We start from the raw sequence: 55,094 nt of genomic DNA on the forward strand, positions 1-55,094 counted from the left end.
AACATTACCAACCCCTTCTTCGCTGACGTCGTCCTGGGAGCGGAGGAAGAAGCCGAACGAGCGGGATACTCCATCATCGTCGGTAACAGCTATGACTCCGAAGAACGGGAAGCGAGGTATCTCGACCTTTTCGAACGACAACGGCTGGATGGAATTCTCATAGCACCAGTTCGAAGTACGACATCCATGCTGCAACGATTCCGGCAACGCAATGTACCCGTCGTCCTTGTGGACCGAGCCGACCGAGAGGGATTCTTCCGCTCCGTCTCGCTCGATGACTTATCAGGCGGAATCATGGCCAGCGAACATCTGCTCGAGGGAGGATGCCGCCACATCGCCTTCGTCGGAGGCCCCCTCACTGTTGATCAAATGCAACAGCGGTATGAAGGAGCACGCTCCGCAGTCCACGCTGCCGGCGCCCGGTTCACCTTTATAGAAACCACCACCCTGAACCCACGACTCGGCCGTGATATCGGTGACCAACTGTTTGCGCTGCCGCCGGCGGACCGCCCCGACGGCATCTTCGCAGCCAATGACCACCTGGCCCTGGGAATTCTGCAAAGCCTCATCCGACATGGAATATCGATTCCCGGCGAGATCGCCATAATCGGCTACGACGACATCGATTTCGCCGCAGCAGCAATGGTCCCGTTGACTTCCATCCGGCAACCTGCCCAGGAGATGGGCGCCCACGCCGCCCGGCTACTGCTGCAACAACTCAACGCCATACCCCCCTCAGAGGTGCGCACCCGCTTTGAGCCCGTTCTCGTTCCGCGTCAATCCACGAAACACTGAACTCCCTGCCAGTTCTGGCGCAGTCACTCCCTGAGTGACTGCTCGCCGATCGCACCGACGCCCAAACGTTCAACCCACTCCTTTACACTGCGAAAGAACAGCAAATGAAATATACCCGCCTCGGCGCCGCCGGTGCCGTTGTCAGCCGCCTCGCGCTCGGAACGATGAACTTCGGACCGGTTATTGGACGTGAGGAGTCTTACGGCATCCTCGACTTAGCCGTCGACAGCGGCATCAACTTCATCGACAGTGCTGACGTTTACGGCGGTGATCCCTGGGGAGATAAGCCCGGCCAGTCCGAGGAACTGCTCGGAGACTGGATGCGCTCCCGCGGGAACCGCGACTCACTCGTTATTGCGACGAAAGCCTATGGCCGGATGGGCGATGGCCCAAACGAAAAGGGCCTTTCCGCGCTGCACATTCGTGCTGCCGTCGACGCATCTCTTCGAAGGCTGCAAACCGACCGCATCGATTTGTTCCAAATGCACCATATCGACCGCGCAGTGCACATAGACGAAGTCCTTGACGCTTTTACGATGCTCCAAGCGCAAGGAAAAATAATCTATCTCGGCTCGTCGAACTTTGCAGGTTGGAACATTGCCCAGTACCGCGAGCACGCCATGATGCGGAACCAGCTCCCCATCGTCACCGAACAATCTGTGTACAACCTTGCGCAACGACTCCTTGAACTTGAAGTCATACCGGCAACGCAAAACTACGGAATAGGCATCCTTCCCTGGTCCCCGCTCGCCAGCGGACAACTCGGCGGTGTGCTGCGCAAGACGGACCGCTCCCGATCTCAAAACCTCGACCGACTTGACGAACGCCGTCCCCGGATTGAAAAGTATGAGCGATACGCGGACGACCTCGGAATGGAGCCTGCCGTACTCGCCATCGCATGGCTGCTCCACCAGCCAGCCGTCACGGCTCCCATCGTTGGCCCTCGAACCGCTGAACAGCTGGCAAGTGCGCTGGAGGCTCTAGAGGTGACGATTTCAGCTGACCAGCTTGACGCCCTTGATGAAATCTGGCCCGGACCGGGCGGGCAAGCTCCCGAGGCTTATGCCTGGTAGGGGGCAGTGCCGCCATTCGAGTCAGCGAGGAGCTCACTGACGGTTCCGAAACCCAGGACCAGCGAGCTGAGTAACCCTGTGCATAGACCCACGGTGCCTGACAATCGTCAGGGCATGGGGTACGTTGTTCTGCATGGAAACAATAATTTTCGAGTAATCGCGCTGGCGTTCATACGCCTCCCGCACCACATCACCATCGAAAAGACCGTGTTGAGGCCTCAGCCTCCATGCTTGTTTCCACCCCTCCTGCACTAATGATTCCCCAGGGTGTGTACTCGCTCCACCAGCGGGGACGGACGCCGTCGTCCCCTATTTGGACCTGGCGGTAGGTGGGCAACCTGGAGTCTTCACCGTAGGCACGGTCCCGGACACAACAGTTCGCCGCATCAAGTTCAGAACAAAGAAGGAGAGCCATGACCCAGCAGGACAAGCAAGAGCCGATGAAAGTGCACGTTGCCGAAGAAGCAGCGAAGAAGCTTGCGGATGACCCCCGCGCCCGTGAGGCATTGGCAAAGAAGAACCCTGCGTTTGGGGATCTCGACAGTGCCCACAGCACCGGGCCCAGGGGAAAGAACGTCAACCCCAGCAACAAGCAGGGTAAGCGCGAGAAGAAGGTGCGCTGGTAGTCCGTAAAGAGAAGTTAAATTGAAGCTGGCTCCGCGTTCTGCGTATGGGGGAATCGCAGAATGGGGAGCCAGCGCTTTTAACTATACTTCACACTGGGGGTCGGAAGTCCAATTGAAAGGTGAGCATGGCGGTCACGGCTAAGGCGTTTCAGTTGTGGCGGGCCCGCATTGATCCTGTTGCGACGGTGTCCGAGCTCTGCCGGCAGTCGGATATCAAACGCTCCACCCTCGCGCAGCAACTGGTGCGCGGGAAGGTTTCATTGGAAACCGTCGTCCGTATTTCGCGGGCCTATGGTGTTGACCCTGTTGGTGCCCTCAGCGAGTTCGATGACTACCGCGACCTCGCCGACTCCCGGCAACCGAAAGACGCCGAGTACCTCAGCCAGGTGTCGCCGTTGGACCTGCTGCGCCTCATCGTCGGCCGGAGCGAAGAGACTGACAGTATCGGCGACCCACTGAGTTTCCGGCTCGCGCCTATGCCACACCGCAACTCGGTCCGGGCCTGGTTCGACGCGATAGACCCAGGCGACCTCCGGCAGACCCTCGCTGCGAGAACCGGGATCGCCCCACAGAATCTCTCGGCCCAACTGAGCGCCGGTCGGCTCAGTACGCATCTGTGTGTCGAGGCAGCGCGGGTCAGCGGGGTAAAGCTCACTAACGGCCTGGTGGTGACAAGTTTGCTGACCCCTGCCGAAGGCGGCTGGGTAGAGGGCGGCCGTGAGAAAGCGCTCAGCCAGCTCCCCGATTCCGATCTCCTCCTGCTCGCACGGGACTGGCTCGACGGTACGGGCAAGCAGTTGCGCAAGCGGGAACAGGACAGCTCACATGACCAGGCACTGTGGGAGAACCTCGGATGAATGACGGAACGACAATTCAATGGTTTGCGCTTGCTTTGTGCATCGCCTTCGCCGCCGTCAGGCTGCCGGACGCCCTGCGTGGCCGTGGGCGCAGCGTGTTCGCGGTGCTGGTTCTCTTCGCGATCGCGGTGTCGCTGAGCATCGACCCGATCTACCTCTTCGTTGACGGACTACTCGGTGGAGTCAACGTTGCCAACCTGATCATCAGGCTGATTATCTACGCCATCGTGTTTCTGCTTGGCGTGCGCTGTGCTGCAGCCTTCAGGTCCCAGCGTGCCCGAAGGGTGATCGGTGGTGCGGTGGGAATCACCGCCCTGGCGCTGGCCGTCGCCGCGACCGTCGTGCTGTTCGTGTTGAGCGACCACCCAACCAGTTCCACGGGGATGGGCGCCTATTCGGATCAGGTGGCAATCGCCTGCTACCACCAGGTGGGCCGCCTGTACCCGGCGTACGTGGCAGCCTGCCTTCTGGTGCCAGCTTTGGGTGAAGCGCGGAACCGCACCAGCCGGCCGTTGCACCGCCTGGCCTCGGCCCTCCTGTTCACCGGCTTCCTGATGGTGCTGCTGTTCGGCGTCCTGAACCTCGTTCCCGTCAATCTCGGCATCATTGGCTCGGTGCTCGCTTTCGGTTCGATTGTCCTGGTCACCACAGGCCTGACGATGATCTGGTTGTCCCGCCGGCGCTCAGGGAAGCGCCCACGCAGCTTTCTGGCGCAGGGCCGGAGAAATACTTAGTCGAGCTAGCAACCGTTAGTCCTTTCGGATGATTTATGGGAGAAAATCCGCGAAACTGTTCACGTTTTCATCCTGCTGTGCAAAAATAATGATTATGTAACTCCCGGTGTCCGTGGGGGGTCAACGGGTTACACAGCGATAGGTGCGTCCATTAGAACGGGTGGACGCACCTATTTTTTTAACCCGGAAAGTGGGGCAAGGGGTGCGGGCTTCAGAGGCCCAGGGTCGCGAGAATCGGCAGCTTGGAACGAACCGTGGCACGGGCCTCCAGGGCATTGGCTGCGCTGAGCGCTCGCGCTGCCAAGTCCGTGGCTTCCTCCAGCGACACAGATGCGAGCACCGCGGCCACACCCGCGAGGGCGCGTGGGCTCATCGACAGCGTGTCCACGCCGAGGCCCACCAGAACGACGGCGAGGGCAGGGTCCGCGGCAGCCTCCCCGCAGACGCCAATGGACTTGCGGAGGTTGCCGTCGCCTCCAGCATGGCCTTGGGTCTGGCCTCCGTCTTGGGCTTCGGTGCTGCTGCTGCCGCAGCTACCGTGCGCGCGGGCGGCACCAGTGACCGTGTGCTTGATGAGGTGAAGGACCGCCGGCTGCCACGGATCATTCAGTGCGGCGAGTGGCCCAAGCTGGCGGTCAGCCGCCATGACGTACTGGGTGAGGTCATTGGTGCCGATCGAAGCGAAGCTGACCTCCCCGAGAATGTGCTCGGCGGTCAGTGCCGCAGAGGGAACCTCGACCATCACGCCCGGAACCTGTAAACCTGCAGCGTTGCAGGAGTGCGCGAAGCGCTGCGCCTCCTGTGCGGTAGCGATCATCGGTGCCATGACCCACACCTCCGTCGCAGCACCTGCGGTAGCCGCAGCGACTGCCTCGAGTTGCCGGTCTAGGACACCCGGTGTCGCGGACTCCGTGCGGTAACCGCGCACGCCGAGAGCCGGGTTGGGCTCGCTTGCGTCGGTCAGGAAGGGAAGGGGTTTGTCGGCGCCGGCGTCAAGCGTTCGTATCACCACCCTGCCGTTGGGGAAGGCGTCGATCACCTCGCGGTAGGCTGCAGCTTGCTCGGCAACAGTCGGTTCGGTGTCGCGGTTCAGGAAACAGAACTCTGTGCGGAGCAAACCCACGCCCTCTGCCCCGGCTTCCGCCGCCGCGCGGGCATCGGCGCCCGAACCGACGTTCGCGAGCAGGGGCACCCGGTGGCCGTCCGTCGTCGTGCAGGTTCCGCCGTATGAGCCCAGTGAGCGTGACTGCTCCGCCCAGATCGCTGCGGTCGTGCGTTGCAGATCACCGGGCTCCGTGAGGACGGAACCAGCGGCGCCGTCGACGAAGACCTGAGTGTCGTCGTCGATCGTGTCCACCCCTGCTGCAGCGACGACCGCTGGAAGGCCCAGCGCCCGCGCGAGGATGGCGGTGTGGGACTGTGGTCCGCCCGAGCTGGTGATCAATGCGAGAACGCGCTCGGGGTTGAGGGTGGCTGTGTCAGCGGGTGCGAGGTCAACTGCGGCGAGGATGAAGGGGTGGTCCGAGATCGGGATGCCGGGGGCGGGCAAGCCGCGGAGCTCCGCAACAATGCGGGAGCGAACGTCGAGTACATCCTGGGTGCGCTCGGCCATGTAGCCCCCGAGCCCGCGGAGCATGTCGGCCACCTGCGCCCCAGCCTCCCAGATGGAGCGCTCGGCCGAGATCCCGGCAACCACGAGGGTGTTCGCGGACTTCAGCAGCATTGGGTCTGCGGCCATCATGGAAGTTGCTTCAAGCACGGCCTTCGCGTCCCCTCCAGCGGACCCCGCCCGCTCACGAAGCTCAGCCTGCACGCGCTTGGCGGCGGCCTTCAGGCGGGCTGTTTCACGGTCCACCGTTGTTCCGGACCATTTCTCGCCCATCGGCGGCTCCGGTACGGGTTTGGGCATCTGCCGGACTGGCCCGATGACGCGCCCCGGGCTCACCCCTACTCCACTGAAAGTACTCACTGCTTCACCTCCTCAGGTGCGGCACTGCGTGGCAACCGGCTCTAACAAAGATAGCCACCTTGCCGATAGCTTGCGTGCCGGGAGCAGGAATAGGCGTTAACCCGGAAGCCACCCGGCCCTGGTAGGGTGCGGGTGGCTTCTGTGCGTGAATGATGCGGATGCCTTACGCGACGGGTGTCTTGTGACAGAGGTACTTAGATGCCGCCGTCGCGGGTTTCGTTGCGGGTGATTTGCTCCCCGGTGTTTGGGTCCTGGACGGTACGGGACTCGGAGACGCGCTTCTGGCTGCGGGGTGCATTCATCAGGAGGGAAATGATGAGTCCGAGCACGCCGACGCCCATCAGGATGTAACCCACCAGGGTGAGGTCAATAAAGTTCGTCAGGTTGTCCGCAACGGCGAAGGCAAGAATTGCACCGAGTGCAATAAGGACGATGGAGGAACCGATTCTCATGCCAACTACTCCTTGATTTTTCTGGCATCAGGAATTGTTACCTGCTCTGCCGATTGAGCTGCGTATATCGCGCTGTGCTTTCAGCATACCGGCATCGCCATCAGTAACGCGGAACAACCCGGTAAAAGATGCAGCGTGCGTTTGCCCCTGTCAGGTTGCGGTCCAGTGAAACTTCGCGCTAAAGGGTTGTAAAACCTTCGACCGGTAGTTTAATGGACTCACTTGCAATGCCGAAAAGTGATAGTAAGCTAGCTGATGAAGTAAGGTGGTTTGCAGTTGCACTTCGGTGCACAGTAAATTCCGTAAACAAGAAGCATGAACAGACGCTCAAATTTAGGAGTCAGTCATGGAAATTATTCTCTTCCTCATCCTCGGCCTTGTCGCCGGCGCTATTGCCAAGCTCATCCTCCCGGGAAAGCAGGGCGGCGGATGGCTCATTACGCTCGTCCTCGGCGTTGTCGGTGCTCTGCTAGGTGCGCTCATCGGCGGCCTGATCAGTGGAAAACCGAACCTCTTCGACCTCGGTTCGATCTGGACCTGGGTCCTCGCCATTGGTGGCTCGATCATCGTACTGCTGGTTTATGGTGCACTCACCAAGAACCGCTCGCACGCCTAAACGCTTAACAATAATTGCGCCCCGCCGGTCCCCCATCCGGCGGGGCGCTTTGCGTTTGCGGGACTACCGCGCGACCTGCGGGCGCGCCCACTACGCTAGGGGAAAGAGAACCGACGGAAGGATCTGCGCACAATGGCACGGTTCAATCCAGCTGCAAAAGTGGCCAGCGGAGCTGTCTTCGACAGTGACGGCCGGCCTAAGCCCGGGGTCCAGCGCGCAATAGAACGCGCAATAGACGTCCAGCGGCCGCTCGTCCTGGCAAACCTTCGAAGGCTGCGCAAACGTCACCCCGAGGCCACGGCCGCTGAACTCGCCGCCAAACTTGAACGCGACTACCTGGTAACAATCACCACCGCGGGCGCTGCCGTCGGAGGCACCGCCGTCGTACCCGCAATCGGAACAGCCGTGTCGCTGGGCCTGTCCGCGGCCGCAACCATCGGGTTCCTCGAAGCGACCGCGCTGTATGCGCAGTCGGTTGCGGAGCTGCACGGCATCACCACCGAGGATCCTGAGCGCACCCGCACCATGGTCATGGCCATCCTGATGGGTGAGGAAGGCTCAGCACTGATCCAGGCCACCATCGGCAATTCCGCGGGTGGAGTGACGCGTCACTGGGGCAATGTGGTTGGCGGATCGATGTCCTCCTCTGCGGTGCGCACCATCGGAGCGAGCATCCGCAAACGGTTCATCAAACGCATGATTGCCCGGCAGGGAGGCGCCCTTCTTGGCAGGGCGCTGCCGTTCGGCGTCGGCGCTGCAGTTGGCGGTGCAGGCAACCACATGATGGGCCGCACTGTCGTCAAGGCCACGAGGGATGCTTTCGGGCCGCCTCCCAACGTCATTCCAGGTGAGCTATTGAATGAACTGGAGAGGCTCAAGTACGTGGCGCCAGCCGAAGACACCGAGCTCTACGGTGGGGACAACTCCGGTGCAGATCGACCTTAACGCGGACCTTGGGGAGGCCTTCGGCGCCTGGAAGATGGGCGACGATGACGCCATGTTCGCCCTGGTCAGCAGCGCCAACATCGCCTGCGGTTTCCACGCCGGTGACCCGGCCACCATGCTCGCGAGCTGCAGGTCCGCCGTTGCGCATGGCGTGGTGATCGGAGCGCACGTGGCGTACCGGGACCTCGCCGGATTCGGGCGCCGCTACATGGACATCGCCCCCGCTGAGCTGACCGCCGACATTCTGTACCAGATCGCCGCACTTGACGGGATTGCGCGGCTGGTTGGTGGGGCCGTGCAGTACGTGAAGCCACACGGCGCCCTCTATAACCGGATCGTCCACGACCGCGCGCAGGCCGCCGCCGTGCTCGACGCCGTTCGCTCCTTCAGCCCCGCCCTGCCCATCCTCGGCCTTCCTGGCTCAGCCGTCCTGCAGCTTGCGGAAGAGGCCGGACAACCTGTGGTGCGCGAGGCCTTCGCCGACCGCAACTACGAGCCGGACGGCACACTTACCCCCCGCCGCGAACCCGACTCCGTGCTTGAGGATGCCGCTGTGGTCGCGCAGCGTGCCGTTCGCATCGTGAACGACGGCGTTGTGACAGCCCGCGAGGGCTCAGAAATTCCGCTGCAGGTAGCGTCCCTGTGCGTGCACGGCGATACTCCGGGCGCCGTCGGGATGGCTGCCGCGGTACGCCGGGAACTCGTGGCTGCAGGCGTTGAAATCGGGCCCTTCGTGTGAAGCTCCGTCCCTTCGGCGACCGTGCAGTGCTTGCCGAGCTTGAGAGCATCAATGCCGTACTCAGCCTCTACCGTGCGCTCCAATTACAGCCGCTCGCCGGCGTCGTCGACCTCGTCCCCGCTGCCCGCACGGTGCTCATCACGTTCGAGCCACGCGAGCTCTCCAGGCAGGCGGTCCTTGAGTGGGTGCTTCAGCAGGAAGATTACGACGACGACGACGCCCCGCCGGATGGTGCCACGGTCACGGTGGGCGTGGACTACTCGGGTCCTGATCTTGCCGGCGTGGCGTCGGAGCTGGGCATCTCAACTGACGAGGTGATCGCGCTGCACACTTCCTCGGTCTGGTCGGCGGCGTTTACGGGCTTTGCGCCCGGGTTCGCCTATTTGGTCACGGATCATTCCCGGCTTGAGGTTCCCCGGCGAACCCGGCCGCGCACGAAAGTTCCGGCAGGGTCCGTCGGATTGGCCGCCGAGTTCAGCGGTATCTACCCGCGCGAGTCTCCGGGCGGTTGGCAGCTGATTGGCCGCACCGACGTCTTGCTCTGGGACGCAGCCGGGAACCCGCCGGCCCTCATCACCCCGGGAGTCACTGTCAGGTTCCACGCGCTATGACGCTTACTGTCCTCGAGCCCGGGCCACTGTCGTTGCTTCAGGACGCCGGGAGGCACGGGCACGCTTCCCTAGGTGTCAGTCCATCGGGGGCGCTCGACCGTGAGGCATTCACCAGGGGGAACCGCGCGGTTGGGAACCCGCCTGATGCCGCGGCGCTCGAGGCGCTGCTCGGACCTGTGGAGCTGCGCGCGGAGGGTCCCGCCGTCGTCGTCGTGACCGGGGCGCGCGGGCAGGTGACGGTCAACGGGCAGCCCAGGCCGCCCGGTACCGCGCTGGACCTGAAAGCGGGGGACGTGTTGCGGGTAAGCCGGGCCGAGGCCGGACTGCGCTACTACGTGTGCGTTCGCGGGGGTTTTGAGGGGGAACGGGTTCTCGGCTCGCTGTCCACGGATACGCTCTCCGGGTTGGGTCCAGGGCCGGTCGGCCGTGGTGATGTCCTGCGGATCGGTTCAGCCAGGGAGCCCGCTGAGTTACTGCCGTCCCGGCGCGCGTCGGGCGGTCCGCACGCCGTGCGTATCCAGGAGGGGCCGCGGGCGGACTGGTTCGCTCCGGACGCCTGGCAGCGTCTCGTCGCCGGTCCGTGGACCGTGTCGGCTGAAAGCAACCGGGTTGGGCTGCGGCTCGACGGGACGCCGCTGGAGCGCAGCCGCACTGGGGAACTGCCCTCGGAAGGTATGGTCGCGGGCGCAATCCAGGTGCCGCCGTCGGGCCTGCCGGTGGTATTTCTCAACGACCACCCGGTGACGGGCGGCTACCCGGTGATTGGTGTAGTGCATTCGGCGGACCTGTCCGTCCTGGCGCAGGCGGCGCCCGGGCAGCGGGTGCGGTTCCTGAGCCAACAGGCCCCATTGACTCAGCAAGAATAGCTACAAACTTCTGAGAAATCAGCTATTTCTGCTGACTCGATGAGGGCAGTGGTGCGCGCGCTACCCGAATATGGCGTGCGCGACGGCGAAGATCGCCACGCCCGCCAGGGAACCGACAACAGTGCCGTTGATACGGATGAACTGCAGGTCCTTGCCCACCTGCAACTCGATCTTGCGGGAGGTCTCCTCTGCGTCCCAGTGCCCGACCGTCTCGGAGATAATGGCTGCGATATCACTGCGGTACGTGCGCACCAGGTACCCGGCGCCGTCGGAAATCCAGCGGTTGATCTTCCCGGCGAGCTCCCCGTCCTCGGTGAGGCGGCGGCCGAAGTCCCGGACAGCGGCCTTGAAGTTGCGGGTGAGCTCACTCTCCGGATCATTGACGGCCTCCAGGAGGGCGGTCTTGATGGTGCTCCAGGTCCGGACGGCGACGTCGTGTACCCGGGGATCGTCCAGGATGCTCAGCTTGATCTCCTCGGCCTTCGCGATCACCGCCGGATCATGCTGCAGGTCCTGAGCCAGATCCTTCAGGTACTTGTCGAGAGACTTGCGCACCTCGTGCTCGGGGTCCGCCTGGACCGCGCGCACGAACTTGGCCACCTCCGCGTAGACCCTGTCACCCACGATGCCGTCAAGGAACTGGGGAACCCAGGTGGGCGAACGTTGCGACACCAGGCGGGAAACGACGTCGTAATTGGCGTCCACCCACTCCGCGGCACGGTCCACGAGCAGATCCACCAGGCGGTGGTGGTGGCCCTCCTCGAAGATGCGCTCGGCCATGCGTCCCACCGGCGGGCCCCAGGGTGGGTCGACGAGGTGCTTGCGGACCATGGATTCGATGACGGACTGCACGGCGTCGTCGTCGAGCACGGTGAACGCGCCGCGAATCAGCGCCGCACCCTCGACGGCTACGCGGTCCGCACCCTCCGGGCGCGCGAGCCACGACCCCGCGCGCTGCGCCACACCGAGGGACGTGAGCTTCTCCTGCACCACCGCTTCGGAGAGGAAGTTCTCTTCCACGAACTGGCCCAGCGATGTTCCGATCTGGTCCTTCTTGCGGGGAATGATGGCGGTGTGCGGGATCTTGATCCCCATCGGGTGCTTGAACAGCGCGGTCACGGCGAACCAGTCAGCCAGCGCCCCGACCATCCCGCCCTCGGCCGCGGCCCGCACATACTGCAGCCACGGATACTGATCCTGCAGTGCGAAAGCGACCAGGAAAATCACCGCCATGACCACAAGCAGGCCGGTGGCCACAATCTTCATACGGCGCAGGCCGGCCGCGCGCTCGGTGTCTGTCAACAGGATGCCCAACGGATCCTCCGCTTCCTCGGATGGAGTCCAATCTAACCAGCCAGCGCCGGGCGGGGCACCATCGGCCCCAATACAGCTAGCCTAGGCACTGAGGCCAGGAGGAGAACCATGAAGCAGTTGGTGTTTGCGCACCGTGGAGCCAGTGAACGGTTCGCCGAACACACGCGGGCAGCGTTCCTGCAGGCGCTCGCCGACGGCGCGGACGGGATCGAATGCGACGTGCACCTGACCGAAGATCTAGAGCTGGTCTGCATCCACGACAGCACCCTGGACAGGACGTCCAGTGGGACTGGTGATGTGTCGGACCACACTCTGCAGCAGTTGCGAGAGCTGGACTTTGCGTCGTGGAAGGGCGCCGTCATCCCGCCTGAGTACGGAGGGATCGCGGACCAGCTACTTACGCTGGGGGAGCTGCTGGACCTGCTGCGCGAAGCGGGCCGGGAGCTGGAACTCGCGATCGAACTGAAGCATCCCAGCCCATTCGGCCTGAAGCTGGAGGACCGGCTGATCGCCTTCCTGATGGGTGAGGGCTACGATCCTGAGACTTCGAATCTCGCCAACCTGCACATCTCCTTCATGAGCTTCAACCCGGATTCCGTGCGCCACCTCCTGGAACAGGTACCGGCCGACGTCGTCTGCCAGCTGGTTGCCGACGTCCACCCCGAGGACGTCCGCGAAACGCTCGGCCCGCTTACCGCCGCAGCGGTGATGAACCTCCTGCGACGCGCCCTGCATGAGGGGGAGCGGATCGTCGAAAGTGGCGCCGTCGGACTCGCCGGGCCGAGCCTCGAGTACGTCCGCGCGCACCCTGAGCGGGTGAAGGCCTGGCTTGATGAGGGCGTGCGGCTGCGGATCTGGACGGTGGACCACGACGACGACGTCGACTTCCTCCGCGCGTTCGGCGCCCAGGAACTCACCACCAACAGGCCGGCGGGCGTGCGGGCCAGGCTTCGCCAGGCGCGCGCGGGAGGGTCTACGCAGTAAACGCTCGGACGCCGCCTGTGATTGAGTTAATGCATGGCTATGCCGATTGAAGATTACGCCCTGCTTTCTGATCAACACACGGGAGCCCTGATCTCCCGCGGGGGCAGCGTGGACTGGCTCTGCTACCCGCGCTTCGACTCCGCGTCGGTCTTTGCGGCGCTGTTGGGCAACGAGGGCCACGGCCACTGGTCGTTGGCTCCTGCGCATGAAGCCGGTGCGGCTGAGCTTGTGGAGTGGAAGTACATCGACTCCACGTTCGTACTCCAGTCCCGTTGGCGGACTGAGTCCGGCGAGGTGCTGGTCACTGACTTCATGCCCATCCAGGACCGCCGGGCTTCACTGGCCCGCCGCATTGAGGGGATCAGCGGTGCGGTGCCGATGCGCCAGGAACTTGTGGTGCGCTTCGGGTACGGGGAGGTGCTGCCGTGGGTGGTGCGCACCGACGAACACGGCGTGCAGGGCATTCTCGCCATGGCGGGACCGGATGCCCTCCTGCTCCGCGGCGCCCATCTTCCGCACGCGTTGGACCGCCGCCACGCCGGAGAGTTCACCGTCTCGGCAGGCGAAGCGGTGGATCTGGAACTGGTTTGGTACCCCTCCCACCGGTCGCAGCCTGAGCCGCTGGATTTCAACACTTCCCTGAAGGCCACCATCGACTACTGGCAGGGCTGGGCAGCCAGCTGCGAGAAGCAGGGGGAGTACGACGACATCGTGAAGCGCTCGCTCCTGGTGCTCCGGGCCCTGACGCACGAGGACACCGGCGGCATAGTCGCCGCGCCCACCACGTCCCTTCCCGAGGCATTCGGCGGGGAACGGAACTGGGACTATCGCTTCTGCTGGCTCCGCGATGCCGCACTCACCCTCGAAGCCATGATGACCCACGGTTATGAGGATGAGGCTTCCGCCTGGCGGAACTGGCTGTTGCGTGCGGTTGCCGGTGACCCGGAGGATCTGCAGATCATGTACAGCGTTGCAGGCGAGCGGGAGTTGCCCGAGAAGGTGCTCGGTCACCTGCCCGGCTACGCTGATTCGGTTCCGGTGCGCATCGGCAACGGAGCGGTGGACCAGTACCAGGCCGACGTCGTCGGCGAAGTGATGGTTGCCCTTGAGAAGCTGCGTGACCGTGGGGTGAAAGAGGACAAATTCTCGTGGCCGTTGCAGCATTCGTTGCTGGGCTTCATGGAGAAACATTTCTCGGCTAAGGATCACGGGATCTGGGAAATGAGGGGGGAGCCCGCCTACTTCACGCATTCGCGGGTGATGATGTGGGCCGCGTTTGATCGTGGTGTCCGGGCTGTCCGCGACCACGGGCTCAATGGCGAAGCTGACCGTTGGGAGAAGCTCCGTGACGAACTACGTGAGGAGATCATGGAACAGGGCTTCGACCGGGAGGTGAACTCCTTCACCCAGCACTATGGCAGCCCATGGGTGGATGCCTCGCTGCTCCAGTTGCCGCAGGTGGGGTTCGTGGCCTACGACGACCCGATGATGCTCGGAACCGTGGCCCGCCTGGAGGAGGAACTCCTCGACGAGCACGGGCTACTGCTGCGGTACCGCACCGAATCCGGGCTCGACGGGCTGGCGCCGGGGGAGCACCCCTTCCTGGCGTGTTCCTTCTGGCTGGTTGAGCAGTACGCGCACACCGGACGGCTCAAGGACGCGAAGCGCCTAATGGACCAGCTGGTGGGGTATGCCAACGGCCTGGGCTTGCTTTCGGAGGAGTACGACGCCGGCCACAAGCGGATGGCGGGCAACTTCCCGCAGGCGTTCTCCCACCTTGCGCTGGTGCGGGCGGCGGACGCGATCCACGCGGTCGGCTGATTCACCCACTTGATCCCGCGGGTTACGGCTTGAGGACCACCTTGATGCAGCCATCCTCTTTCTTCTGGAACATCCGGTACGCCTCCGGTGCCTCCGAGAGCGGAACCTCGTGTGTCGTCAGGTCCATCACGCCGAGGGGATCCGCGGGGTCCTCCACAATCGGCAGCAGCTCATCCGTCCAGCGGCGCACGTTGCACTGACCCATGCGGGTCTGGATCTGCTTGTCGAACATGGTGAGCAGCGGCATCGGGCTCGCCATTCCGCCATACACGCCGCTCAGCGACACGGTGCCACCCCGGCGGACGGCGTCGATTGACGCGTGCAGCGCCGTCAACCGGTCAACACCGGCTGTTTCGATGGCCTTCTTGGCGAGCGCGTCCGGCAACAGCCCGACGGCGTTCTGCGCGAAGGCGCCCAGCGGAGAGTGGTGTGCCTCCATGCCCACCGCGTCGACGACGGCGTCAGGGCCGCGCCCATCGGTCAGTTCCCGGAGTTCATCCCCGACGTGCTTGGTGAATTCGATCGTTTCGATGCCATGCCGGCGCGCCATCTCGCGGCGTTCAGCGACGGGTTCGACGGCGATTACCCGCTGGCCGAGGTACTTGCCGATCCTGCTGGCGAACTGCCCAACCGGTCCGAGCCCGAACACAGCCAGCGTGCCGCCGTCGGGCACTGCAGCGTACTGCACCGCCTGCCAGGCGGTGGGGAGGATGTCCGAGAGGAAGAGGTAGCGCTGATCGGGGAGCTCAGTACCGACCTTTACCGGGCCGTAGTCGGCGTGGGGTACGCGGAGGTACTCCGCCTGTGCACCCGGGACCGAACCGTACAGCTCGGAGTAGCCGAAGATGCTGGCACCCGTGCCCTGCTCGTAGATCTGCGTTGTTTCGCACTGGGACTGGAGGCCGTTGTTGCACATAAAGCAGTGGCCGCAGGCGATGTTAAAGGGGATGACCACTCTGTCGCCCGGTTGGAGGTTGGTCACGCTACTGCCCACGGCTTCGACAATGCCCATGGGTTCGTGGCCGAGGACGTCCCCTTTGTTCATGTAGGGGCCGAGGACCTCGTAAAGGTGGAGGTCTGAGCCGCAAATGGCGCTCGAGGTGATGCGGACGATGGCATCGGTGGGTTCCTGAATGTGCGGGTCCGGAACCTCGTCCACGCTGACCGACCGCTTGCCCTGCCAGGTGAGTGCCTTCATGGTGTATTCCTTCGACGTTGAGCTGTGCCGCGTGTCGGCTCGCATGGTAAGCATGCTGACTAATTCCAGTATTGCCGCGATCGGAGCTGAAGTGAAGGGCTGTGAACTCGACCGCCGGTTGGGCATACGCTTGGCCGGTGAAGTTTTCGAAGTCGCCGGCGGTCAGGGTCGGGACGTCCATCGCCGTCGCAACCGGCCTGTACGGGGTTTCCTTCGGTGCGCTGTCCGTCGCCTCGGGGCTCGATGTGTGGCAGACCATGGCACTGAGCCTGCTGCTGTTCAGCGGTGGGTCGCAGTTCGCCTTCATTGGGGTCATCGGTGGCGGGGGAAGCGGGGTGGCTGCGATGTCCGCAGCGGCCCTGCTCGGAATACGCAATGCCGTTTATGCCATGCAGCTGAACGCGTTGGTACGCCCACGTGGGTGGCTCCGACTGGCGGCGGCGCAGGTGACGATCGACGAGTCCACCGCCACCGCTACAGGGCAGAGCGATCCGCTGGAACAACGCCGTGGGTTCTGGGTGGCCGGAGTGGGGATTTATATCCTGTGGAACCTGTTCACGCTGGTTGGCGCCGTAGTAGGCAACGCGATCGGCGATCCTGCGCAGTGGGGGCTCGACGGCGCAGCGGTCGCCGCGTTCCTTGGGTTGTTGTGGCCGCGGCTGAGGGCCCGCGAACCGGCGGCCATCGCCGTCGTCTGTGCCGTGGTGACGCTGCTTGCGGTTCCATTTGTCCCGGCCGGCGTTCCGATTCTCGTTGCCGCGGCGGTTGCAGGGTTGGTCGGCTGGTTCAGCCATGGTCCGGCGCGCGAAGGCCTGGAGCCCGACGTCGAACCCTACTCCCGGGGGGAGCGCACGTGAACTTGTGGTTATGGATCCTCATCGCGTGCGCGGTTGCGTACCTCACGAAGCTCGCTGGGTACCTGGTCCCCGCGAAGGTAATGGAGAATCCGCGGATGACCCGCGTTGCGGGGACGCTCACAATCGGACTGCTGGCGTCGCTGACCGCGGTGAACACCTTCTCGACCGGTCAGGCCCTGGCGCTTGACGCGCGCTTGGCCGCACTGGTTGCGGCCGGGGTGGCGCTGTGGCTGCGGGCGCCGTTCCTCGTCGTCGTACTCGCTGGCGCTGGCGCTGCGGCGGTGGCGAGGCTGCTCGGAGCTGCGTAGGTAGCCGCACCTCCGTCCTCTGCGAGCCCAGTCAGGAGCCGACGACGGCGGCGGTCGCCGAGGCGATCGCCGCCTCTTCGTCGGTGGGCACCACGAGGACGGGAAATGCCGAGTCCTCGGTGCTGATCTCACGCGGTGCCCTGCTTTGCTTCTGGTTCTCGGCGTCCTCGAGGAAAACCCCGAGCGCCCCCAGCCTGTTAACCACCCGTTCGCGGAATCGCCAGGAGTTCTCACCGACGCCGGCGGTGAAGACCAGCGCCTGCGCGCCCTCCACAGCGACGTGGTACCCGCCGATGTACTTCGCGAGGCGGTAGGCGGCGATGTCGAGTGCGGTCTCGCTGTGCGTTCCGCCTTCGTTTTCCACCCCGCGCATGTCACTGTGGCCGGAAAGTCCGAGCAACCCGGATTCGCGGTTGAGTAAACGGTCCAGGTCCTTCTCGGAGTACCCCTCGCGGAGGAGGAACAACAGGATTGACGGGTCGATGTCGCCGGACCTTGTCCCCATCACCAGGCCCTCCAGCGGAGTGAAACCCATTGAGGTGTCAACGCTGCGGCCGTTCCGTACGGCAGTGATCGACGCGCCATTGCCGAGGTGCGCGATGATGCCGGTGAAGTCCTTCGCCTGCAGGCCAAGCAGGCCGGCGGCCTTCCGGGTCACGTACTCGACGGACGTCCCATGGAAGCCGTACCGCCTGATGCCGAATTTATTGTAGAGCTCCTCAGGGACAGCGTATCGCCAGGCTTGTTCGGGAAGCGTTCTGTGGAATGCGGTGTCGAACACGGCGACCTGCGGCACTTCAGGCCATCTCTCAGCGATCGCCCGGATGCCCTGTACATTGGCCGGATTATGCAGTGGAGCCAGTGGGTTGAGCTGCTCGATGGCGTCGATGACTTCGTTGTCCACAAGGACCGGTTCGCCGAAACGTTCCCCGCCGTGAACAACGCGGTGCCCGACGGCGTCAATCGGCTTCCCGTCGAGAGCCCAGTCGACGCTCTTCGCCGCCCGCTCGAATGCCTCCGCATGATCGGCCGGCCCACCATGGGCGGTATCGCCGATCCGCTCCACGATCCCTTCCGCCAGGCGGTCATCCGATGTCGAATCACGGACTTGGTACTTCAAGGATGAGGACCCTGAGTTGACGACGAGGATGATCATTGCGCCTCTTTCTCTGCAGTCTCGTGAATTCCCTGTGCCTGGACGGCGGTAATCGCGACAGTATTCACAATGTCTTCGACCGTGCAGCCCCTGGAGAGATCATTTACCGGCTTGCGCAGTCCTTGAAGAACCGGCCCTACAGCAACCGCCCCAGCGGATTGTTGCACCGCCTTGTAGGTGTTATTTCCTGTATTCAAATCGGGAAATATAAATACAGTCGCCTGGCCGGCAACCGTGGAGTCGGGGAGTTTCGACTGCGCAATTGAGGCATCCACCGCGGCGTCGTACTGGATGGGACCTTCCACCGGGAGATCGGGGCGCGCCGCACGGACCAGTTCGGTCGCCCGGCGGACCTCGTCGACCGCCCCGCCATGACCGGAGACCCCCGTGGAGTAGGAAAGCATCGCCACCCTCGGCTCAACACCGAACTGCGCGGCGGTCTCGGAGGAAGCTACTGCGATATCCGCCAGCTGTTCCTCTGAGGGTTCCGGATTCACGGCGCAGTCCCCGTAGACCAGCACACGATCCTTCAAAAGCATCAGGAAGACCGAGGACACAATCTTGACGCCCTCCTTGGTTTTCACGAATTCGAGAGCCGGCCGGATGGTGTTCGCCGTGGTGTGGGCGGCGCCGGAGACCATTCCGTCAACGTGGCCGAGCTGAACCATCATGGTGCCGAAGTACGCACCCTCCAGCATCTTTTCCCGCGCGTCCTCGAGGGATACATTCTTGTGTGCACGCAGCCGCGCGTAAACAGCAGCGTACTCTTCACGCAGGTCCGAGTTCGCCGGATCAATAAGCTCCAGCCCGGTCAGGTCGATGCCCTGGCCCGCTGCCAGCTCACGCACGCGGGATTCCGGCCCAAGGATCGTAAGGTCACAGACGTCCCGGCGGTGCAGGATCTCAGCGGCCCGCAGAATGCGCTCGTCCAACCCTTCGGGCAGCACAATATGCTTGCGGTCCGCACGCGCCCTCTCGATCAGCTCATGGAGGAAGCGCAACGGAGTCATCTTCACCGGGCGCGGCAGCTCAAGCCGTTCGAGCAACTCGACGGCGTCCACCTGCCGCGACCACGCACCGAGCGCCGCCGCTGCTTTCCGCCGCAGTCCGGTTGCAATCTCACCCCGCACCTCGCTGACGCGCCTGGCAGCCGTGTAGGTGTCGTCGTCGACCGCAAAGACCGGGAAGGAAGCATGGGCAAGCAGGGCGAGGATGTTCGGTTCCGGGGTCAGGCCGCCGGTGAGGATCATCCCTGACGGAACGGGGAATTCCGGCGAGAACGACGACGCCACACTCGCCACCAGCACGTCCGCCCGGTCACCGGGCACAATCACGAGGGCGCCGTCAGTGAGCAGCTCAAGGAAGTGACCCACGTTCATCGCGGCCACCCGAACGTCCGACACGTCGCGCTCAAGCGTGGAGCCGCCTGCGATGTGCCGCGCGTCGAGGGCGCCCGCCACCTCCGCGATAGTGGGCTGCGAGATCTCGCTGAGCTCAGGAATCACGTACACCGGCCTGCCCGAGCGGCCGGGACGGACCTGTTCGCGGATGTCCTCGACGGCGTCGTCGGCTGCGCGGTTCACCATCATGGCAAGCAGCGAAACCTGGGCTGCGTCGAGTTCCCGGCGGGCGACGTCGACGGCGTCAGCGGCTTCGGCCGCCGTCATATCCTTCGCGCTGACCACTGCAAGCACCAGGGCGCCAAGGTTGTTCGCCAGGCGGGCGTTGAGGTCGAACTCGACGGCGGCGTCCTGGCCGCTCAGGTCGGTGCCTTCGACGATGATCACGTCGCAGGACTGGCTCATCTCGCTGTATACGGCAACGCAGCGGGCGTCGATTTCCTCGCGGTTGCCGGACACCAGCAGCGCGCGTGCTTCGGCGCGGGTCATGCCGCTGCGGGCAGTGTCCTCGCTGAGCCCGAACGTACGGCGCATCAGGAGCACCATCGGATCATCGGTGCCGCCGTCGGACTCGGAAATGGGCCGGAAGAAGCCGATGCGGTCAGCATGGCTGTGGAGCATGCTCGCCAACCCGAGGGAGATGAGGGATTTGCCCGAGCCTGGGGCCATGGCGCTGACGTAAATTCCTCGGGTGGTCATAAGCCCATCGAAACACAGCGGGCTGTCCATCGTCACTGTTAGGTTGTGCACAGTGGAACTGACCGAACGTATAACTCCCAGGTTTTACTGGTCAAGAGTCCGTCGCGAAGAGTTGCAAAGCGCGTCCTGGACAACAGTCGTTTCGGGAGGATCGAACCGTGAAGATGAACAGGAAAACCATGTTCTTCAGTGCAGCAGCCGCACTTTCCATTCCCCTGCTGATGGGGTGCGGTCAGGGTGGCACCGCGGACGCGGACCCCGCCGCGGAAAGCGAACAGCCTTCAAGTGCGCCGGAGACAACGAGCACGCCCTCCACGGAGCCATCCGAGACCGACAAGCCGACCGAAACTGAAACCCCGACCGACGATGCCGGCAAGGCACTGCCAACAGTCCCGGACCCCTGCGCGGCCGAGTGCGAGGAAACCGCACGCATCGCGGTCGAGCACTCGATCCACGGCCCGCTGGAGATAGTTGCGTACACGCGAATCCTGGACCCGGACGCCGAACCGCAGCAGAAACAAGGGTCCTACGCCCTCTACCAGGACGGCCAGCCCGTGGGATACGTGGCTCAGGAGAGGGGCGCTTTGCCTGGCTTCGGGCCGGAGCCGGTTGGTTCTGAGCAGATCTGGGAACTGAAGAGCGGCTCCAACGTGGACAAATACGGCAACGTCTTCCTCAGCTACGGCAGCGGGGTTACGGTTCTGACTCCAACAGAGGAGGGTTTTGCGGCGAACGGCACCATGCCTGGTGACCCGGAGTCGCCCTTCTCCCACGCCGGCCTGATCATCGAGGCTGACGGTGAACCCAGCATCGTTGCGGGTAACACCGGGGGAGCCATCACCACCGGCGAGACCATTTTCTACACCTGGAGCGGCGAGGAGTTCGTGGCTGGCGAACCTGCCCGGTAAGCGGTGCAAGAATGTCGGGATGTCCAGCAACCTCCCTCACGGCTTCACAATCTCCAGCGACACCGCCCGGATCGACCGCGACCAGGTACACGCCTGGCTCTCGAAAGAGGCGTACTGGGCGTTGGGCCGGCCGCGGGCAACCCAGGACGCCGCCATTGACGGGTCCCGCAACTACGGCGTCTATAACGACGACGACGTCCAGGTTGCGTACGCGCGCGTCGTCACCGACGGCGTGACTTTCGCCTGGCTGTGCGACGTGTTCGTGGACGAGGGCGTGCGCGGGCTTGGAATCGGCGTCGCACTCATCGAGGCGCTGTGCGCGGATCTCAAGCGGTCTGACCTCAAGCGCATCGTGCTACGGACCGGTGACGCGCATGGGCTGTATCGGAAGTTCGGGTTCGAGAAAATCACCAGCCCCGAACGATGGATGAGTCTTGAGCTTCAAACGGGTGACCGCACGCAGCAAACCTGAGAGACTACCAGCATGCTTGTAGCCTTCTCAGTAGCCCCGTCCGGAAGCCCCGACAGCAAGAGTGCCAGCCCTGAAAACGAGGACGGCTCAGTCCACGCCGCGGTTGCCGAAGCCGTGAAGATTGTGCGGGACTCAGGCCTGCCGAACTCGACCAGTTCCATGTTCACCGAGATTGAAGGTGACTGGGATGAGGTCATGGATGTGGTCAAGCGCGCCACCGAGGCCGTCGCCAAGTACGGGTCCCGCGTATCACTGGTGCTCAAGGCGGATATCCGGCCCGGCCGCACCGGTGAATTGACCGGCAAGGTCGAACGCCTGGAGCGCGCCATCGACGAGATGGATGAGTACCGGGGCCACTCGTGAGCAGTTGGTCGGAGGTTGACGGCTACCTGAACCAGACCGTTGTCCAGCCCGATGAACCGTTGCTCGCCGCCGTAGGGAACACCCGCGACGCCGGTATGCCAGCCATAGAGGTCACCGCCGGTCAGGGCAAGTTCCTCATGCTGCTGGCCCGTATCCAGGGTGCGAGGCGCGTACTGGAAATCGGTACGCTCGGCGGATTCAGCACCATTTGGCTGGCCCGCGGGATCGACGACGACGGCACCGTCGACACGTGCGAATTCGAACCGGCCCACGCCGACGTTGCCCGCCGCAACCTGGCGGCAGCCGGCGTCGGGCACAAGGTGACAGTGCACGTGGGCCCGGCCCTCGAAACGCTCCCCACACTGAGCGGCCCCTACGATCTCTTCTTCATCGACGCGGACAAGGTAAACAACCCCAACTACGTCGAGTGGGCCGTCAGGCTTTCACATCCGGGTTCGGTGATCGTGCTGGACAACGTGGTTCGCGGCGGGAGCGTGCTGGATCCAGACGGTGATGAACACGTACAGGGCACCCGCAAGGCGCTTGAGATCCTCGGTGCCCACCCGCGTCTTGACGCCACTGCGCTCCAGACCGTCGGCTCCAAAGACTGGGATGGATTTGCGCTCGCCGTCGTCAAATAGAACGCGCTACATCATCCGCCGGGCAACCGTCGAAGACGCTGAAACGTACGCGCGCACGCACATCGCCGCCCTGCACGAGACCTACGCGCACATCATGCCGCGCCAGTTCCACGACCATTACCGCGCTGACCTGCCCAACATCATCGAACGCCGCCGCTCGTCCCTGGCGAACGACCACGACGGCGCCAGCTGGCTCGCGTTCGACGCCTCCGGTGCGCCGGTGGGTCTCGCCTCCTCCGGCCCAGGCCGCGACAAGGACCGGCCGGACTTCGAGCTGCACCGGATCTATACCCTGGAATCCACCCACGGAACAGGTCTGGGACAGGAATTGCTGGACATCGCCGTCGGCGCTTCTCCCGCTTACCTGTGGATCCTCAATGACAATCCGCGGGCGGAGCGCTTCTACGGCCGCAACGGGTTTGTACCGGACGGCACCAGCATGCTGTGCGGGCCGGTCTGGCACCACAAGCCGATGTTCCGGATGCACCGGCTCTGAGTTGCGGAGCCCCGCCGGGATAGCATGAACGCCATGGTCACCATCCGCCCGCTCCGCATAGACGAGATCGAAGCCGCCCTCCGCATGAAAAACCAGGGCTGGCGCCAGGCTTACCGTGGGCGGCTCAGCGAAGAGATTCTCGGGAGCCTCGATGACAGTATCGAGGCGCAGGCCGAAGCCTGGCGGATGGGCTTTGACGCGACCGGCAACATCCCGTTCGTGGCGGTCGACGACGACGGCACAATCGTGGGCATCTCCGGTGGAGGCGAGGCGCGGGGCGAGAATCCGCCGGCCGAGACCGAGCTCTTCATGATCTATGTGCTCGAGGAGCACTACGGCACGGGGCTGGGCAAGGACCTCGCCGATGCTGCGATCGGCGATGCGGCAGCGCTGGTCTGGGTCCTGGACGGAAACGAACGCGCAATCTCCTTCTACCGGAAGCTTGGCTTCGAACCCGACGGTGCAACCGAGCAGCTCTCCGAGCGCTGGAACGGACTGCACGAAATCCGTCTGGTCCGCCCCGCCGTGCCGGTGCACCGGTAGGTGGGCCGTCAACGGGACCGTAAAGGTGCAGAACCGGAGTCCGGCCCCGTAGCAGGGGTGCACACCATCGACACCGGGACCTGCGAACTCGCTGCAGACCGGTTCAATCCCAACGGCTGGGTACTCCACATCAACGGAGTGCCGAGCTCCCACATCGACCTCAGTGATCCGGCCCGGCTGGACTTCGAGTACATGCGCTGGATCAGCTCGCTCACAACCTCGCAGTGGCCGCCGACGCACAGGTTACGGGCGCTCCATCTTGGCGGCGGTGCGTGTTCGCTGGCACGCAGCTTCGCGGCGTCGTTCCCGGACGCCCGGCAGGTCGTCGTCGAACTGGACGGCACGCTGGCTGCCCTCGTCCGCGAGTGGTTCGACCTGCCGCGTGCCCCGCTCCTACGGATCAGGGTGGGGGAGGCGCGGGAGGTTACGGAGTCCCTCACCGACAACAGCCGCGACCTCATCATCCGCGACGTTTTCGCGGGCAGCCGCACCCCGAAACCACTCACTACCCTCGAATTCGTGGAGCATGCCAAACGCGTACTCGGCGTCGATGGCGTCTACGTAGTCAACTGCGGCGACGCACCTGACCTCAAGATGGCCCGTCGTGAAGCCGCCACCATCTCATCGGCGTTCACCAACACCGTGATCATCGCGGACCCGGCCATGCTGAAGGGCCGGCGCTACGGGAACGTGATCATCGCGGGGTGCGACGCACCGATCGCGGAAGATCCAGGACTGGCCCGTGAACTGCTGGGCGGCGGCGTGCCAGCGCACCTTTGGCAGGCGGAACAGGTGACCCGCTTCATCAGCGGCGCCGCCGTCCTTCACGACTGACGGCCAGCGAGCTGTCAGTAACCGCCAGTACCCTTAGGACTATGAAGCCTGATTCCGTTGCCCTTTCTGCGACGCCCGGTGTCCGCCAGATCGCCCGCATCGCCGCGCTCCTCGCGGGTGTTCTCCTCATCGCGTTCAGCCTTGTCCTGGGTAGTGCGGGCGGAGCGTCGGCACATGACGAACTGTCGTCGTCGAACCCTGAACCAGGAGCCACACTCGAGCAGGTCCCGGAAGCCATCGAGCTGACCTTCAATAACGTTCCAGCGACCATCGGGTCTGAAGTTCAGGTGCTGGACGAGGCCGGCGAAGACTGGGCGGAGGGCGACGTATCCATCACTGACGCCGTCGCTTCCCAGACCATCCGGGCAGGAGCACCCGCAGGCAGCTACACGGTGAACTGGCGTGTGGTTTCGTCAGACTCGCATCCCATCGAGGGAACGTTCGAATTCACTGCCTCCGGCGGAGCGTCCGCTTCGGAGACGCCTGGCGCTTCGGCCGGTACGGCTGGGCCTATCGAGACGGGCGAGCCGGAGGCACTCGACCAGGAGCCGGCAGCTGATTCCGGCATGTCGTGGGGCGTGATCCTGATGATCGCGGTGCTTGTGGTGCTTGCCGTAGTGCTCGCGTTGGGCGCCCGCCGCCGGTTGAAGCAGGGAAATAACGACGCCGGATAGCTTAGCTAGGCGGTAATGGCCGGCCGCGCAGGAGCGCTGGGAAGTGCGGCTTTCAAGACCGCCGCTTTCACCGGCTGCACCGCGTGCGCCGCGGAAGCTCCGTGGGCAGAGATGGCATCGCTGATCACCTTGGCCTGACGGACAATCTCCCGGGTGGTCGGTGTGAGACTCTCCCCGACACCGATCAGGTAGAGGCCGATCGCGCGCAGGGCGCCTTTGAGGTCACGCCCGGCAGCGAGCCCGAGGGAGAGCACGAAGCGCCGTAGCTGGCTCTCCGGATACTTGGTGAGGACCACGTGGTCTGCGAGGAGCACTCCATTGCCGGTCTGGATAGCCCACTTCTTCGACCCAAGCACCGGTGCAGGCAGGAGGTTCGAGTAGCCAACCATGCACAGGCCTTCAGCAACTGTTTCCTGCCGGATGTCGAGCGCGTGGCTCGAAGCGTAGCAGCGCAGCAGGCGGAGCAGTTCGCTGCGCTCCGAGAGGGAAACTGAATCGGTCATGACAGTCCGCGAGGGGCCAGTGCTCAGGCATTCGGCACTCTCGACAACGATCGCCTGCACGCCCCGGCGACTGAGTTCGCTGGCCACTGCCAGGCCTGAAAGTCCGGAACCGATCACCACGGTGGTTGTCATCTCGGCGGCAGGTGGCAGCGCGGAATCAGGTGACGTGCTTGGCGTCGAAATCACGCAGGAACCTCCTGGACGAAGGAGAATTCCGCACGGCCCGGCGCCTCTTCCGGGCCGTGCGGAGGCTTGGCTGCGAACGGGTCAACCAAGCACACTCGAAAACAGGCGGCAGTCCCCGCTGGGAGACCATCCGCCCTGTAACGATTTCTCGAAGCCTATATAACTTTTCAGGCCGTGGATAGACCCGTACCGGAGAGTAGGCTACAAAGGACTGGACGGCTGAGCAACGATGCCGGAAGGTTCTACCGCAAGGAGGCGGGACATGGGTGGAGAGTATACGCCGGGCGCTGCCGGGCACTCTGTCAGGCACGGAATCGTGGTTGGTGTGGACGGGTCTGACCAGAGCTTGTGCGCCCTCGTGTGGGCCGCCAGGGAGGCTGAACGCCGTCGTACTCCTCTCCATGTGGTGACCGCCTACACGGTTCCGGTGTTCGCCGCCTCCAGCATGGACGCCGGATACGCAACCGTCGATGATTCAGTTGTCCGCGAAGGTGCACAGGCGGTGCTGGACCAGGCCGTGAGCAAGATCGCTTCCCACAACATCGACGTTCTCCCGAGGGTGGAGACCGGAGACGCGTCAGGGGTACTCCTTGAGCTGTCCGAGGACGCCGAACTGATGGTTGTCGGCTCGCGTGGACGGGGCGGTTTCGTGGGCCGCCTGCTCGGCTCGGTCAGCAGCGCCCTCCCTGCCCATTCGAAGTGCCCCACCGTCGTCGTACCTCTCTCGTGCGCTCCGCGGCTTGACGAGGCCGGTGTGCCCTCCCCGAAGACAAAGGGCGCACCATGTCCGCGCGCGGAAGATGTTGAGAAGGTCATCGTGGTCGGTGTTGACGGCTCGGAGCAGGCGCGCATGGCTTCCCTCGTAGGAGCTGAACAGGCACAGACCCGCGGAATACCCTTGCGGGTAGTCTGTTCCCTTCCGCCGTTCACAGGGTCGCTTGCGTGGATGCCAACACCCGTGGACCGGGAGGCGCTCCAGGCGGAGATCATGGAGCAGTTGGGCGCAGGCAAGGCCTGGCTGCAGAGCCATTTCCCTCAGGTGGAAATCTCGGTGGAGCTGCGCAACGGCCCTCCGGTGGAGGTGCTCATAGAGTCGTCGCGGACCGCTGAACTGGTGGTGCTCGGCACCCGCGGGCGCGGTGGTTTCGCGGGCATGCTGATGGGGTCAACCAGCCAGGGCGTCCTTCATCACGCGAAGGGTCCCGTGCTGGTTGTTCCGGACCGGGAGGATCCGCGTCTGCTGGATCGGGAGAAGTTCGGGCCGATGGTGGGTCCCACCGGCTGACGCTGGGTTCTAAGGGCTGAAGCACGTCCCGCCGACTGCTGACCGACCATCGGCCGCAACCGTGCCCCCGCTACAGGCTCAGAAGCGTGCTGCCATCGGGTTGAGCGCGCCCATTCCGCTCATGTTCGCGAGGTTGACCTCGAGGATTCCCTGCGACGGGTTAAGCGCGTTGACCACAGTGTTGTTGCCAACGTAGATGGCCACGTGCCAGATGCCTGCGCCTTCACCCCAGAAGACGAGGTCGCCGAACTGGGCCTGGGACAGCGGCACGTGGGTCCGCGCTGCGTAGAACTGCTGGGACGCGGTTCGTGGAAGCGAGATGCCCGCCGAGGCGAACGCCTGCTGCACGAGGCCGGAGCAGTCGTACCCGCGGGGTCCGTTGCCGCCCCAGGCGTAGTAGTAAGGAGCTCCGACGCGCGCCCGTGCATACTGGACGGCCGCGGCAACTCCACCCGGATTGGTGGTGGGCGGCGGCGGTGGGGCCGGCGCTGGAGGCGGCGTGGGCTGAGGTGCTGGCGGTGGCGTAGGTTGCGGGGCAGGCGGCTGGGGTGCCGGTGCTGGTGCAGGTGGCCGCGGTGCGGGTGCCGGCGTCGTCGGGCGCGGTGCCGGAGCCGGCCGATCCACCGCCGGGGGCGCTGGAGCGGGTGCGGGTGCGGGTGCGGGTGCCGGAGCTGGAGGCGCGGGTTGCGGAGCGGGAACGCCAGGATTCGCCGCCGGTGCAGGCACCAGTGAGGGAGCTGGCGGAGCCGGGTCTCCACCGCTTGGCGCCGCTCCCGCTGCTTCGCTTGAAGCTGCCAGTATGCGCGCCAATTCCTCTTCGCGGCGTTGCTGCTCGAGTCCGGCGACGCGTTCTTCCTCAAGCGCCGCCGTCGTATTCCGCAGCTGAGCCAGCTGCTGTACCAGGGTGGCGCGCTCGGCCTGCTTCTGCTCAACAAGGTCGGCGGCGGAGGCCATGGCGGCCTCGGTGGCCTTACCGGCCTGCTCGGCGTCTTCCGCGGCGTCGGCAGCGGCCTTCTCCGCTTCGGCGGCATATGCCCTGAGTGATTCAAGTGATCGTGCTGCCGTCTCGGCGTCGTTGACGGTCCGGGTGCGGGAAGCAGCGAGCCCCTCAACGGTGGACGCCTGGTACATGATGCTGCCCGGGTCTTCCGCGAAGGCGAACAGGCTCATGTCGCGCATGATTCCACCGGCACGGTAAATATCGCCTGCCAGCTGGCCAACTTCAATCGACGCGGCGGCATAAGATTCTGCGGCACGCTCAGCCTCGGCCTTGAAGCGGTTCGCTGTCGCGCGGCGTTCATCGAGTTCGGCCAGCGCATCCACGTAGGCGCCCTGGAACTGCATCGCCTCGACCTGGGCTTCCTGGAGCTGGGCGGCGGCGTCTTCAAGGAGGCCCTCGATATCTCCGACAAGAGAAGCGGCGTCGGCCTCGCTGCGTTCTGCGGCCTTGACCTCGGAGGCTGTCGGCAATTCATCAGCCGACGCGGGAGCCGAGGTGAGGCTGACCGTCAGGAGAGACGCTGCGAGCACGGTGGACATTGTGGAGACGAAACGTTTCGGCTGGGTGTGCAGCATGACTCAATCCTCGGATGGTTACCAAACAGTCACGAGGATATGGCCCCGAATGTCACTTTGGCAACATTCGTCACACGAGTACCATAAACAACACTGGTGTCATTTCGCCCCATCCTTCACGGCGTGTCGGCGAATTGTCAGGCGTGCTGGTGATTTTCGTGCGTTGCGTGCTCCAGCGGTTCGAGTTGGAAAGTGCAGTGCTCGGTATCGAAATGGTTACTGAGGCAGTGCGTCAGCCGGTCGAGCATCTTGTCCACGCCTTCCGCGTTGAGCGCCTCTGAATCGACCACCACGTGCGCGGAAAACACGGGTACGCCGGAGGTGATGGTCCAGGCGTGGATGTCATGGGCGTCCACCACTCCATCGACGCTGAGGATATGCTCGCGGATCATTGCCGGGTCAACACCCTTGGGGGCAGCCTCCAGCAGTACGTTGATCACGTCGCGCAGCAGGCTCCACGCCCTTGGGATGATCATCGCCGCGATCGCGATGGAGGCGATGGCGTCAGCCTGCTGGTATCCGGTGAATGCAATGACAATGGCCGCAATGATCACGGCAATCGAACCGAGCAGGTCGCCGAGGACTTCCAGGTAAGCTCCTCGGATGTTCAGGCTTTCCTTATGGCCGCCGTGCAGGATGAGCAGGCACGCGAGATTGGCCAGGGCGCCCAGTATCGCCGCAACCAGCATGATGTCGGTCCGCACGTCAGATACCTCACCGAAGCGCCGGATAGCCTCAATTCCGATAACGACGGCGATGACCATGAGCAGCAACGCATTCGCAAGGGCTGCGAGAACCTCGGCCCGCTGGTACCCGTAGGTGCTGCGGACAGTTGCGGGACGGGTGGCGATCCAGGCAGCCAGCAGTGCGATGAAGACGCCCGCGGCGTCGGAGAGCATGTGCCCCGCGTCAGCCAGGAGGGCCAGCGAGCCCGAGAGTACGGCGCCGATAACCTGCACGACGACGACGGCAAGGGTGATTGATACGACCAGCACCAGTTTCCGGCGGTGCTTTCCGGTAGCCGTGACGGGATGCGGCCCGTGGGAGTGTGCGCTCATACATCAAGTATGAACAGTCCGCCGGGAGGTGGAACCTGCCTATCCCCAGCCGAGTTCATGAAGCCGATCATCGTCGATGCCGAAGTGGTGTGCCACCTCGTGGACCACGGTCACCAGGATTTCCTGGACCAGTTCCTCACGGGAATCGCAGAGCCTGAGAAGCGGCTGCCGGAAGATGCTGATGCGGTCCGGCAGTGACCCGGCCTCCCACCACGAATCCCGTTCGGTCAGCGGGGTGCCCTCGTAGAGTCCGAGCAACTCGGTTTCGGGGTCTTCACCGGGGGCTGGTTCGTACTCTTCCTTCACGAAAATTGCCACGTTGCTCATGGCCCGCGCCAGCCTGTCGGGGATCTGGTCGATGGCGTCATCCACCGCCGATTCGAAGTCCGAGAGGCTCATCTCAATAGGCACGCAAGAACTCTAACCCGTGCATTCAGAGCGCCTTTGGTGGGCCTGCCCGACATTTGGTGGAATCGTTCGCGAGGCCCTATAGTTTTAGAGGTCCACAACGAGGAGTAAATCGCTTGTGTGGTCCTGGCCCCCATCGTCTAGCGGCCTAGGACACCGCCCTTTCACGGCGGCGGCACGGGTTCGAATCCCGTTGGGGGTACGCAGGAGTAGCGGTCCAAAGCACGGAAACGGTGCTGGTAGGATGAAACTCTTGCAAAAATCGCAAGGCCCTGTAGCGCAGTTGGTTAGCGCGCCGCCCTGTCACGGCGGAGGTCGCGGGTTCAAGTCCCGTCAGGGTCGCTCAGGCGGCCGGAGAAATCCGAGCGTCAACGGTGATCATCGCAAGATGGTCGCAAGGCTCTGTAGCTCAGTTGGTAGAGCGTTCGACTGAAAATCGAAAGGTCACCGGATCGACGCCGGTCGGAGCCACCACTGAAAGCCCTCGGGAAACCGGGGGCTTTTTGCTTGCCCGCAACTTCATCTGAGGACGTGTAGCGTCCTCCGCGGCCCGCTCCGAATCGATGCATCCCGCCGTCGTCTACGCTTAGGGCAACATGGAGCTAGATGTAACGAGCATGCATGAAGGGGCTGTACATGCCACATAAAATCCTGGTGGTCGACGACGACGCCGACATCCGCGACCTGGTCTCAACCAAGCTTGAATCAAGCGGCTACGAGGTGGAGACGGCCGGTGATGGTGTGGCCGGTTTCGAGCTCGCGTCCAACAACGCGTACGACCTCGTGATTTCCGACGTCATGATGCCCGGCATGTCAGGCGTGGACATGGTCCGGATGATGCGCGCCGCCGAGCCACCCATTTCCGTACCGGTGATCCTCCTGACGGCCAAGAACCAGGAACGCGACATCGAAAGCGGCTTCGCTGCGGGCATCACCGACTACGTGGTCAAGCCTTTCAGCCCAAGGGAGCTGGCGGCAAGGGTCGCCGGCATCCTCTCGCGCTGAACCCGGAGCTAGGACAATCGTGCTGGTTTCTTGGGATGTCCTCGCTATTGCCATGATTTCACTGGCGGCGGCGTGCATAGCGGCGCTAGCCTCCGTCGTCGTTATTAAAGCAGTGCGCCATAGGCGCGAGCGTCGCCGCACTGTGTTCGACGCCGCGATCCGCAAACAGGTGGTTTCCCTTGCCGTTGCGGAGGACGAAGATCTGGACGCACTCGTCAGCGAGCTCGCCGCTACCTCGGGTGCCGTCGGCACGCACGTCGAGGCGACCCTCCTGCGCATGATCCCCGAGGTGCGCGGCGAGGTTCGGGAGGCGATGGTGAGGGTGCTCGACGAACGCGGGCTCCTGCAGAAGTCGCTTGCCCAGATCAGCTCATCGAGCGCCATCAAGCGCGCCGGCGCCGCGGAACTCCTCGGAATCCTTGGGGGCGCGGAGGTTGTCAGGCCGCTCACCCGCGCGCTCACCGACAAAAGCGTCGAAGTGCGCCTGGTCGCCGCACGTGCACTGGGTGTCGCTGCGCGCCCCGAGGCCAGCGGGCACCTCGTCGACGCCCTCGCGCTCAACAGCGGCATCCCGCACTCGGTTGCTGCGAACGCTTTGCTCAGCATGCCTGAACAGGACCCCGCCGTGTTCATCGAGGGTCTTCGGGACCCCGATCCCGGCATCCGGTACGGATCAGCCGCCGTGGTGGGTTTGCTGATGATGTCCGAAGCGGCGCAGGCCCTCCATGACTGCCTGGTCCTCGAGCCGCAGCGCGGGGACGCGTCCGACGTCGTCATCGCGGCCAGCGCACGTTCGCTGGGCAGGCTGGGCCACAAGCCTGCAACGCAGGTGCTCGCCGACCTGGCCAGCTCGCCGGATGCCTCCGCATCCGTCCGCCAGGCCGCGGGCGTTGCCCTGAAAATGATGCCCGGTGTGGAAGCGCGGGAGGTCCGGCAACAGGTGCTGCTGCGGGTCGATGCCGATGTCCGGCGAATACTGGTGGATGGATAGGGAGCCATGGAAGCCTTCATCGAAGGGCTGAGGAATGTAGTCGAGTGGATCTTCCAGGTCACCGCCTACCCCGTCCTGGCCTACTTCCTCGTGATCAATACGTCCTTGCTGTTGCTCATCCTGCTGGCCAGTGTGAACTTTTCCTCACACCTTCGCCGGCAAGCCTTCGCGGGGGAACGTTCCACCGCGGCGTCCCCGCTCAGCCCCGGAATCTCTGTGCTCATGCCCGCGTACAACGAGGGGGCGGTGATCGCCACGTCCGTCCGCTCGGTCCTTGACCTGCGCTACCCGGATCACGAGGTGGTGATCGTCAATGACGGCAGCACGGACGAGACTCTGCAGACCCTGATCGATGTGTATGACCTTGTTAAAGACCCGCGTGAGGTCCTCATCAAGGTGCCCGTCCGCGGAAAAGTACGGGGCGTCTACCGTTCGCGCAGCGCAGCACTGCCGATCGTGGTGATCGACAAGGAGAACTCAGGCCGCTCTGATTCCTTGAATATGGGGCTCAACGCGGCTTCCAAGGACCTCGTCGTGATGGTCGATGCTGACAGCCTGCTTGATCCGGACTCGCTCCTGGTGGTGTCCAAGCCTTTCACCGACGACCCCGAGCGGGTCATCGCTACCGGCGGCGTCGTGCGTGTGGCGAATGGCTGCGAGGTGGTCGCCGGACGCGTGGTGGACGTGAAGATGCCGCGCAACTACTTCGCCCGCATCCAGATCGTCGAGTATCTCCGCTCCTTCCTGCTGGGACGTGCAGGCTGGTCGCAGCTGAACTCGCTCATCCTGATCTCCGGTGCGTTCGGAATGTTCCGCCGTGACCTGATCCTTGAGGCCGGCGGACTGGACCCTGACTGCATCGGCGAAGATTTCGAGCTGGTGATGCGACTGCACCGCAAGATGCGCCAGGAGAAGAGGAAGTACCGCGTCATCTTCATTGCCGAGCCGGTCTGCTGGACGGAAGTGCCGTCCACAGCCGCCGTGCTCGCGCGTCAGCGCCGCCGCTGGCACCGCGGGCTCTGGGAGGTGCTGACCAAGTACAAGGGGATGACGTTCAATCCCCGCTATGGCTCGGTGGGAATGGTGGCGCTGCCCTATTACTGGATTTTCGAGCTCGTCGCGCCTGCAATCGAGATCTTCGGCATCATCATCGTCCCGCTCGGTCTGCTGCTCGGAGTGGTGAACGTGCCTTACGCGCTGGCGTTCGTGGCGGTTGCCTACCTCTACGCAATTTTCGTCTCCCTGATGGCCCTGCTCGTGGAGGAGGCGTCCTTCCACCGCTACAACCGTTGGAGGGACCTCGGGGTAGCGCTGCTGGTGTCAGTGCAGGAGAACATCGGGTACCGGCAGCTCACAGCACTCTGGCGCATGCAGGGTTGGTGGGCAGCACTGCGCGGAAAGAAGCAGGTCTGGGGCACCATGACGCGAACCGGGTTCGAGAGCGCAAAGAAGTAGTTATCCGTAGCCGCCTGTTGCCGACGCTGGTTGGCTTTCGACGCCGAACCGCACCCGGACGGTCAGCCCGCCTCCCGGAGTCCCATCAAGTTCAAGGTGCCCGCCGTGGGCCTGCTCGGCGCGTTCTTCCACCTCGGCACGCATGGTCCCACTTCTCACGCCGACGGCGATCAGGGCGCTGTCGTTTACGCCAGCCGGCCAAAGACTTGCCAGTGGCGGGAGAAGACTGGCGGTGCGGGCCGTTAACACGTATCGGGTACCCGGTACGGGGTGCCAGGTCATGAGGAGCCAGCAAGTTGGGAGGGTCACCAGGAGTGAGAGTGCCGCTCGCGTTAACCAGTGCATGTCTCCTGGCGCTCGCCATGTCCTCCTGTGCCGGGACGCAGGACAGCACACCGGTTGCAACACTCGATGCCCCGGATTCCCAGCCCGAAGCGACCCCCACCCTGGAGGCCGCACCACCGCAGGAGCGGCTCGCGCCCTCGGAATCGGCGACCCCGGAGATCGCGCCCTCGGAGGCAGCGCCGTCGAGCGTGTCTGCGGAAGCGCTCATGGAGGACTGCGTGGTGGTGGCCGCCGGGGTTTCCTCCGTGCTGCTTGCTCCGCTCAGTTTCATCGGCGAGGACGACCGCGAAACGATGTCGAGTCTCAACGAACAGTTGCAGAGCCTTGAGGCCAAGGTTCCGGTGGAGTTGCAGCCCCACTTCATCCGCATCGCCGACGCCGCCGAGTCCGGTGCCCCCGGCTCGGGCCACTTCGACGAGCCGGCTTTCCGTACCGCCCTTGAGCCGGTTCAGCAGTGGCTCCAGGACCACTGTGGTGAGCCTGTCCAGTGATCGTTGCGACGCTGCCAAAGGCTCAACAGAAGGGTTAGGCTGGGCAGGAGCGAAAGGACGTCTTGCACATGGATAAAGAACAACCAACCCAGCCGGCAACAGTTCCTTCACCAACCTCTTTCACCGTGTCTCCCCAGCTGGAGTCCCCGAGGGGAAAAACCACCATCTCCGATACTGCGGTTGCGAAGGTAGCCGCGATCGCCGCCCGAAAGGTGCCGGGCGTGTATTCCCTCGGCAGCGGATCCGGGCGTGCGCTGGGAGCGCTTCGCGACGTCGTCGGCGCCAGCGACCTCGCGCAGGGAGTCCATGTCGAGGTCGGCGAAGTCCAGGTCGCCGTAGACGTGAACCTGGTGGCGGAGTATGGCCACCCGCTGACCAACGTCGCTGACCAGGTGCGGGCCGCCGTCTTTACCAACGTGGGTGAGCTCGTCGGCCTGCAGGTTATCGAAGTCAATGTGGAGATCAATGACGTCCATGTGCCCGGGCTCAATGACCCGAAGAGCACCGAAAAGCCGCGCCCGGCGGCGAGCTAAGGAGACACCATGAACCTCACTGTCGTCGGAATCCTCATCGGTACGGTGCTGGCTTTCGCCGCACTGATCTTCAACTTCTGGGGGTTCCTGCTGGTCGCGCTGTTCATGGCGATCGGTGCGTTCGTGGGCCGGGTGGCTGAGGGCAAGCTGGACCTGCGCAGTGTCCGCGATGCCCTGGCCGGACGCCGCTCCTCCTCGTGACTGCTTCCCAACACGTGCCGGGCCGGCTCGCCGGGCACAACCGCATCAGCACCCAGGCCCTGACCAGCACCGCGCGCGCCGTCGCCGCTGACGTCCTGAATGTTCCCGCCCGGGACGTCCGGGCCAGTTGGTCCGACGACGCCGGCATGCTGGCTTTGCATCTTGCGTTACCGATCAGCCTCCCGTCCCTGCACCGTGTCGTCGCTGACCCCGGAGCCGTGGACACCCTGGGCGGGTCCGTGAGCGCGCGGGTGCACCGCGCCAAGGACGAAATACTGCGGCGGGTCACCGAGTTGAGCGGGTCCGGTCTCAGCAGGGTGGACATCCGCGTCACGGGTGCCCGCCTGTCGGAGAGCGGCCGCGCCAAATGAACGAAGAACAATCGCGGATTACTTCAAAGGTGGTCGCCAGGGAACTGCACTCTTCCCGTGCGGTGCCTTCCGCGGTAGTAGCGGCGATCGTCATCCTGGTGTGCTTCTACGTGATGCTTGAGGCCGCGCTGATTGCCCTGGGGCAGGACCCCTGGCTCGTTGGGCCTGAGGGTGTGGCGGCGTGGATCGGATCGCTCCCCGGGAGCATTGCGCCGTCGCTGCTGGGCGCTGCTGGAGCGCTGCTTTTCCTGATCGGGCTCATTTTCTTTCTCAGCGCGGTGTTGCCGGGTCGCAAGGCGAGGCTGAGCATTCCCAACGAGCGCGCCGCCGTCGTTGTCGATTCCGAGGTGCTGGCTTCCTCTCTTGCCCGCCGCGCACGGTTGGCGGTGGGAGTTACGCCGGACCAGGTGCTGGTCACCATCGGGCGGCGCGTGGTCGAGGTGCAGGTGCGCCCGACGTCGGGCATCCCAGTGGATGAGCAGGCTGTGCAATCGGCTGTGGAGGACGAGTTGCGCCGTACCGCCGTCGAGCCTGTGCCGGCAGTGCGTGTGGCCATCGCGCCGTCGGGGGTGATTGGTCAGTGAACCAGACACCCCGCACAGTGAACCGGATTCTCCTTGCCCTTTTCGGGCTGATCCTGATGGCTATCGGCGCGTTTGCGGCCGCCCTCACCATTCCGGCGGTGGCACGCTGGTGGGCCGGCGCTTCCGCAGGGCTCGGCCAGACGATTGGGGACGCGCTCGACGCAACCACCCTTGAGGGCCAACGGGACAGCTGGCTGTGGCTTGCGCTTGCGCTCCTGATGGTGCTGGTGATCATCCTGATGCTCACCTGGGTAAGCAACCAGGGCAAGGGGCGTTCAGGCACCCTGTCTTACGACGGCGGCTCCGAAGACAGCGCCCCCGGCAACATCACCATCAACAGTGCAGTGGCCGAGCAGGCACTCAAAGCGGCGCTGGCAGAGCGGGTGGACCTGGTGAATTCCAGTGTCACCACGTGGGAGTTCAAGGGGCAGCCTGCACTCAAGATCCGCGTGTTCCCGCGCCAGGGAGTAGCTCCCTACGTGGTGACCGAGGAGGTATCCGCCCTCGTGAAGGCGCTGGACGCCACGCTTGGTACGCAGACGCCGGTGCTGATCAGTATCAGCTCCGGCGCCAGGACAAGGTTCACCCGGGCCGAACGGGTGCGTTAGCTCAGGCGGCAGTCGCCTCACTGAGCGTAAGCAGAGGTACGCCGGCGTCCTTGAGGCTGACCAATGCTTCTGAGAGTCCGGCACCTGTAGCTGCGGCGGGCTGGTTACCGTGGGCGATGATGATGTCTCCGGGCACCGCACGGCTGACTTCCTGCGTGACAACGTTGGCGGGAAAGGTGGCGCCGCCGTCGCCGTTGATCGTGAAGCCGACCGGGATCATGCCGAGATCCCGGCATACCGACGCGGCGACGTCGTCGATGTGGGCTGTTCCTGACCGGAAAAAGCGCGGCCATTTCCCGGTCAGTTCTTCGAGTTTGCGGGCGTTGAACACGATTTCGTCGTACACCTGTGCCAGCCCGCCGGTTCCGGCCAGTCCGTAAGCGCTCAACCCCGTGACGCTCAGGGGAACGTGGCTGGTTCCATGGTTGGCAAGCTCAAAGAGCGGATCCTCGGCGAGTTCCCTGGCGACCATTGGGTTCGCGTCGATCCAGCGTGCGTTGAGGAACAGTGTGGCTGGCAGTCTCTGCGTTCTGAGGGCGTCGAGGATTGAACGGTCAGTTCCGGACCCACTTGGTCCACCGCAGTAGTCGAGCGTCAGCGCGGCGCCGCTGGTGGAGGGGAGCCGGCTCATCACCCCCGGCACGTCAAGCCCCCAGTGCGAGGGCATCGTTCCCGAGTATGCCCGCAGAATGTCCTCCCGTGTGGGAAGGGACGGCGCCGATGGACTCGGAGCAGCAGTGGGGGAGACAGATGGTGTGGGTGGTTCAGGCGTTTGCGTCGGTGCAGTCTGTGTGCGCAGGGGCGGGCTTGGTTCTGGTTTCCCGAGCGGACTCGGGGGCGTACAACCGGCCAGGGCAAGACCGACGGCGCTCAGTAGGAGCGCACGACGGTGCAGCTGAGCGTCCTTTTCCGCGAACCAGGGTGCCACTCTCGGAACTCTACGCGGGGCGCAGCCTCAGCTCCTGCATTCCGCCGTCCACGGCTATGGCCGTTCCGGTGGTGGAGCCCGACGACGGTGACGCCAGGTAGGCGACCGCGCCCGCCACCTCGTCCGCCGAAACCAGGCGCCCGTGCGGTTGCCGCGCCTCAAGGGCCGCACGCTCCGCCGCCGGGTCCGGTGCGGAATCGAGCAGGCGTGCAACCCAAGGGGTGTCGGCGGTGCCGGGGTTCACGGCGTTGACGCGGATGCCCTCACGCAGATGGTCAGCCGCCATGGCGCGGGTCAGAGACAGCACCGCACCCTTGGTGGCCGTGTACAGCGCGCGCTGGGGGAGCCCTGCCGTGGCGGCGATGGATGAAGTGTTGACGATGGCGGCCGCCGGCGAGTTCCGCAGATGCGGCAGGGCAGCGCGGCTCACACGGACCAGGCCAACCACGTTGATGTCCCACACGCGGTGCCATTCGTCGTCGTCGTTGGTCTCAACCGACCCCTGAGCGCCGATGCCGGCGTTGTTCACCACGATGTCCAGGCGTCCGTACTTGGCGCTCACCTGCTCGACGGCGGCACGTACCGATGCGTCGTCGGCGATGTCGCACCGGACGCCCTCTACTCCGTCGGGCGCAGACTCGGGCTGCAGGTCGAACGCAGCGACGCTCGCGCCAGCCGCGTGGAGCCGCGTCGCGATGGCCGCGCCGATGCCCGATGCGCCGCCGGTGACGATTGCCACCATGCCTTCGAGTTCACGCTGTACGGGGAACAGGTGCGTCACCGGGTTTCCTTCCTAAAGAATTCCTGCCGCTGACGGCCGAGGCCGTCAATCTCGAGTTCGACGACGTCGCCGGGCTGGATATAGGGGAAGCGCCCCGACAGGGCAACGCCCTCCGGTGTGCCGGTGAGGATCACGTCTCCCGGCTCAAGCACCATGTACTGGCTGATGTGATGCACCACCGTTGCGCAATCGAAGATGAGATCTGATGTCTTCGAATCCTGGCGCGGCTCGCCATTCACCCAGCTGCGTAACCGCAGGTTGCCTGCGTCGATCTCGTCGGCGGGTACCAGCCAGGGGCCCAGCGGCGTCGAGGCGGGCAGTGACTTGCCCTTGGTCCACTGCCCGGCGTCACCTGGAATCTGGTACTCGCGCTCGGATAGATCATTGGCCAGCACGAACCCCGCGATGGCAGCAGCGCCTTCCTCCGGGGAGGACAGGTAGCTGGCCTCCCGTCCGATGACGATGCCGAGCTCCACCTCCCAGTCGTACTTCTCCGCTACCGGCGGGATGGGTGCAGCGTCATACGGACCGGCGACAGTGTTGGATGGCTTGAAGAAAATCACCGGGCGGATAGGCGGAGCTGCGCCGGATTCAGCGGCGTGGGCCGCGTAATTCATCCCCACGCAGACGACGGCAGCTGGCCGCGCGACAGGTGGGCCAACCCGCAGGGCGTCAGCCCCCTCCAGGACGGGAAGCTTGCCGGCTTCCAGGGCAGCCCGCGCTGCTGCGACGCCGTCGTCGGCGAGGAACGCACCGTTGATGTCTGCTGTGATGCCGCGGAGGTCATAGGTGGTTCCGCCGTCGTTGACCGCCGGTATCTCCGAGCCTCGTTCTCCCAATCGCAGGAAGTACATGGAAAGCCTTTCTCGCCTGAAAACACTGGGTGGATCTGAATACCGTGGGCGTGCCGTGTGGACGCTCCGTGATGAAACGATAGCGCAAAATGTAGTCATTGACACACAGACATCTGATGTTTATTCTCGAAGAAGTCAGACCAATCCGGTTGAGGCCTTGGGGCCGCAATGAAGCACCAGGAGCCACGGCATTGAGCACCATCACAGCAGTCGAGACGTTCGACGTCCGCTTTCCCACTTCGAAACACCTCGACGGTTCCGATGCAATGAACTTGGACCCGGACTACTCCGCGGCCTACCTCCGAATTGTCACTGACGCCGGTGACGGGCACGAGGGCCACGGGTTCGTGTTCACCATCGGGCGCGGCAATGACGTGGAAGCTGCGGCCATCGACGCCCTCAAAGGTCACGTGATTGGGCGCAATACCGAAGAGTTGCTCGGTGACATGGGCGCCACCTGGAAGCTGTTCGTCCACGATTCACAGCTCCGCTGGCTCGGCCCGGAGAAGGGCGTCATGCACATGGCCATCGGCGCCGTCGTCAACGCGCTGTGGGACCTCAAGGCCAAGCGCGCCGGCCTGCCGTTGTGGCAGCTGCTCGGACGGATGACACCCGAGGAACTCGTTGACCTGGTGGATTTCCGGTACCTGACCGACGCCATCACCCGTGAGGAGGCCCTGAGCATCCTGCGCAAGGCTGAGCCCGGGCGCAAGCAGCGCGAGGAAGAACTGCTCGCCAGTGGCTACCCTGCCTACACCACCACTCCAGGCTGGCTGGGTTATTCGGATGAGAAGCTCGCCCGGCTGTGCCGCGAGGCAGTTGAAGAAGGTTTTCCCCAGATTAAGCTCAAGGTGGGCGGCGACGTTGAGGATGACCGCCGTCGTCTCCGCATTGCCCGTGAAACCGTGGGACCGAACATCTTGATTGCTGTCGACGCCAACCAGCGCTGGGACGTGGCCGAGGCCATCAGCTGGATGAAGCAGCTCGCCGAGTTCGATGTCGCCTGGATCGAAGAGCCCACCAGCCCTGACGATGTGTTGGGCCACGCGGCGATTGCACGGGGCGTAGCACCCATCCCCGTTGCTACCGGAGAGCACGTTCAGAACCGCGTGATCTTCAAGCAGATGCTGCAGGCTGACGCCCTCCAGGTCCTCCAGATCGACGCAGCGCGCGTGGCCGGCGTGAACGAGAATATCGCAATCCTGCTGATGGCCGCCAAGTTCAACGTTCCCGTCTGCCCGCATGCAGGCGGAGTTGGCCTGTGCGAAGCCGTGCAGCACCTCTCGATGTTCGACTTCGTCGCCGTCTCCGGCACCCTTGACCGCCGGATGATCGAGTTCGTTGACCACCTTCACGAGCACTTCATCACCCCGATCGATGTTCGCCAGGGACGCTACTGGCCTCCGCTCGATCCGGGCGCGGGTGCCGAGATGCACATGGCATCGCTGCAGGAGTACTCGTTCCCGAACGGTCCGGCGTGGTTGCCGGAAGTCGTAGCAGCGGCTGGCTGACAATATGTCCTTCGACCACTCACGGACCGCGTCCGGACTGCCTTTCGGGCACTTGGGTTTCGGCAGGTTGGGTTTCGGCGCGGCCGGAATCGGCAACCTCTTCCGAAACGTGTCCGACGACGACGCCCGGGCCACGCTTCAGGCTGCCTGGGACGGCGGTATCCGCTACTTCGACACGGCGCCGCACTACGGGCTGGGCCTCTCCGAGCGCCGGGTCGGGGAATTCCTCCGGGACCAGCCCCGGGACGAATTCCTGGTATCGACCAAAGTAGGCCGCCTGCTGCGCCCCAACCCGGACTTCAACGGCCAGTCAGACGAAGATGGCTTCAAGGTGCCCGCCAGCACCAAGCGCGTGTGGGCGCCGGACGAGTCCGGGATCCGCGCGAGCCTCGAGGAGTCACTGGAGCGGATGGGGCTGGACAGCGTCGACATCCTGTACCTGCACGATCCCGATGTATACAACCTCGAAGACGGCATCACCCAGGCACTTCCCGCGTTGGAGAAGCTGCGCACCGAGGGCCTGGCCAAGGCAATTGGAGTCGGTGCCAATTCGGCAGACGCCCTGCTCGCGTGCGTGCAGCGTGCAGACCTTGACCTCATCATGCTTGCCGGGCGCTACACGCTCCTGGAGCAGCCCGCGCTGGTGGACCTGTTGCCTGCGTGCGCTGACCGGGGAGTTGGCGTGGTGAACGTCGGCGTCTTCAATTCCGGCCTCCTCGCTTCCTCGACCATCCGCGAGGATGCCCACTACAACTACGCCCCTGCGCCGCAGCACATCCTTGATCGCGCGCGGCGTCTGGCTGCCGTGTGTGGAAAGTACGACGTCGAACTGCCGGCTGCCGCCATCCAGTACAGCCTGCGGCACCCTGCCGTGGAAACAGTGGTGGTGGGTGCGCGCACTGCGGCGCAGATCACGCAGAACCTGGCGCACATGGACTCGAGTCTTCCCGCTGGGCTGTGGGACGAACTCGCCGCGGAAGGGCTGGTGCCGGCATGAGCCGCACAGTCGATTCCCACCTCCACCTTTGGGACCTCACCGAAGGCGGCTACGGCTGGTTGACCCCAGACCTCGGCCCGCTCTACCGCAGCTTCACAGCGGAGGAAGCGCGTGCCGAACTGGACGGCGCAGGCGTCGGTGACGCAATCCTCGTGCAGGCGAACGACACCGCAGCGGACACCCGGTTCATGCTTCGGCAGGCTGCGGCACACAGCTGGATTGCCGGCGTCGTCGGCTGGGTTCCGCTCGATGAACCCGAGGCTGCAGAGCAGGCGCTTGCCGGGTACGCGCAGGAGCCGGCGTTCGTCGGGGTGCGCCATCTGGTGCATGACGATCCCAGGGATGATTTCCTGTCCCTGCCCGAAGTCCGCTCCTCGCTGGGACTGCTTGCAGCGGCGGGCCTGCCCTTCGACATTCCGAACGCATTCCCCAGGCATCTCGTGGAGACGGCGGAGCTGGCGCGGGCACTTCCCGGGCTCACCGTGGTGCTCGACCACCTCGGCAAACCGCCCCGCGGGGATGCGGAGGCCTTTGCCCTGTGGAGCGCTCAGCTCAAGCAACTGGCGGAGCTGCCGAACGTGTCAGCCAAGGTCTCCGGACTCGCAGTGGCTGGCCAGCCCCTGACCGTTGAGGCACTCCAGCCGGTGTGGGACCTGGCGCTCGCAACCTTCGGCCCGGACCGCTTGATGTACGGCGGAGACTGGCCGGTATCCATTCTGGGCGGCTCCTATCAGGAAACCAGCGGGGTTAACGCTCAACTTGCCGAGCAGCTCTCACCCGACGAGCATGCGGCGGTCATGGCAGGAACAGCGACGGCTGTCTACCTGAATAACGGACGGAGGAACCGATGACGGTTCACAAGGACGAACACGCAACTGAACTGCTGCGGATGAGCGGTGTCACCAAGACCTTCCCTGGTGTGAAGGCACTCTCGGACATGCACCTCGACCTGCGGCATGGTGAGGTGCTGGCGCTCGTCGGCGAGAACGGTGCCGGCAAGTCCACCCTGATGAAGCTGCTCTCCGGTATCCACATGCCCGATGTTGGAACCTTCGAGATCGATGGCGAGCGCGCGCACATCAGCGGGCCCAAGGACGCCCAGGACCTGGGCATCAGCATCATCCACCAGGAATTCAACCTGATGCGGCATCTAACCGTCGCCCAGAACATTTACATCGGGCGGGAGCCCAAGAAGGGCCCGTTCCTCAGCGAGCGCGCGCTCAACCGCCAGACCGCCGAGCTGTTCGACCGCATCAACATCGACCTCACCCCGACCCAGATTGTTGGAGACCTCACCGTCGCGAAGCAGCAGATGGTTGAGATCGCCAAAGCGCTGTCGATGAACTCGCGGATCCTCATCATGGATGAGCCCACCGCAGCGCTCAATGACGTCGAGGTGCAGACGCTGCACCAGCTCATCCGCGGGTTCATCAATCAGGAGACCGGCGTCATCTACATCTCGCACCGAATGGATGAACTGAAGCAGATCTCGCAGCGGATCACGGTGATCCGCGACGGGGAGTACGTTGACACCGTCGATACGGCGGAGACCACCATGCGGGAGGTCATTTCGCTCATGGTGGGCAGGCATGTCACCACGGATCTGCGTCCAGAGGGAGCACCCGAGGACGCCGAGCCGGTCCTCGCAGTCCGCAACCTCAGTACCAAGGAGCTTCTGAAGGATGTTTCCTTCGAACTGAGACGGGGCGAAATCCTCGGCTTTGCAGGGCTGATGGGAGCAGGCCGCACAGAAGTTGCGCGTGCGATCGTCGGAGCGGACGCCTCTACCGGTGAGGTGGAGGTGCACGGGCAGCGCGTCTCCATTGGTAACCCGTCAGACGCCGCGAAGCTGGGCATCGGGTACCTCTCCGAGGACCGCAAGCACCTGGGCCTGATGCTTGGGCGGACGGTCAACGACAACATCGCGATAACCACCCTGGGCAACCACACCCGGGGCGGCCTGCTGAAGGACCGTGCGCTGCAGCAGTCCTCACGCGCGATGGTTGAAAAACTGCGCATCAAGACCCCGTCCATCTACCAGGAAGCGAAGAACCTTTCCGGTGGAAACCAGCAGAAGATCGTCATCGCAAAGTGGCTCGCGAAGGACTGCGACATCCTTATTTTCGATGAGCCCACCAGGGGCATCGACGTCGGTGCGAAAGACGAAATCTACAACCTGCTCAACGAACTCGCGACGACGGGTAAGTCGATCATCATGATTTCCTCTGAGTTGCCCGAGGTGTTGCGGATGTCTCACCGCATCGCTGTCATGAGCGAAGGGCGGCTCACCGGAGTGCTGAGCAATGCTGACGCTACCCAGGAAAAGATCATGGAGCTGGCTACGCACCATGAAAGCTCCCTGCACCCGCTAGACCAGTCCACAAACAATGAGGTTTCCATCCCATGAGCACCACCAAGACCGAACGGCCAAGGAACCAGGCGAAGCCAAGTACCGCATCAGGGCCCGGCGGCAGTGACTGGCAGGTCAGGATGCGTGCCTCACTGCAACAACTGCTTGCCTTCGGCAGCCTGATTGCCCTCGTGATCGCCTTCGGGATCATGAACCCGCGCTTCCTGACCGCAGCGAACCTCTCCGACATCCTCCTCTCCACGGTGGTGATCGGCCTGCTGGCCCTGGGAGCTACGTTCGTGATCATCACGGGAGGAATTGACCTCTCCGTGGGTACCGGCATGGCGCTCTGTTCGGTGATGGCGGGCGTGTTCCTTACCTATATGGGTCTGCCGCTCATCGTTGGCGTCATCGGGGCAGTGCTGACCGGCGTGCTGATCGGTGCGGTCAACGGGTTCCTGATCTCCTACCTCCGGATCCCGTCCTTCATCGCGACACTGGCGATGATGCTGGTAGCCGGTGGTCTGGCACTGGTCATCTCTGGCACCAGCCCCATCTACTTCAACGAAACCCGGGGCTTCAGCAACCTCGCCCTCGGCAAGTCGATTCCCGGCCTGATCATCCCAAACGCCGTCTTCATCTTCTTCGCGGCCGCAATCATCGCCGGACTGGTGATGAGCAAGACCCTCCTCGGCCGCTACACCTACTCCATCGGCAGCAACGAGGAAGCCACTGCGCTCTCGGGCATCAACGTCCAGAAGTGGAAGATGTGGGTCTACATGGCGGCCGGCGCATTCACCGGACTTGCCGGCGTCGTCATCGCTTCCCGCCTCAGCTCGGCGCAGCCGGGCCAGGGAATGGGCTACGAACTCCAGGCGATTGCCGCCGTCGTCATCGGCGGTACCTCGCTCCAGGGAGGAAAAGGCTCGATCGTCGGCACTGTGATCGGCGCCCTGATCATGTCAGTGCTGACCAACGGCCTCCGGGTGATCTCCGTACCGCAGGAGTGGCAGGACGTGGCAATCGGCGCGGTGATTCTCATCGCGGTCTACCTCGACATGCTGCGCCGTAAAGACAAGACCTCCAGATAAAAGGCTTTCGAAACACAAGAATCGTCCGCATTAATAACAAGGGAGTTACAGATGTTCCGTAAGAAATTCTTTGCGCTCGGCGGGGTCGCCCTGCTCGCGGCGTCAGTCGCCGCGTGTGACACCTCCGCCACCTCAGGTGGAGACGGCGGGGGTACAACCGACGACGGCGAGACCTACGTCGCGATCGTCTCGAAGGGTTTCCAACACCAGTTCTGGCAGTCCGTGAAGGAAGGCGCCGAGCAGGCCGCCGAGGAATTCGACGTCCGGATCACCTTCGAGGGCCCCGACACAGAAGCTGACGTCGACCAGCAGATCCAGATGCTGAATACCGCTCTCGGCGCCGGCCCGGATGCGATTGCGCTTGCCGCCCTGGACAGCCAGGCCGCAGGTCCGCTGTTGGAGCAGGCGCAGGAGGCTGATGTTCCGGTCATCGCGTTCGACTCTGGCGTTGAAAGTGACATTCCCGTCACCACAGCTTCGACCGACAACAAGGCTGCTGCTGCCGAAGCCGCAAAGCACATGGTTGAACTCGTGGGAGAAACCGGGAAGATCGCGATCGTTGCCCACGACCAGACCTCACTGTCCGCGACCGACCGTCGCGACGGTTTCGTCGAGTACATCGAGGAGAACGCACCGGGCCTTGAGATCGTGGACATCCAGTACGCCGGCGGTGACCAGCTCGCTTCGACCGACGCTGCCAAGGCAATCCTCGCGGCCCACCCGGACCTCGATGGAATGTACGGAACCAACGAAGGATCGGCCATTGGTGTGGTGAACGCCGTGAACGAGCTCGGTATCGCGGGTGAGCTCACCGTGATCGGCTTCGACTCCGGCAAGGCTCAGCTGGATGCCGTCCGCAGCGGCGTCATGGCCGGCGCAGTCACGCAGAACCCTGTTGGCATTGGCTACGAGACCGTCAAGGCCGCCGTCGCCGCAATCAACGGCGAGGAGCTCGAGGACGTTATCGACACCGGCTTCTACTGGTATGACGCCGAGAACATCGACTCTGACGAGATCAAGGCGAACATCTACGAGTAAAGTTCCACAACGAAAGAGCCCGCGAGGGCGAGGGAAGCCTCGCCCTCCCTGCGTGTGGTGGTGACTGATGCTGAGGGCGAGGAGATCCACCGGCAGGAGCTCAGCCTTACCCCGGCTGCTGTTCACCCCGAAGGCGAGTGTTGTGACGGTGTTACAACTGAAACCACCATTGGTTAGAGCCGCCGGGCGCTAGCGTCAGTTGGGCGTACCCCACTCCAGGCGGGACATCGCAAGAACAAACCACATGAGGTTTGGGCTCAATTCGCTCGCTAGGGGTGCGTCCATGTAACAACCATAGAACGCCAGCATTGAAAAAGATCTGGCGAGGGCCAGAAGCCGATTGGCGGTTTAAGGTGTGCGTTGAGAGATGGCCTGAGCAACACCTCAATCGATGAGCCCGGCCTCTCCTGAGAGGGCGTCACTGAGCCATCGCGGGTGCATGTACAGCAGGGGCGTCGGGAGCTGGTCGGGCAGAAAGAACGCCACCTGCGAGGTCTCGACACCATCGGCCTGCAACTGTCCACCAAATTGAAGGCAGGCGAACGTGGTGGTGACGAACTGGGTTACTCTTCCGTCGGGATAAGCGAACACCTGTGAGGTGGGGTCCGAATAGACTCCGATCAGCCGCTGAACTTGTACCTGCAATCCTGTTTCCTCGGTAACCTCCCGTACCACCGCCTGCGCGACAGTCTCGCCTGCCTCGACGTGTCCGGAGGGCAGCCCCCACCGGCCGTTGTCTATCCTGCGTCCCAGCAATACACGCCCGGTTTCATCGAACACCACCGCAGCTACGCCTGCGCGCACGTCCGCCGGCCACGGGTACGGCAACGCTCGCATCTCAGGCACCTCGATGCCTGGCGCGAACAGTTCAGCGAGGCCTGTGATTGTGGTCTCTGCGATGGTGGGGGCGTGCTGCTCACGCTCATTGCTCTGTGGTGTGGGTGCGATAAGGATTGCGGGAAGCCCAGCACGGTGGGCGCCGACCACATCCGTGGCGGGGGAATCGCCTACGACCACTACTTTCGTGGTGCTAGGAAGAGCGCGTTGGGCCAAGCGGAACATCTCGGGTCCCGGTTTGCCGATCACGACCGGCCGCCGGCCGCTGGCAACTTGGATCGCTGCAACGACCGCGCCTGTGGCCGGCCACGGACCGGTCGGCGTGGGGAACGTGGCGTCCCCGTTCGTCGCCACGAACAACACCTCGGTACGCAAGAGGGCGGTGGCGTGAGCTAGGTCCCGATAGGTGATTGTCTCATCGCAGCCGATTACGACTGCTTCCACCTCAAGACCCTCAGATGGTTCCACACCTTGGGCTGCCAGCTCATGGCGGAGGCCGTTGCTGCCCACCACGTAGGCACGGGTGACGCCGTGGTGGCGTAACCAGCGTGCTGTAGCCCACCCGCAGGACACAATCTCCTCCACCACGGCACTAACACCTAGGCGGCCCAACCGCTGCACCACCTCATACCGAGTCGGGCGGGGATCATTGGTCACGAACCGGACCGCTCGGCCTCGATCTCGCAGGCCAGACAAGGCTTCGCTCACACCAGGAAGCAGGACATCTCCGACATGCACCACGCCGTCAAGGTCAAGCAGAAAAGCATCAAATTGATCAACGATCACAACAACCTCCGAGGATAAGGGCAGTCAGCGCGCATGCTCACGCTGAGCCATCCCCCTCGGGCATTTTGTGCCAATAGGTGCCCTCCCGCCTGGCGGCGGAAGCTGCAGCGCTCGGTCACAGGCCCCCGAGTAAATCCGGAGCGGAACCCTAGCTGCCTTATCCCGGCTTGCACACGATCGTAACGCAGTTCCAAACAGCCTTGTGTTTGCCGTTAACCAAGGCAGGTTTTGAGCAGTGTCGCGGGAGCACCGGAGGCCAGCACTACGGCGCGGCCGTGGCCCAGCTCCGCGAGGTTGGCGGCGTATGTAGTCAGGCATGCCGGAACGGTGAAGACGACCTTGCCAAGATCGGGGGAGTAGATCAGGCGGTCAATCCGGCAGCCACATCGCTGGTGTAGAGGCTGCGCTAAGTTTCTGAAGCGAAACGGTATCCAGCGGATCTGCGGTGCTTACTGCCTCAATGAGGAGCGGAGTTGCCCCAGCCGTCCTTTTGCCCCTTAATCCTGACGACAATCGAAACGACACGTATCTGCGCCCGCGGAACTCTCTGCGTAACCTGCATACTTGGTCGCATGGCTACATCGTTGCTCGAAGGTGCACCGCGTGTCGCAGTCGCGACCTGTGCCGCCGTCCCGACTCTTGACGGGGACGGCCACGCGCTGTTGGCTGCTCTTGAACGCGCTGGGGTGGTCGCCGAAGTGCAGGTTTGGGATGACCCCGCGGTGGACTGGCAGGACTACGGCTCGGTGCTGGTGCGCAGCACCTGGGACTATACCCTCCGGAGAGAGGAGTTTTTGACGTGGGCCGCGGCATGCCCTGCCATTGCAAATCCCCTTGAGGTATTACGTTGGAACACTGACAAAAGCTACCTGGCTGATCTGCAAGTGGCCGGGGTACCCGTCGTGCCGACGGTCTATTTCGCTCCTGATGCGCCGTTCAAGGTTCCTTCGGACTGGGTAGCCGACGTCGTGGTAAAGCCGACTGTAAGCGCTAGCGCGGCGGACACCGGCCGGTACGCCAGCGGGTCCGCCGGCGCAGAAGCATTGCTGGAACGGCTGCACGAGGACGGCCGAGCGGTAATGGTTCAGCCGTACCTGCCTGCAATCGAGGCTGAAGGTGAGACGTCGTTAATCTTTTTGGGCGGCCGGTTCTCTCACGCCGTGCGCCGCCAGGCACTCCTGACCGGGAGCGGCACCCGAACACCCGTAGTGGGCGATGCCGCGCTGGCTGGGCTGCAACCGACGACGGCGACCACGGCACAGCATACTGTCGCGACTGCCGCTCTGCGCGCCGTCCCACACAGTGACGGTGGTAGAGGTCTTGCCTACGCGCGGGTAGACCTGATTCCTGGGCCGCGGGGCGAACCTCTGCTGCTCGAGCTTGAACTGGTCGAACCTTCGCTGTTCCTTACATATGCTCCCGCGGCGGCCATTAAGGAGCTCGCGGTAGCCGTCGCTATCACCGCAGAAGAGGCCAGCTGTGAACGCTGAAACAACAAATGCCGCCGTCGGAGCGACAGGGGGACTCGACGCTGCCTTTGCCGGACGTGTGGTTGATTTCACGGCCTTGACCGTCCTGGCCAGCGGCTATCAACCCCGGCCAATCCGCCCGATCGGGATTTGGGACCTGGCCGGGCAGGTGGTCAAGGCCTACAGCATCACCGCGCCTGGCCGTACCCTCGACCCGGTCCTTACCGAGCGAGTCAGGGCTCTGGCCGGTCCCCATTTGCTGGCGGACCGAGAGGTCGGTGGGTTGGGTCTGGCCGTGCTCATCCTGCACCTGGGAGGCGACGGGGACTATGTGATCCTGCAGTCTTGGATCGAGGGCTATATGTCCCGGCTCACTATTTTCTCCGGCCCGGCCGACAAGCCCCACCTACTGCGACCTGCACCCACAGGATTGGCCCCCTGCACTTGGGAGATCGCGGTCCTTGGTCATGAACGTGACGCCTACCAACGCCTGCTGTCTGCGCCAAATGTCACCGACGCGTTGTCACGTTGGACAACTGACACACTTAGCGCCGACATATAACCATCACTCCCGTGACACGGCTCTTTTACTATAGTCAATCGCCTCATCGCTCCGGCTGGGCCGCTAAGCGGTCGGTAGACGCGGCGGGCCAGATAACGCTTGATGCACGGCGCCTGCGGGAGGCGGCTGGGGTCCACGGGATACTTACTGCTGACCAGGCCGAGACGCGTGTTTGCGCCGCCAGTCAGAGGTGAACGAGAGGGGGTCGTGGAACACCGAGGCAGCCTTGGATCTAGTGGCGGAACCACAGGCGTTCTTTGAGAGTGCCTCAGAGGATATGCCGGACGGGCCGCGGTCCTAGAAACGCTGATTGCCATCTACCGATAAATGCTGGACGGACGATCCCTGCACGCGGGGCCGCTCAGCGCCGCAGAGCGGGTCGGAACCCTGCCGGCGCTGAACCCACTGCAGTAGGTGGACCAGGCACCCATGCAGGTCTATACGAAGCTGCTAGTCGAATGCGTCTACCTGAGATCCCTGTCGACCTTCTACTTGGGGCTGGAAGAGAACAGGCATCTCGAAGAACGCCGCCAGCTGGCCACGCGCCCGCCCCTGAACTGTCCTGCGTCACGGACGAATGGAAGGCCTGCAAGCCTCACCCAGTTCTTTCAAGCCGACGCACCCAGCGATTTGCGATCCCACAGGGCTACTTGGGGGGGACCGAACAGGTGATCGATGAACCCATCGACATCCTCAAACAGCGCGATTACCAGCCGCAGGACAAGGACCTGGGATCCACTCTGGATCTCGCCGACAAGCAGCGTCGAGACTACGCACTCAGCGTCCCTCCGCCTGGGAGTGACGTAGCTGCTTCCCCAGCAAACACTGTTAGAAAGAGGGACAATCCTCGTTGTCCCCGAGGCATGGTTCATCAGAGGCTATCAACGACAGACCAGGCCAAAAGAAAACGTACTATCGTTGCCGCCGGACTACTTCTATGCCATAAAGCGGGCAGAGCGTAACCGCGTCCCCGGTTAACGCAAGCAATTTCTCGGCTGCTGAGAGCATTTCGACCATCGCTTCTGGATGTGTGAGGGAGTAGACCGAGGCCCGCCCCTCCGGACGCGCGGCCACCATGCCAGTTTCCTTCAGGCAGGCCAGATGCTTTGACACGGTGCTCTGCGACAACTGTAGATGGGCGGTCAGGTCAACTACGCGATGTTCCCCGAGTTGCAGATGGTGCAGGATTACCAATCGCGACGGATCGCTGAAGCTATTGAAAAGCGACGCCGCCGCCATCATTGCACTCATCTCGGCAAGTGGCGTAACAGGGTCAACCCTTTTTGCCTTTATCGCCATAGGACGATGTTAGGCGCTGGATGAAGACACGTCGAGGAGCTTGCTTCTCGCCGTGTGCTCCAGCAGCTCGGTTAGGACCTTTCACAGGCGACCACGTTGGCAACCTAACAAGGAGCTGCATATAACTACATGTAGCGATATAATCGCTAGAGAGCGATCATTAAGATCGGGATGCAGAGTAGCGCACTTATCCGAAGGTAACTGCGCTGGCCCTGCTCTCTTGGCACTGCACATGCTGTTCTTGATCGCATCGTCCAATATTTAATACGCAACGAACTAACGAAGGAAAATGCAGATGGGTGCTGGACACAGTCATGGACAGGCTGGAGCGCAAGACGGGCAGCTCGGAGATTATAGAAGGAAGCTGGCGATGGCTTTCGTCATCACAAGCACCATTGTGCTCGCTCAGGCTATCGGGGCATGGACTACCGGAAGCCTCGCACTGCTGACTGACACAGCCCATGCCATTGCCGACGCATCAGGGCTGCTTGTAGCGCTGATCGCGGGGACATTGATGCTCAGGCCGCCGTCATCAAAGCGCACATGGGGTTTCCGGAGGATCGAAGTAATCGCTGCCTTGGGACAGGCAGCCCTGCTGCTTGTTGTCGGTGCGTATACGGCGATCGAAGGCATTGGGCGTCTTTTCGAACCCCCTAAGGTGCCAGGAGGAGATTTGCTCGTCTTCGGGATAGTCGGCCTGATCGCCAATCTCCTTGCGATCCTCATCTTGACATCGACCAGGAGCGCAAACTTCAATATGCGCGCAGCCTTCCTTGAGGTCATCAACGATGCCATTGGATCACTTACCGTCATCGTGGCGGCCATCATCATCGCGACCACCGGCTTCCAGCAGGCCGATGCCATCGCCGGCCTGCTGATAGCCATTTTGATACTCCCGCGAGCCCTCAAGCTGATGAGGGAGACATTATGTGTGCTCATGGAATTCGTCCCTAAGGGGCTAGACCTTGAGGACGTCCGCCACCACATTCTGGCATTAGACCACGTAACGGACGTGCATGATCTACACGCATCCTCTGTAGGCACAGGGCTGCCCACCCTTAGCGCTCACGTCGTAATGGAAGATGAATGCTTCGCCGACGGTCATGCTGCAGAAGTACTACACGAAGTGAAGAGGTGCGTCGCCGGGCACTTCGCCGTCTCGGTCGAGCACTCAACGTTCCAAATTGAGACGGAGCTCATCCGCGAACATGAACCCGCTGCCCTTACACATGCCTAACGTTTAGGACCAATAACGGGGAAGCGACCGGGAAGGTGGCCATCTGCCAATTCGATACGTCAGCTACTGGCAGCGACCAAGGGCTCCAGCAAGTGCGAGCTGCGAGGTGCCTTCATAGTTAGGAGAACCGAATCGGCTCTACTGCGCCCGCCTGCTACGGAGGCGACAGCAGGCCTTCGTGGGGCCCAAGCTTTGATCCACCGGTGATGGTTAAGGCGCCGATGGCAATTTAAACCAGGAGTGCCGGTTTCACAAGGAAAATGGAGCTGTCTAGAGCACGTTGACCACTGAGAAGACAGCATCTCGTGATCGCAGGTCTCCGTAAACGTGACGCCCTCAGTCTCCCGTGAGGAGGCCAGTCTCGTGTCAACTGCCCGGGCTGTTGGCGGTAATGGCCCCATCCCCGTGCCCTGGGTTGCAGGAATTGGATAACGAGGGGTGTCGGTGCCGTCGAAGCGGCTCTTCACCGCCTGCTACGCGCCTTCCACTCTGATTTCGTTCCTGCAGGCCCCCTCACGTTCGGACACGTCCGACAACCAGACGCTGCGGCCTCCCGTTTCGTGGCCAACGCGACAACCGTGACTACGCTGCTCGGGAGCCCCTGCCCGGACGACTTCGTGTTCGTCGACCATGACGACACGATCATTGCGGTCCACGGCTGCTCCAAGCAGTGATCCGGCTACGGGTATTCCGGCTCCGCGGTCTGAACGGCCTGCTGGCCCGCTGTCTTTCCCAGCAGCCCCTCCCGCCGGAGGAATGGTCGGCGGGGCGGTCGGGTTACGCGCCCGCTTTCGAGCCACTGACCGGTATGCATATGTATGCCCTTCATTTAAGGCGTGCTCCGCCTCGCGGAAAATACCTGTAATTGCGGGAGGACTACGAAGATTGCCAGAAGCGAAAGCCCTACTGCTGCCCAAGCAAGTAGCGCTGGAGTTTGTGAAGTGGCGAGAATGGCGCCGCCGACTAAACCACCGACAGCGACAGCGAGGTTGAACACCGCCACAAACACTGATTGCGCTGCATCGGTGTGCTCGACGGCTTGATCCGCGAGTGCAGTCTGCAGCAGTGCGGGCGCACCACCGAAACTGAATCCCCACACCGCGATCGCGCCGGCTATCACGATTGCGGTCAGGCCGGGGGATGCTAAGGCGAAGCTCGCGATTCCCATCAGGATGAGGGCACTCACAAGGGTGGCCCGCAACGCTCGATCGATGACGATCCCCGTAGCGGCAATTCCTGCGAAGGATGCAATTCCAAAAACTGCGAGTCCGATGTCTAGGCGCAAACCCGTCGGTGCGAGCATCGGGGCGATATAGGTGTACAGGATGTTGTGTGCGAGCACCCATGCCAACGCCACGGCGAGGACGGGACGGATCCCGGGGATCATCACCACCCGATGTAATGGGAACGTAGCAGCAGGTGCCCGGCCGGGTACGTCTGGCATCACGACACAAATCCACACCGCCAAAGCCGCGGCCGCTATGGAGATTCCGATGAAAATCCATTGCCATTCGATGACTGAGCCGGCCCAGGCGCCCAGCGGCACGCCGCAGGCAAGAGCGAATGGCTGCCCGATTCCTGCCACGGTCAGTGCGCGCCCCTGGTGTGTGGACAACACGAGACGTCGTGCGTAGCCAGGGAGTACACCCCAGATCAATGCGGCGGCAGCTCCAGCGACAAACCGGGCAGCGAGGATTAACGGATACCACTGTGCTAGGGCGGTAATGACGTTGAACAGCAGTAGCCCGAGCACGGCAGCCACGAGCACCTTTTTGCGGCTTATATGCTGCGTGGCAGCGACCAACGGGATTACGGCAATCATTGACCCGAGAGCGTAGAGGGTGACGAGCTGCCCCGCTGCCGACTCCGATATCCCGAGCCCTGTGGCGAGTTGAGGAAGGAGGCCAGCGGGAATTGTCTCTGTATAAATTGCCAGGAACCCAGCGGCGGCCAACGCGAGCAGCGCGGCCCACGGCAGGTGTACGGTCTCGAAGCTCGTCGCGGATCGGGCGACACTGCGAGTGCCGGTCATGGATGCGCCAGAAGGTCGCGGTGGCGTTGGACCTCGGCAAGTGCTGCCCAGTCTTGCTGTTCGTGTCCTGCCTTCATAACATCTGTCAGCAGGGTAGAGAGCAAATCGGCAATAGGTAGGCGCAAGCCTGTCAGCCCGGCCTGGGCGCGGGCAAGGTCAACATCCTTGCGGCCCAACGCAGGCGTAAAGCCGGCAGGCTCATACTTTCGGTCAGCGATCAACGCGCCGTACCTGGTGTAGACGGGTCCAGGGGTGATCGTCGAGGTCAGGATCTCGACAAGACGGTTGCCCTCGATCCCACCACGCTCTGCCATACTCACCGCCTCTGACAAGGCCTGAATCGCGGAGGCAATTACCAGCTGACCCGCAACCTTGACCACGTTTGCCTGCTGCGGCTGCTCACCAACGACCCAGATACCCGCACTGATTGCCTCCAGCAAAGGGCGCAGGCGCTCCAATACAGCAGCGTCTCCGGCGGTCACTATGTTCAACTTGCCAGCCTCAGCAACCGGGACACCTCCGAACATCGGCGCCGAAACATAGCCCACTGCCCGCTGAGCGTGAGCAGCGGCTGTTACTTCCGCCAGGTCGGGGCTGATGGTCGCGAGATTCACATGTACCGAGTCCGGGCCAACCTTATCCAGAACCCCACTGGTCAGGAACACTTCGCGCACCGCCACGTCATCAGCCAGAACCGAAATGACGATTCCTGACGCAAATATTTCGGTCACGTCCTGTACGGCAGTGGCCCCCAGCTCGACCAATGGCTCAG

At 63.6% G+C, this 55,094-nt stretch carries 60 protein-coding genes and 3 tRNA genes (2 of these 63 only partly in view); 45 read left to right on the forward strand and 18 right to left on the reverse strand.

Going from position 1 to position 55,094, the window contains the following annotated elements:
- The 5 genes from ACWA1U_RS04995 to ACWA1U_RS05015 form a co-directional block, all read left to right on the forward strand.
- A protein-coding gene (locus ACWA1U_RS04995) for a LacI family DNA-binding transcriptional regulator (protein ID WP_463724243.1) crosses the window boundary here: on the forward strand, positions 1–795 show its 3' portion. It extends 207 nt beyond the left edge of the window; the window shows 795 of its 1,002 coding nt (coding positions 208–1,002); its start codon lies beyond the left edge, outside the window; it ends in the stop codon at positions 793–795.
- A gap of 104 nt (positions 796–899) precedes the next feature.
- Positions 900–1,868: an aldo/keto reductase gene (locus ACWA1U_RS05000; RefSeq protein WP_463724244.1), complete on the forward strand. Its 969-nt coding sequence runs from the start codon at positions 900–902 to the stop codon at positions 1,866–1,868.
- A 413-nt stretch (positions 1,869–2,281) separates the two neighbouring features.
- Positions 2,282–2,494 carry a hypothetical protein gene (locus tag ACWA1U_RS05005; RefSeq protein ID WP_463724245.1) on the forward strand — a complete coding sequence of 71 codons (213 nt, stop codon included), beginning with the start codon at positions 2,282–2,284 and terminating at the stop codon, positions 2,492–2,494.
- Between the two features lie 125 nt (positions 2,495–2,619).
- On the forward strand, positions 2,620–3,351 hold the full coding sequence (locus ACWA1U_RS05010) for a helix-turn-helix domain-containing protein (RefSeq protein WP_463724246.1): 732 nt from the start codon (positions 2,620–2,622) through the stop codon (positions 3,349–3,351).
- Positions 3,348–4,085: a hypothetical protein gene (locus tag ACWA1U_RS05015; RefSeq protein WP_463724247.1), complete on the forward strand. Its 738-nt coding sequence runs from the start codon at positions 3,348–3,350 to the stop codon at positions 4,083–4,085. Before ACWA1U_RS05010 ends, ACWA1U_RS05015 begins: the two co-directional genes overlap by 4 nt.
- A 211-nt stretch (positions 4,086–4,296) precedes the next feature.
- Here the strand turns inward: ACWA1U_RS05015 and ACWA1U_RS05020 are convergent, their stop codons facing one another.
- On the reverse strand, positions 4,297–6,054 hold the full coding sequence (locus ACWA1U_RS05020) for a phosphoenolpyruvate--protein phosphotransferase (protein WP_463724248.1): 1,758 nt from the start codon (positions 6,052–6,054) through the stop codon (positions 4,297–4,299).
- A 194-nt stretch (positions 6,055–6,248) separates the two neighbouring features.
- Positions 6,249–6,506 (reverse strand): DUF6458 family protein, encoded by a 258-nt coding sequence (locus ACWA1U_RS05025; RefSeq protein WP_463724249.1) that lies wholly within the window; start codon positions 6,504–6,506, stop codon positions 6,249–6,251.
- A gap of 346 nt (positions 6,507–6,852) precedes the next feature.
- Here ACWA1U_RS05025 and ACWA1U_RS05030 point away from each other — a divergent pair, with 346 nt between their 5' ends.
- From ACWA1U_RS05030 to ACWA1U_RS05050, 5 genes are all read left to right on the forward strand, one after another.
- Positions 6,853–7,122 (forward strand): GlsB/YeaQ/YmgE family stress response membrane protein, encoded by a 270-nt coding sequence (locus ACWA1U_RS05030; RefSeq protein ID WP_463724250.1) that lies wholly within the window; start codon positions 6,853–6,855, stop codon positions 7,120–7,122.
- Positions 7,123–7,254: 132 nt separating this feature from the next.
- Entirely contained in the window at positions 7,255–8,067 is an 813-nt protein-coding gene (locus ACWA1U_RS05035) for a hypothetical protein (RefSeq protein WP_463724251.1), read from the forward strand.
- Between the two features lie 34 nt (positions 8,068–8,101).
- Entirely contained in the window at positions 8,102–8,806 is a 705-nt protein-coding gene (locus tag ACWA1U_RS05040; protein ID WP_463724948.1) for a LamB/YcsF family protein, read from the forward strand.
- On the forward strand, positions 8,803–9,417 hold the full coding sequence (locus ACWA1U_RS05045; RefSeq protein WP_463724252.1) for a 5-oxoprolinase subunit B family protein: 615 nt from the start codon (positions 8,803–8,805) through the stop codon (positions 9,415–9,417). Before ACWA1U_RS05040 ends, ACWA1U_RS05045 begins: the two co-directional genes overlap by 4 nt.
- Positions 9,414–10,283, forward strand: a complete 870-nt coding sequence (locus ACWA1U_RS05050; protein WP_463724253.1) for a 5-oxoprolinase subunit C family protein — start codon at positions 9,414–9,416, stop codon at positions 10,281–10,283. Before ACWA1U_RS05045 ends, ACWA1U_RS05050 begins: the two co-directional genes overlap by 4 nt.
- A 60-nt stretch (positions 10,284–10,343) precedes the next feature.
- On the opposite strand, the gene ACWA1U_RS05055 is transcribed toward ACWA1U_RS05050, so the two are convergent.
- Positions 10,344–11,549: a DUF445 domain-containing protein gene (locus tag ACWA1U_RS05055; protein ID WP_463724949.1), complete on the reverse strand. Its 1,206-nt coding sequence runs from the start codon at positions 11,547–11,549 to the stop codon at positions 10,344–10,346.
- 156 nt (positions 11,550–11,705) lie between these two features.
- On the opposite strand from ACWA1U_RS05055, the gene ACWA1U_RS05060 reads away from it, so the two are divergent.
- Both ACWA1U_RS05060 and ACWA1U_RS05065 read left to right on the forward strand, forming a co-directional pair.
- A complete protein-coding gene (locus tag ACWA1U_RS05060) occupies positions 11,706–12,581 on the forward strand; it encodes a glycerophosphodiester phosphodiesterase family protein (protein ID WP_463724254.1) in 876 nt (291 codons plus the stop codon).
- Positions 12,582–12,614: 33 nt separating this feature from the next.
- Complete coding sequence (locus ACWA1U_RS05065) at positions 12,615–14,402, forward strand: glycoside hydrolase family 15 protein (protein WP_463724255.1); 1,788 nt, start codon at positions 12,615–12,617, stop codon at positions 14,400–14,402.
- A 22-nt stretch (positions 14,403–14,424) separates the two neighbouring features.
- Here the strand turns inward: ACWA1U_RS05065 and ACWA1U_RS05070 are convergent, their stop codons facing one another.
- Positions 14,425–15,600 (reverse strand): zinc-dependent alcohol dehydrogenase, encoded by a 1,176-nt coding sequence (locus ACWA1U_RS05070; RefSeq protein ID WP_463724256.1) that lies wholly within the window; start codon positions 15,598–15,600, stop codon positions 14,425–14,427.
- 137 nt (positions 15,601–15,737) lie between these two features.
- Here ACWA1U_RS05070 and ACWA1U_RS05075 point away from each other — a divergent pair, with 137 nt between their 5' ends.
- A complete protein-coding gene (locus ACWA1U_RS05075) occupies positions 15,738–16,457 on the forward strand; it encodes an AzlC family ABC transporter permease (RefSeq protein WP_463724257.1) in 720 nt (239 codons plus the stop codon).
- Positions 16,454–16,765, forward strand: a complete 312-nt coding sequence (locus ACWA1U_RS05080) for an AzlD domain-containing protein (protein ID WP_463724258.1) — start codon at positions 16,454–16,456, stop codon at positions 16,763–16,765. The genes ACWA1U_RS05075 and ACWA1U_RS05080 overlap by 4 nt, the downstream gene beginning before the upstream one ends.
- Before the next feature lie 31 nt (positions 16,766–16,796).
- Here the strand turns inward: ACWA1U_RS05080 and ACWA1U_RS05085 are convergent, their stop codons facing one another.
- Both ACWA1U_RS05085 and pta read right to left on the reverse strand, forming a co-directional pair.
- A complete protein-coding gene (locus ACWA1U_RS05085) occupies positions 16,797–17,921 on the reverse strand; it encodes an acetate/propionate family kinase (protein WP_463724259.1) in 1,125 nt (374 codons plus the stop codon).
- The gene (gene pta / locus ACWA1U_RS05090; protein ID WP_463724260.1) at positions 17,918–20,020 is read right to left on the reverse strand and encodes a phosphate acetyltransferase; all 2,103 of its coding nucleotides are present in this window, start codon (positions 20,018–20,020) and stop codon (positions 17,918–17,920) included. The genes ACWA1U_RS05085 and pta overlap by 4 nt, the downstream gene beginning before the upstream one ends.
- Before the next feature lie 158 nt (positions 20,021–20,178).
- Here pta and ACWA1U_RS05095 point away from each other — a divergent pair, with 158 nt between their 5' ends.
- Genes ACWA1U_RS05095 through ACWA1U_RS05130 form a run of 8 tightly spaced genes read left to right on the forward strand, consistent with a single transcriptional unit; the run spans position 20,179 to position 24,951 of the window.
- On the forward strand, positions 20,179–20,928 hold the full coding sequence (locus tag ACWA1U_RS05095; RefSeq protein WP_463724261.1) for a hypothetical protein: 750 nt from the start codon (positions 20,179–20,181) through the stop codon (positions 20,926–20,928).
- A 19-nt stretch (positions 20,929–20,947) separates the two neighbouring features.
- Positions 20,948–21,400: a GNAT family N-acetyltransferase gene (locus ACWA1U_RS05100; protein WP_463724262.1), complete on the forward strand. Its 453-nt coding sequence runs from the start codon at positions 20,948–20,950 to the stop codon at positions 21,398–21,400.
- A gap of 12 nt (positions 21,401–21,412) precedes the next feature.
- Positions 21,413–21,763: a thiamine-binding protein gene (locus tag ACWA1U_RS05105; RefSeq protein ID WP_463724263.1), complete on the forward strand. Its 351-nt coding sequence runs from the start codon at positions 21,413–21,415 to the stop codon at positions 21,761–21,763.
- On the forward strand, positions 21,760–22,404 hold the full coding sequence (locus ACWA1U_RS05110; protein ID WP_463724264.1) for an O-methyltransferase: 645 nt from the start codon (positions 21,760–21,762) through the stop codon (positions 22,402–22,404). Before ACWA1U_RS05105 ends, ACWA1U_RS05110 begins: the two co-directional genes overlap by 4 nt.
- Entirely contained in the window at positions 22,376–22,900 is a 525-nt protein-coding gene (locus tag ACWA1U_RS05115) for an N-acetyltransferase family protein (RefSeq protein ID WP_463724265.1), read from the forward strand. The genes ACWA1U_RS05110 and ACWA1U_RS05115 overlap by 29 nt, the downstream gene beginning before the upstream one ends.
- Positions 22,901–22,933: 33 nt before the next feature.
- Positions 22,934–23,443, forward strand: coding sequence for an N-acetyltransferase family protein (locus ACWA1U_RS05120; protein WP_463724266.1), 510 nt, complete (start codon positions 22,934–22,936; stop codon positions 23,441–23,443).
- Positions 23,444–24,277, forward strand: a complete 834-nt coding sequence (locus ACWA1U_RS05125; RefSeq protein ID WP_463724267.1) for a spermidine synthase — start codon at positions 23,444–23,446, stop codon at positions 24,275–24,277.
- A gap of 41 nt (positions 24,278–24,318) precedes the next feature.
- Positions 24,319–24,951, forward strand: coding sequence for a copper resistance CopC family protein (locus ACWA1U_RS05130; protein ID WP_463724268.1), 633 nt, complete (start codon positions 24,319–24,321; stop codon positions 24,949–24,951).
- A gap of 5 nt (positions 24,952–24,956) precedes the next feature.
- Here ACWA1U_RS05130 and ACWA1U_RS05135 read toward each other — a convergent pair whose 3' ends face one another.
- Positions 24,957–25,640 carry an FAD-dependent monooxygenase gene (locus ACWA1U_RS05135; RefSeq protein WP_463724269.1) on the reverse strand — a complete coding sequence of 228 codons (684 nt, stop codon included), beginning with the start codon at positions 25,638–25,640 and terminating at the stop codon, positions 24,957–24,959.
- A 262-nt stretch (positions 25,641–25,902) separates the two neighbouring features.
- Here ACWA1U_RS05135 and ACWA1U_RS05140 point away from each other — a divergent pair, with 262 nt between their 5' ends.
- Positions 25,903–26,925 (forward strand): universal stress protein, encoded by a 1,023-nt coding sequence (locus ACWA1U_RS05140; RefSeq protein WP_463724270.1) that lies wholly within the window; start codon positions 25,903–25,905, stop codon positions 26,923–26,925.
- A 78-nt stretch (positions 26,926–27,003) separates the two neighbouring features.
- On the opposite strand, the gene ACWA1U_RS05145 is transcribed toward ACWA1U_RS05140, so the two are convergent.
- The 3 genes from ACWA1U_RS05145 to ACWA1U_RS05155 all read right to left on the reverse strand — a co-directional run bounded on the left by ACWA1U_RS05145 (position 27,004) and on the right by ACWA1U_RS05155 (position 29,957).
- Positions 27,004–28,500 carry a C40 family peptidase gene (locus tag ACWA1U_RS05145; protein WP_463724271.1) on the reverse strand — a complete coding sequence of 499 codons (1,497 nt, stop codon included), beginning with the start codon at positions 28,498–28,500 and terminating at the stop codon, positions 27,004–27,006.
- A 137-nt stretch (positions 28,501–28,637) separates the two neighbouring features.
- A complete protein-coding gene (locus ACWA1U_RS05150; protein WP_463724272.1) occupies positions 28,638–29,558 on the reverse strand; it encodes a cation diffusion facilitator family transporter in 921 nt (306 codons plus the stop codon).
- Between the two features lie 39 nt (positions 29,559–29,597).
- Positions 29,598–29,957 (reverse strand): metallopeptidase family protein, encoded by a 360-nt coding sequence (locus ACWA1U_RS05155; RefSeq protein WP_463724950.1) that lies wholly within the window; start codon positions 29,955–29,957, stop codon positions 29,598–29,600.
- Positions 29,958–30,095: 138 nt separating this feature from the next.
- Here ACWA1U_RS05155 and ACWA1U_RS05160 point away from each other — a divergent pair.
- The 6 genes from ACWA1U_RS05160 (at position 30,096) to ACWA1U_RS05185 (ending at position 33,417) form a co-directional block, all read left to right on the forward strand.
- Positions 30,096–30,168 (forward strand) — tRNA-Glu (locus ACWA1U_RS05160).
- Between the two features lie 66 nt (positions 30,169–30,234).
- Positions 30,235–30,308: transfer RNA gene (locus tag ACWA1U_RS05165), tRNA-Asp, on the forward strand.
- Positions 30,309–30,364: 56 nt separating this feature from the next.
- Positions 30,365–30,440: transfer RNA gene (locus ACWA1U_RS05170), tRNA-Phe, on the forward strand.
- A 162-nt stretch (positions 30,441–30,602) separates the two neighbouring features.
- On the forward strand, positions 30,603–30,971 hold the full coding sequence (locus ACWA1U_RS05175; RefSeq protein WP_463724273.1) for a response regulator transcription factor: 369 nt from the start codon (positions 30,603–30,605) through the stop codon (positions 30,969–30,971).
- Between the two features lie 19 nt (positions 30,972–30,990).
- Positions 30,991–31,962, forward strand: a complete 972-nt coding sequence (locus tag ACWA1U_RS05180) for a HEAT repeat domain-containing protein (protein ID WP_463724274.1) — start codon at positions 30,991–30,993, stop codon at positions 31,960–31,962.
- Between the two features lie 6 nt (positions 31,963–31,968).
- On the forward strand, positions 31,969–33,417 hold the full coding sequence (locus ACWA1U_RS05185) for a glycosyltransferase family 2 protein (RefSeq protein WP_463724275.1): 1,449 nt from the start codon (positions 31,969–31,971) through the stop codon (positions 33,415–33,417).
- Here ACWA1U_RS05185 and ACWA1U_RS05190 read toward each other — a convergent pair whose 3' ends face one another.
- Positions 33,418–33,726, reverse strand: coding sequence for a hypothetical protein (locus ACWA1U_RS05190; RefSeq protein WP_463724276.1), 309 nt, complete (start codon positions 33,724–33,726; stop codon positions 33,418–33,420). It abuts the gene before it with no gap.
- Between the two features lie 11 nt (positions 33,727–33,737).
- On the opposite strand from ACWA1U_RS05190, the gene ACWA1U_RS05195 reads away from it, so the two are divergent.
- From ACWA1U_RS05195 to ACWA1U_RS05220, 6 genes are all read left to right on the forward strand, one after another.
- Positions 33,738–34,253, forward strand: a complete 516-nt coding sequence (locus ACWA1U_RS05195; protein WP_463724277.1) for a hypothetical protein — start codon at positions 33,738–33,740, stop codon at positions 34,251–34,253.
- 68 nt (positions 34,254–34,321) lie between these two features.
- A complete protein-coding gene (locus ACWA1U_RS05200) occupies positions 34,322–34,786 on the forward strand; it encodes an Asp23/Gls24 family envelope stress response protein (RefSeq protein WP_463724278.1) in 465 nt (154 codons plus the stop codon).
- Positions 34,787–34,795: 9 nt separating this feature from the next.
- Positions 34,796–34,987: a DUF2273 domain-containing protein gene (locus ACWA1U_RS05205; RefSeq protein ID WP_463724279.1), complete on the forward strand. Its 192-nt coding sequence runs from the start codon at positions 34,796–34,798 to the stop codon at positions 34,985–34,987.
- A complete protein-coding gene (locus tag ACWA1U_RS05210) occupies positions 34,984–35,358 on the forward strand; it encodes a hypothetical protein (RefSeq protein ID WP_463724280.1) in 375 nt (124 codons plus the stop codon). The genes ACWA1U_RS05205 and ACWA1U_RS05210 overlap by 4 nt, the downstream gene beginning before the upstream one ends.
- Positions 35,355–35,942, forward strand: coding sequence for a DUF6286 domain-containing protein (locus ACWA1U_RS05215; protein ID WP_463724281.1), 588 nt, complete (start codon positions 35,355–35,357; stop codon positions 35,940–35,942). The genes ACWA1U_RS05210 and ACWA1U_RS05215 overlap by 4 nt, the downstream gene beginning before the upstream one ends.
- Positions 35,939–36,550 (forward strand): hypothetical protein, encoded by a 612-nt coding sequence (locus ACWA1U_RS05220; protein ID WP_463724282.1) that lies wholly within the window; start codon positions 35,939–35,941, stop codon positions 36,548–36,550. The genes ACWA1U_RS05215 and ACWA1U_RS05220 overlap by 4 nt, the downstream gene beginning before the upstream one ends.
- Before the next feature lies 1 nt (position 36,551).
- Here the strand turns inward: ACWA1U_RS05220 and ACWA1U_RS05225 are convergent, their stop codons facing one another.
- Genes ACWA1U_RS05225 through ACWA1U_RS05235 form a run of 3 tightly spaced genes read right to left on the reverse strand, consistent with a single transcriptional unit; the run spans position 36,552 to position 39,113 of the window.
- On the reverse strand, positions 36,552–37,478 hold the full coding sequence (locus ACWA1U_RS05225) for a polysaccharide deacetylase family protein (protein ID WP_463724283.1): 927 nt from the start codon (positions 37,476–37,478) through the stop codon (positions 36,552–36,554).
- A gap of 10 nt (positions 37,479–37,488) precedes the next feature.
- On the reverse strand, positions 37,489–38,220 hold the full coding sequence (locus tag ACWA1U_RS05230; protein WP_463724951.1) for an SDR family NAD(P)-dependent oxidoreductase: 732 nt from the start codon (positions 38,218–38,220) through the stop codon (positions 37,489–37,491).
- A gap of 35 nt (positions 38,221–38,255) precedes the next feature.
- Positions 38,256–39,113 (reverse strand): fumarylacetoacetate hydrolase family protein, encoded by an 858-nt coding sequence (locus ACWA1U_RS05235; RefSeq protein ID WP_463724284.1) that lies wholly within the window; start codon positions 39,111–39,113, stop codon positions 38,256–38,258.
- A 191-nt stretch (positions 39,114–39,304) separates the two neighbouring features.
- Here ACWA1U_RS05235 and ACWA1U_RS05240 point away from each other — a divergent pair, with 191 nt between their 5' ends.
- Genes ACWA1U_RS05240 through ACWA1U_RS05265 form a run of 6 tightly spaced genes read left to right on the forward strand, consistent with a single transcriptional unit; the run spans position 39,305 to position 46,100 of the window.
- Positions 39,305–40,624, forward strand: coding sequence for an L-fuconate dehydratase (locus tag ACWA1U_RS05240; protein WP_463724285.1), 1,320 nt, complete (start codon positions 39,305–39,307; stop codon positions 40,622–40,624).
- Between the two features lie 4 nt (positions 40,625–40,628).
- Positions 40,629–41,621, forward strand: a complete 993-nt coding sequence (locus ACWA1U_RS05245; RefSeq protein ID WP_463724286.1) for an aldo/keto reductase — start codon at positions 40,629–40,631, stop codon at positions 41,619–41,621.
- The gene (locus tag ACWA1U_RS05250; RefSeq protein WP_463724287.1) at positions 41,618–42,472 is read left to right on the forward strand and encodes an amidohydrolase family protein; all 855 of its coding nucleotides are present in this window, start codon (positions 41,618–41,620) and stop codon (positions 42,470–42,472) included. The genes ACWA1U_RS05245 and ACWA1U_RS05250 overlap by 4 nt, the downstream gene beginning before the upstream one ends.
- Positions 42,469–44,028, forward strand: coding sequence for a sugar ABC transporter ATP-binding protein (locus ACWA1U_RS05255; RefSeq protein ID WP_463724288.1), 1,560 nt, complete (start codon positions 42,469–42,471; stop codon positions 44,026–44,028). The genes ACWA1U_RS05250 and ACWA1U_RS05255 overlap by 4 nt, the downstream gene beginning before the upstream one ends.
- Positions 44,025–45,062, forward strand: coding sequence for an ABC transporter permease (locus ACWA1U_RS05260; RefSeq protein WP_463724289.1), 1,038 nt, complete (start codon positions 44,025–44,027; stop codon positions 45,060–45,062). The genes ACWA1U_RS05255 and ACWA1U_RS05260 overlap by 4 nt, the downstream gene beginning before the upstream one ends.
- Positions 45,063–45,113: 51 nt before the next feature.
- Entirely contained in the window at positions 45,114–46,100 is a 987-nt protein-coding gene (locus ACWA1U_RS05265) for a substrate-binding domain-containing protein (RefSeq protein WP_463724290.1), read from the forward strand.
- 384 nt (positions 46,101–46,484) lie between these two features.
- Here ACWA1U_RS05265 and ACWA1U_RS05270 read toward each other — a convergent pair whose 3' ends face one another.
- Positions 46,485–47,723, reverse strand: a complete 1,239-nt coding sequence (locus tag ACWA1U_RS05270) for an HAD-IIA family hydrolase (protein ID WP_463724291.1) — start codon at positions 47,721–47,723, stop codon at positions 46,485–46,487.
- 275 nt (positions 47,724–47,998) lie between these two features.
- Here ACWA1U_RS05270 and ACWA1U_RS05275 point away from each other — a divergent pair, with 275 nt between their 5' ends.
- The 3 genes from ACWA1U_RS05275 to ACWA1U_RS05285 all read left to right on the forward strand — a co-directional run bounded on the left by ACWA1U_RS05275 (position 47,999) and on the right by ACWA1U_RS05285 (position 49,754).
- Positions 47,999–48,121, forward strand: a complete 123-nt coding sequence (locus ACWA1U_RS05275; protein ID WP_463724292.1) for a hypothetical protein — start codon at positions 47,999–48,001, stop codon at positions 48,119–48,121.
- A 174-nt stretch (positions 48,122–48,295) separates the two neighbouring features.
- Entirely contained in the window at positions 48,296–49,213 is a 918-nt protein-coding gene (locus tag ACWA1U_RS05280; RefSeq protein ID WP_463724293.1) for an ATP-grasp domain-containing protein, read from the forward strand.
- The gene (locus ACWA1U_RS05285) at positions 49,203–49,754 is read left to right on the forward strand and encodes a hypothetical protein (RefSeq protein ID WP_463724294.1); all 552 of its coding nucleotides are present in this window, start codon (positions 49,203–49,205) and stop codon (positions 49,752–49,754) included. The genes ACWA1U_RS05280 and ACWA1U_RS05285 overlap by 11 nt, the downstream gene beginning before the upstream one ends.
- Before the next feature lie 912 nt (positions 49,755–50,666).
- Here the strand turns inward: ACWA1U_RS05285 and ACWA1U_RS05290 are convergent.
- On the reverse strand, positions 50,667–51,053 hold the full coding sequence (locus ACWA1U_RS05290) for an ArsR/SmtB family transcription factor (protein WP_463724295.1): 387 nt from the start codon (positions 51,051–51,053) through the stop codon (positions 50,667–50,669).
- Between the two features lie 295 nt (positions 51,054–51,348).
- Here ACWA1U_RS05290 and ACWA1U_RS05295 point away from each other — a divergent pair, with 295 nt between their 5' ends.
- Positions 51,349–52,290, forward strand: a complete 942-nt coding sequence (locus tag ACWA1U_RS05295; RefSeq protein ID WP_463724296.1) for a cation diffusion facilitator family transporter — start codon at positions 51,349–51,351, stop codon at positions 52,288–52,290.
- Between the two features lie 829 nt (positions 52,291–53,119).
- Here ACWA1U_RS05295 and ACWA1U_RS05300 read toward each other — a convergent pair.
- On the reverse strand, positions 53,120–54,322 hold the full coding sequence (locus ACWA1U_RS05300) for an MFS transporter (RefSeq protein WP_463724297.1): 1,203 nt from the start codon (positions 54,320–54,322) through the stop codon (positions 53,120–53,122).
- Positions 54,319–55,094, reverse strand: the 3' portion of a protein-coding gene (locus ACWA1U_RS05305; protein ID WP_463724298.1) for an NAD(P)-dependent oxidoreductase. Its footprint extends 109 nt past the window's final position; the window shows 776 of its 885 coding nt (coding positions 110–885); its start codon lies off the right edge, out of view — the gene reads right to left on this strand; its stop codon occupies positions 54,319–54,321. The genes ACWA1U_RS05300 and ACWA1U_RS05305 overlap by 4 nt, the downstream gene beginning before the upstream one ends.

This window comes from Arthrobacter sp. TRD_SC_6 (assembly GCF_055361185.1).

Coding starts and splice junctions, on each gene's coding strand:
- ACWA1U_RS05205 (WP_463724279.1), top strand. CDS start 34,796: ATGAACCTCACTGTCGTCGGAATCCTCATCGGTACGGTGCTGGCTTTC.
- ACWA1U_RS05085 (WP_463724259.1), bottom strand. CDS start 17,921: ATGATCATCCTCGTCGTCAACTCAGGGTCCTCATCCTTGAAGTACCAA.
- ACWA1U_RS05155 (WP_463724950.1), bottom strand. CDS start 29,957: ATGAGCCTCTCGGACTTCGAATCGGCGGTGGATGACGCCATCGACCAG.
- ACWA1U_RS05100 (WP_463724262.1), top strand. CDS start 20,948: ATGTCCAGCAACCTCCCTCACGGCTTCACAATCTCCAGCGACACCGCC.
- ACWA1U_RS05040 (WP_463724948.1), top strand. CDS start 8,102: ATGGGCGACGATGACGCCATGTTCGCCCTGGTCAGCAGCGCCAACATC.
- ACWA1U_RS05250 (WP_463724287.1), top strand. CDS start 41,618: ATGAGCCGCACAGTCGATTCCCACCTCCACCTTTGGGACCTCACCGAA.
- ACWA1U_RS05230 (WP_463724951.1), bottom strand. CDS start 38,220: ATGGTGGCAATCGTCACCGGCGGCGCATCGGGCATCGGCGCGGCCATC.
- pta (WP_463724260.1), bottom strand. CDS start 20,020: ATGACCACCCGAGGAATTTACGTCAGCGCCATGGCCCCAGGCTCGGGC.
- ACWA1U_RS05260 (WP_463724289.1), top strand. CDS start 44,025: ATGAGCACCACCAAGACCGAACGGCCAAGGAACCAGGCGAAGCCAAGT.
- ACWA1U_RS05030 (WP_463724250.1), top strand. CDS start 6,853: ATGGAAATTATTCTCTTCCTCATCCTCGGCCTTGTCGCCGGCGCTATT.
- ACWA1U_RS05150 (WP_463724272.1), bottom strand. CDS start 29,558: ATGAGCGCACACTCCCACGGGCCGCATCCCGTCACGGCTACCGGAAAG.
- ACWA1U_RS05130 (WP_463724268.1), top strand. CDS start 24,319: ATGAAGCCTGATTCCGTTGCCCTTTCTGCGACGCCCGGTGTCCGCCAG.
- ACWA1U_RS05005 (WP_463724245.1), top strand. CDS start 2,282: ATGACCCAGCAGGACAAGCAAGAGCCGATGAAAGTGCACGTTGCCGAA.
- ACWA1U_RS05105 (WP_463724263.1), top strand. CDS start 21,413: ATGCTTGTAGCCTTCTCAGTAGCCCCGTCCGGAAGCCCCGACAGCAAG.
- ACWA1U_RS05300 (WP_463724297.1), bottom strand. CDS start 54,322: ATGACCGGCACTCGCAGTGTCGCCCGATCCGCGACGAGCTTCGAGACC.
- ACWA1U_RS05055 (WP_463724949.1), bottom strand. CDS start 11,549: ATGAAGATTGTGGCCACCGGCCTGCTTGTGGTCATGGCGGTGATTTTC.
- ACWA1U_RS05145 (WP_463724271.1), bottom strand. CDS start 28,500: ATGCTGCACACCCAGCCGAAACGTTTCGTCTCCACAATGTCCACCGTG.
- ACWA1U_RS05060 (WP_463724254.1), top strand. CDS start 11,706: ATGAAGCAGTTGGTGTTTGCGCACCGTGGAGCCAGTGAACGGTTCGCC.
- ACWA1U_RS05245 (WP_463724286.1), top strand. CDS start 40,629: ATGTCCTTCGACCACTCACGGACCGCGTCCGGACTGCCTTTCGGGCAC.
- ACWA1U_RS05295 (WP_463724296.1), top strand. CDS start 51,349: ATGGGTGCTGGACACAGTCATGGACAGGCTGGAGCGCAAGACGGGCAG.
- ACWA1U_RS05175 (WP_463724273.1), top strand. CDS start 30,603: ATGCCACATAAAATCCTGGTGGTCGACGACGACGCCGACATCCGCGAC.
- ACWA1U_RS05200 (WP_463724278.1), top strand. CDS start 34,322: ATGGATAAAGAACAACCAACCCAGCCGGCAACAGTTCCTTCACCAACC.
- ACWA1U_RS05280 (WP_463724293.1), top strand. CDS start 48,296: ATGGCTACATCGTTGCTCGAAGGTGCACCGCGTGTCGCAGTCGCGACC.
- ACWA1U_RS05255 (WP_463724288.1), top strand. CDS start 42,469: ATGACGGTTCACAAGGACGAACACGCAACTGAACTGCTGCGGATGAGC.
- ACWA1U_RS05290 (WP_463724295.1), bottom strand. CDS start 51,053: ATGGCGATAAAGGCAAAAAGGGTTGACCCTGTTACGCCACTTGCCGAG.
- ACWA1U_RS05215 (WP_463724281.1), top strand. CDS start 35,355: ATGAACGAAGAACAATCGCGGATTACTTCAAAGGTGGTCGCCAGGGAA.
- ACWA1U_RS05065 (WP_463724255.1), top strand. CDS start 12,615: ATGGCTATGCCGATTGAAGATTACGCCCTGCTTTCTGATCAACACACG.
- ACWA1U_RS05265 (WP_463724290.1), top strand. CDS start 45,114: ATGTTCCGTAAGAAATTCTTTGCGCTCGGCGGGGTCGCCCTGCTCGCG.
- ACWA1U_RS05115 (WP_463724265.1), top strand. CDS start 22,376: ATGGATTTGCGCTCGCCGTCGTCAAATAGAACGCGCTACATCATCCGC.
- ACWA1U_RS05000 (WP_463724244.1), top strand. CDS start 900: ATGAAATATACCCGCCTCGGCGCCGCCGGTGCCGTTGTCAGCCGCCTC.
- ACWA1U_RS05140 (WP_463724270.1), top strand. CDS start 25,903: ATGGGTGGAGAGTATACGCCGGGCGCTGCCGGGCACTCTGTCAGGCAC.
- ACWA1U_RS05185 (WP_463724275.1), top strand. CDS start 31,969: ATGGAAGCCTTCATCGAAGGGCTGAGGAATGTAGTCGAGTGGATCTTC.
- ACWA1U_RS05120 (WP_463724266.1), top strand. CDS start 22,934: ATGGTCACCATCCGCCCGCTCCGCATAGACGAGATCGAAGCCGCCCTC.
- ACWA1U_RS05010 (WP_463724246.1), top strand. CDS start 2,620: ATGGCGGTCACGGCTAAGGCGTTTCAGTTGTGGCGGGCCCGCATTGAT.
- ACWA1U_RS05025 (WP_463724249.1), bottom strand. CDS start 6,506: ATGAGAATCGGTTCCTCCATCGTCCTTATTGCACTCGGTGCAATTCTT.
- ACWA1U_RS05035 (WP_463724251.1), top strand. CDS start 7,255: ATGGCACGGTTCAATCCAGCTGCAAAAGTGGCCAGCGGAGCTGTCTTC.
- ACWA1U_RS05050 (WP_463724253.1), top strand. CDS start 9,414: ATGACGCTTACTGTCCTCGAGCCCGGGCCACTGTCGTTGCTTCAGGAC.
- ACWA1U_RS05070 (WP_463724256.1), bottom strand. CDS start 15,600: ATGAAGGCACTCACCTGGCAGGGCAAGCGGTCGGTCAGCGTGGACGAG.
- ACWA1U_RS05015 (WP_463724247.1), top strand. CDS start 3,348: ATGAATGACGGAACGACAATTCAATGGTTTGCGCTTGCTTTGTGCATC.
- ACWA1U_RS05235 (WP_463724284.1), bottom strand. CDS start 39,113: ATGTACTTCCTGCGATTGGGAGAACGAGGCTCGGAGATACCGGCGGTC.